The following is a 57,671-nucleotide window of genomic DNA, read 5'->3' as shown; positions in this document are numbered from 1 at the left end:
CGCGGACCAGGAGTCGTTGGACCTCATCAAAGCGGAGGCGCTCGCGGACTCCGCCCTGACTGAGATCAATCGGCAAGCGTTGGAATTGGACGGGCACGCCTACCAGGTCAGTGCGAGTGTTTACGGAACGACCCCCCGCGCCGAGGTTGCGACACCGGGCTCCAGCGGCTAGTTCTTGCGTATACCACTATCACTTGTGAATGGACGAAAAATTCCCTGTCATTATCCTGAGAATCCTTGCATTGAGCGTTGACCCAAGGTTCGGCCGGGGCTCATGATTGACGTACACGTCTGGGGGCGCTTTGGCACTGTTCCAAGGAGCGGCGTGGTGGACAGGTACCGGGGATCTAACATTTTCAGCGGGCACTCACCGGACATCGATTCTGGGGTGTCTCCTCCCCGCTACGGCTTCTCCACCTTCACACCCAAGGAGCCGGGTGACCGGCCATGATGGGCACGGTCCTCCGGTGGGTACTCCAGTTCCGGTTTCTGGTCCTGGCCGTGGCGGTGGGGATCCTGGGTTTCGGCTTCACGAGCCTGCCGGGCATGGCAGTGGATGCCTTCCCGGAGTTCGCACCTCCACAGGTCGAAATCCAGACTGAGGCCCTGGGGCTCTCCGCCGCGGAGGTTGAACAACTGATCACCTCCCCCATGGAGGCAGACCTGTTGAACGGTGTGGCGTGGGTGGAAGCCATTCATTCCAAATCCGTCCCCGGCCTGTCATCAATCCAGATGGTGTTCAAGCCGGGGACCGACCTTTTCCGGGCCCGCCAGCTTGTGTCTGAGCGTTTGACCCAAGCACGCGCCTTGCCGAACGTGTCTGCCGCACCCGTCCTGATGCAGCCCCTCTCATCGACGAGCCGGGTCATGATGATCCGGCTGACCTCCAAAGAGATGTCGGCCATAGACATGTCTGTTCTGGCCCGCTGGACCTTGAAGCCCGGACTCCTGGCGGTGCCCGGCGTCGCGAACGTGGCTATCTGGGGCCTCCGCGACCAGCAGCTGCAGGTCCTGGTCGATCCTGGGGAACTTGAGGCCAAGGGCGTGACGCTGGACGAAGTCATTACCACCACCGGCAATGCCGTCTGGGTGTCGCCTTTGAGCTACCTTGAGGCGTCCACACCCGGTACCGGCGGCTTCCTGGAGACGGGCCACCAGCGGCTTGGAGTGCAGCACGTCCTGCCAATCACCACGCCAGAGGATCTGGGCCAAGTCAGTCTGGAAGGGCCGGCCGGAAAGCTGGTGTTGGGCGATGTTGCACACGTCGTGACCGATCACCAGCCGCTGATCGGGGATGCACTCTCCGGCAAGGATGCCGAACTGCTCCTGGTCATCGAAAAGTTCCCGGAGACGAACACAAGGGATGTGACCCGGGGCATCGATGATGCGCTCCACGCTCTCCAGCCAGGCTTGTCCGGTGTCACTATCGACACCACCGTCTACCGGCAGGCAGCGTTCATCGAAGAAGAGGTAGGCACGCTTGGTGTCGCACTGCTTGTCTCGCTCGTGTTGACAGCCACCATGTTTGGCGCGTTCTTCCGCTCCTGGCGCACCGCCGTCATCAGCCTGATCACGATTCCGGTCTCCCTGACGGCGGCGGCCTTGGTGCTGTACCTACGAGGCACCGGGATGAACACCATGGTCCTCGCCGGCATGGTCCTGGCCTTGGCCGTCATCGTCGGAGACGTCGCCGAGGACCTCTATGGCGCAGTCCGAACTGGCAGGGCACGCGTCGCGTCCGACGTCGGGTCCGGCGCCGCGTCCGGCGCGTCCGGCGTCGGGACCGCGCAATTGAGTGACACCTTGGTGACGGCGTCCCTGCGCGCAGTGCGAACGCCGATTCTCTATTCCCTGCTCATCATGGCGTTGTCTGTGCTCCCCGTGTTCTTCATGCCGGGCGAGGACGGAGCGCTCTTCGGCCCGCTGCTCCTTTCCTACCTGCTCACCTTGGCTGTCGCGATGATCGTGGCTCTAACGGTAACCGCGGCGCTGGTCTTCGTCCTGCCCGTCGGCCGGACCACCGCACGCGAAGAACGCACCCTGAGCCGGGTCCACACCGGGTACGGCCGTGCGTTGTCCGGGACAGCGGGAAAGGGCCGGTGGGTACTCGCGGGCGCCGCAGCCTTCGCCCTCGCCGGACTTGCCCTCGCCCCCCAGTTAGCCAGCGGCCGTCCGACAGTGCCTGTCCTGCCGGACAAGACCCTCGTGGTGCAGTGGAGTGCGATCGCTGGCACCTCAGACCAGGAAATGACGCGGATCACTGATGCGGCCGCCCAGGAGCTCCGGACACTCCCGGGCGTGGTCAATGTGGGGGGACACATCGGGCGCGCCATCACCTCGGACCAGGTGGGCGACATCAGCGCCGGGGAGCTTTGGGTGACAGTTTCCGCGGAGGCCTCCTACCGCGACACGGCGGCGGCCGTCCAGCACGTGGTGAACGGGTACCCGGGGCTGACCAGCAAAGTATCCACGTACCCGCAACAGAGGATCGAGCAGATCCAACAGGCCGCCGACCCCGGGTTTACCGTCCGGGTTTACGGCCTGGATATGGCCACCCTCCGTCAGAAGGCAGAGGAGGTGCGGCAAATCCTGGCCCGGACCGACGGCGTCGTCAATCCCCATGTCGACGCGCCCACCCAACAACCGATCGTCGAGGTCCAGGTTGACCTGACCGCGGCCCAGAAAGCGGGCGTCATACCCGGCGATGTCAGGCGCGCCGCCGCAGCGTTGCTGCAGGGAATCGAAGTCGGCAACATATACCAGCAACAAAAAGTCTTCTCGGTGATCGTCAAAGGAACTCCGTCCACCAGGAACAGCCTTACCAGCGTCCGCGAGCTGCTGATCGATACCCCCGGCGGAGGTCACGTACGCCTCGGCGACGTTGCACAGGTCAACATGGTCGGGAACGAGGCGGTCATCCTGCACGATGACACATCGCGCCGGATCGATGTGAAGGCTGATATTCAAGGGCGCGCCCTCAACGACGTTCAGCAGGACATCGAGAAGGGCCTCCAGCAACTGCAGTTCCCGCTCTCGTACCATGCGGAAATCCTCACCAAGTACGCAGAACAGCAGAACAGCGCCCGGTGGCTGTGGCGGCTGGCAGCGGTCGCCGGGGCCGGAATCCTGGTGCTTCTCCAGACGGCGCTGGGAAGCTGGCGACTGGGTGCGACGGTCTTCCTGGGCTTGATTGCCGCGCTCTCGGGCGGAGTGCTCGCTGCGCAGATGACGGGCGGAATCAACTCCTTGGTCTCGCTTCCTGCATTCTCGGCCCTCCTGGGCATTGCCGCACGTGGATCCATCCTGTTCATTCGGCACGCCCGAAGCTTGGGGTCCGAGGACAGTCCTGCCTTTGGCCCCGCGCTCGTGATCCGAAGCGCGCGGGACCGGTTGATGCCCGTGCTGATGTCGGCCCTGATAACGGCTCTTGGCCTGCTGCCGCTCGTGCTCATGGGTGGCGTGGTCGGAACGGAAATCATCCAACCGCTCGTCATCATCATTTGGGGCGGGCTGCTAACCACGACCCTTTTCCTGCTATTTGTCTTGCCCGCGCTGTTGCTTGGATTCGGACCGGAACCGGCGCCCAGGACCGCACCCCGGAACGATCCGCTGCTCCGGGCACAGAGCGAGGACGCACCATGAAGAAGTTAGCTTCGCGGCAGGGCCGCAGCACGAAAGTCCTGATCGCCCTGGTGGTCGCCGCTTTGCTGACGCTTTCACTGCCGGCCTGCTCCCAGCCGCAAGCCGAAGCCGTGCCTGCCGCTGACGCCCCTGCCACCGTGGAGGAAGTCCCGGGGACGGACCTGCACCGCGTCACCCTGACGGAACGCGCCGTCGAACGTCTGGGGCTAAAGACCGGGACGGCGTCGTCGGGTCCGCAGGGGAAGCTGACCGTCCCCTACGGGGCGATCCTGTACGACAGCCAGGGCAGGACCTGGGTCTACACGAATCCGGAGCTCCGCGTGTATGTCCGCCAGTCGGTAAGTATCGAGCGAATCGCCGGCGAAGCCGCATTGCTGAAGGAGGGTCCGCCGATCGGCACGGTGGTGGTCACGCTAGGGGCCGAGGAATTGTTCGGCGAGGAATTCGATACGGCCCACTGAGATGCGTTGGATCATAGGCATCAGCCTCAAATTCAGGACAGTGGTTGTTGCACTGGCCTGCGCGGTGATGCTGTTGGGCTCAGTGCAATTGAGCTCGGCGTCCATCGATGTCTTTCCGGAATTCGCGCCCCCGCGCGTGGAAATCCAGACGGCCTGCCTCGGCCTGACCGCGCAGGAAGTGGAAGAACTGGTCAGCGTACCGATCGAGGCTTCCCTGAGCGGCATGCCCGGCCTTGATGAGCTGCGCTCGAAGTCCGTCCCGCAGCTGTCCTCGATCGTGCTCATCTTCAAGCAGGGTACCGATTTGCTGAACGCCCGCCAGGTGGTCTCGGAACGGATGGCGGCAGTGACATCCGCTCTGCCGACGTGGGCGGCTCCGCCGGTCATGCTTCAGCCGCTGTCGTCGACGAGCCGCGTGATGAAGATTGGCATGACCTCCTCCAGCCGGTCCCTGATCGAGATGTCCATGCTCTCCTACTGGACGATCCGCGCCCGGTTGCTCCGGGTACCCGGAGTGGCCAACGTCGCCATCTGGGGTGAAAGGCTCCAGATGCTGCAGGTCCAGGTGCAGCCGGACCGGCTCAAGGCTGAAAATGTTTCGCTCAACGAGGTCATGGAAGTCACCGCGGGAGCCGTGGACGCCGGCCTCCTGAAGTACTCCCCCGGCCGGTTCATCGGCACGGGAGGCTTCATCGACAGTCCGAATCAAAGAATGGGCGTCCAGCATGTCCAGGCCGTTTCGAGCCCAGCGGACCTGGCACAGGTCACCATCAGGGAAAAGGACGGCGTCGCGCTGCACCTGGGCGACGTGGCCAAGGTCGTTGAAGACCATCAGCCGCTCATCGGCGACGCTGTCATCAACAACGGGCACGGGCTCATGCTCATCGTCGAAAAGCTCCCCTGGGGCAACACCCTCGATGTGACCAAGGGAGTTGAGGACGCCCTCCGCCAGCTCCAGCCGGGGTTGAGTGGAATCACCTTTGACACCACCATCTTCCGTCCGGCGAGCTTCATCGAGGAGGCGATTTCCAACCTCAGCCTCGCGCTGCTCCTGGGCTGCCTCCTGGTTGTGATGATCCTCGGCGCCTTCCTCTTCCAGTGGCGCACCGCGCTGATCAGCCTTGTGGCCATTCCGCTCTCCCTCCTGACGGCGGCGCTCGTGCTGTACTTCACGGCGAGCTCCATCAACACCATGGTCTTGGCGGGGCTTGTCATCGCCGTGGGTGTGGTCGTCGACGACGCGATCATCGACGTCGAAAACATCATGCGCCGGCTCAGACAACATAGGGCCCTGGGCAGCGGCGAACCAACGGCCTCGGTGGTGCTCAGGGCCTCCCTGGAAATGCGAAGTCCCATTGTCTACGCGACCCTGATCATCGTCGTCGCGGCCGTTCCCATTTTCTTCCTCGACGGACTGACCGGTGTCTTTTTCCGGCCGCTGGCTGTCTCCTATACCTTGGCCGTCCTCGCCTCGATGCTGGTCGCGCTGACGGTGACACCGGCCCTGGCCCTGATCCTGCTCGGCAACGCGAAACTGGAGCAGCGCGATCCTCCACTGGTCCGGGTGCTCAAGCGCGGATATCACGCCATTTTGTCCCGGACCATGAACCGGCCCCGCTACGGCTACGCCGGTTTCGGCGCCGTCGCTCTCGCGGGGCTGGTGATCGCTCCGTTGCTGGGCCAGTCCTTGTTCCCCACCTTCAAGGAACGGGACTTCCTGATGCACTGGGTCGCAGAGCCCGGCACTTCGGCAGCGGAGGAATACCGCATCTCACAAAGGGGCTGTGAGGAGCTCCTCAAGGTGCCCGGGGTCCTGAACTGCGGTACCCACATCGGCCAGGCGTTCACCGCAGACGAAATCGTCGGCGTCAACGCCGGGGAAAACTGGATCAGCATCGACCGCCACGCCGACTACGAAAAAACGGTGGCAGCTGTCCAGGAGGTTGTCGACGGCTATCCGGGCCTGCACCGCGACGTCCAGACTTACCTGAAAGAGAGGATCGAAGAGGTCTTGACCGGCTCCAGCGAACCAATCCTGGTCCGGGTCTACGGGGACGACCTGAACGTGCTGCGGGACCAGGCCCAGAAGATCAAGTCCATCCTTGACCATATCCAGGGCACCAATGAACCCCACGTTTCCCTGGAAGTCGAGGTACCGCAGATCACGGTCAAGGTGGACCTTGCCGCAGCGCAAAAGTACGGGCTGAAACCCGGCGACGTGAGGCGGGCCGCCGCGACACTCGTGGCCGGGGAAGAAGTAGGCGACGTCTTCCGGGACGGACGCGCCTACGACGTCCAAGTCTGGAGCACCCCGGAGACCCGCGCCAGCGTCACCAGTATCGAGGACCTGCCGATCGACACCCCCGGGGGACAGCGCGTCCGGCTGGCCGACGTCGCCTCCGTCAGCGTGCAATCGACACCCAACCTCATTGACCGCACCAACGGATCCCGCCGGGTTGAGGTCGGTTCCTTTATCGATCAGGGGGCAGACCTCGGGACCGTTGTCCGCACGCTCCAGGAACGCCTCGAAGACATGAAGCTGCCGCCGGGTTACAGCGTCCAACTCCTCGGTGAGTACACGGAACGCCAGGCGGCCACCGAACGCCTGACGATCTTCGCCGTGGCGGCCCTGGCCCTGATCTTCCTGTTCCTGCAAGCGTCGTTCCGGAGCTGGCGGCTGGCCCTGCTCGCGCTGCTGACGCTCCCCATCGCCCTGGTCGGCGGGGTTTTCGCTGCCTACGTGACCGGCGGGGTCCTCTCGCTCGGCTCACTCGTCGGTTTCCTCACGGTGATGGGCATCGCAGCCCGCAACGGGATCCTGCTCATCAGCCACTGCCAGCATCTGGAAAGGAACGAGGACGAAGCCTTCGGCCGCGCCCTCGTGTTGCGCGGAGCGGCGGAACGGCTTTCCCCTATCCTCATGACCACCTTGGCTACCGGACTTGCCCTGGTGCCCTTGGTGGTTATGGGAAATATCCCGGGCCACGAAATCGAACACCCCATGGCTGTGGTCATTCTGGGCGGACTCGTCACGTCCACCCTGCTCAATTTGTTCATTGTCCCGTCGCTCTACCTCCGCTTCGCAAAAGCAGGGTCCCGTGATCCACGGGAGGCATTCACGTTCCTTTTCCGGAGATTCAGGCGAGTGCTTCCTTCCCGAGCGCAGGAACCTAGCTAGCCGATTCTGCCTCGCGCACCGGTCCAACGGCGCCAAGATTAAATAGTCGGTGCCTCCTGCGATGCTGTGGGCATGGATCGAAGGACAGCCTGGAGTGCGGACAGCGGCGCGGCCGTGCAGGCCATCGCCGCGTCCGTCGCCGCGCTTGCCGCTTTCACCCGCGACGCCGGTTCTTCCGAGACCGCCGATCCGCTCCGGGATCGGGCGGATGCTTGCCTGGACGGCCTCGCCGAAGTGGCCCGGCTGGAGGCCCGGACCGCCGCGCTGAAAGCGAGGCTCGCCGCGGACTACGCCCAGGCGGCCAGGGCCCTGGCGCCGCCGGCGTCCTCGCCCCGGGAGTCCACCGCCCACGAGCTCGCCCTGGTCGCCGAGCTCGCCTGTGTCCTGACCGTCAGCGAACGAACCGCCGGCACCCTCCTGGCCGAATCCCGGGCATTGACCACGGAACTGGCGCTGACCCTTAAGGCCCTCCAGGCCGGGACGATCTCCTGGCAGCACGCCCGGATCATCGTCGACGAAACCGACGGCCTGGGCCCGGCCGCAGCAGCGGCCCTTGAAGCGCACTTCCTGGACCCCGACGCCCCCAACCCCTCCCGGGGCTGCCCCGCCGGGGAGCTCGTCCCGTCCCGGTTCCGGGCCAAAGCACGCACCTGGCGCGAACGCCACCACCCCGTCAGCATCGAAGAACGCCACACCACACGAGCCGCGGAGCGGCGGGTCGAATACCTCCCGGACCGCGACGGCATGGCCTGGCTCTCCGCCCACCTTCCCGCCGATACCGCGGCCGGGATCTGGGAACGGACCACCGCCGCCGCCCGCGCCCTTCAAGGCCCCCACGAGGCCCGGACCCTCGCCCAACTCCGCGCCGACGTCACCGCCACCTGGCTCCTCGCCAACACCGGCTCCGCGACGGTCGACGGCGGACTGCCCGACGGCGGCACGGGCGACGGCGGTTCGCGAGCCAGCGGCACGGGCGCCCGACGAGTTGAACCGGGGCTGGCAGGGCCGGTTCCATCCCCGAGGGCGCAGGTCCTGATCACCGTCCCGGTCCTGTCCCTGCTGGGCGCCACGGACGAACCGGCCACGCTCGACGGGTACGGGCCGATCCCGCCCTCCATGGCCCGGGCACTGGTCGCCGACGGCGCCGACTCCTTCCACCGGGTCTTGACCGACCCCCGCGACGGCGCCCCGCTGGAAATCGGACGCACCAGCTACCGCCTCACCACAGCCCAGCGCAAATGGCTCCGGCTCCGCGACGGCAAGTGCCCCTTCCCAGGCTGCAACAACCACTCCCTGGACAACGAAGCAGACCACCTCCTGGCCTGGGCCGAGGGAGGCACCACCGGCATCTCCAACCTCGGCCAGCCCTGCCCCAAACACCACCGCCTCAAACACACCACCGCATGGACCCCCACCCCGGCCAGCAAAGACAATCCCCCCCGGTGGACCTCACCCTCACACCGGCACTACCCCAGCGAACACCAGGACTGGGAACCACCCCACTGGCCACACCACCTCCCGACCGGCCAGGAACCGGACACCCTCCCTGACCTGGACCCGCCCGCATTTCAGGAACCGGAACTGCCCGCGGATCCGTTCCCGGACTGGAACTCCTTCACGGCCGCGCACCCATGGCCCGACGCCGATTCCGACGATCCAGGCGATCCAGGCGATCCGGGCTGGACCGTACCCCTCGACGACCCCTTCCCGGAATACGCCGCGCACCAAAGTGCCTGACCACCTGGAAGTCCAGAGAGGGGACACCGGCCGGCAGCCTCCGCACGCCCTCGTGACGGCGCGGCGAGGCTGCGGGTCCTAGTAAGCTCAAGCCACAAATGATGAACAGGAGGCTGAGGTGGCCGAGACGACGGTGGACGAGATAGTTGCCGAGCTGGCCGCGCTCGAGGACCCGAAAGCACGCGTGGTGAACGAGAAACACGGTGACGATCACGGTGTGAACCTCGGCAAACTGCGCGCGCTCGCGAAGCGGTTGAAGACGCAGCAGGAACTCGCGCACCAGCTCTGGGCGACGAAAGACACGGCGGCCAGACTGCTCGCGATCCTGGTCTGCCGTCCGAAGGCGTTCGAGCGCGATGAGCTGGACGTCATGTTGCGCGATGCACGCGTACCCAAAGTGCACGACTGGCTCGTGAACTACGTGGTGAAGAAGAATCCGCACTGCGAAGAGCTCCGCCTTGCCTGGTTCACCGATCCCGATCCAGTGGTCGCGAGTGCCGGCTGGGCTCTGACCACTGAACGCGTTTCAAAGAATCCCGAGGGCCTGGACCTCGCAGGACTGCTCGACGTCATCGAGGCCGAAATGAAAGACGCCCCGGACCGCCTGCAATGGGCCATGAACCACTGCCTGGCCCAGATCGGAATCGAACACGCCGATTACCGCGCCCGCGCCATCGACATCGGTGAGCGCCTGGAAGTGCTCAAGGATTACCCGACTCCCCCGAACTGCACCTCTCCGTTCGCGCCCATCTGGATCAGTGAAATGGTGCGCCGACTAGATAAGTAGGTATTGGGGAAGGAAATAACGAAGCTGCCCCCGCACGGATTTCCGTGCGGGGGCAGCTTCGTTGACGGCTAAGACGACCGACACCGACGAAATATGGATGGAAGGAACTAGAACTCCCAGTCCTCATCCTCAGTATTAACAGCCTTACCAATGACGTAAGACGACCCCGACCCCGAGAAGAAGTCGTGGTTCTCGTCAGCGTTAGGTGACAGGGCCGACAGGATGGCCGGGTTTACGTCGGTGACGGACGCCGGGAACATCGCCTCGTAGCCGAGGTTCATGAGGGCCTTGTTGGCGTTGTAGTGCAGGAACTTCTTGACGTCCTCGGCTAGGCCGACGCCGTCGTAGAGGTCGTGCGTGTACTGGACTTCGTTTTCGTACAGCTCGAAGAGCAGTTCGAAGGTGTAGTCCTTGATTTCCTGGCGCTTCTCCTCGGAGACCTTTTCGAGGCCCTTCTGGAACTTGTAGCCGATGTAGTAGCCGTGCACGGCTTCGTCGCGGATGATCAAGCGAATGAGGTCTGCCGTGTTCGTGAGCTTGGCACGGGAGGACCAGTACATCGGAAGGTAGAACCCGGAGTAGAACAGGAACGATTCCAGCAGCGTCGAAGCGACCTTGCGCTTCAGGGGATCGTCGCCCTGGTAGTAGTCCATGACGATCTGCGCCTTCTTCTGCAGGTTCTCGTTCTCGAGGGACCAGCGGAAGGCGTCGTCGATCTCCTTGGTGGAACACAGAGTGGAGAAAATCGACGAATACGACTTCGCGTGCACCGACTCCATGAAGGCAATGTTGGTGTACACGGCCTCTTCGTGCGGGGTGATCGCGTCCGGGATCAAGGAAACCGCGCCAACCGTGCCCTGGATGGTGTCCAGCAGGGTCAGGCCCGTGAATACGCGCATGGTGAGCTGCTGCTCGTCCGGCGTCAGGGTGTGCCAGGACTGGACGTCGTTGGACAGCGGCACCTTCTCCGGCAGCCAGAAGTTGTTGACCAGGCGGTTCCAGACCTCCACGTCCTTGTCATCCTGGATGCGGTTCCAGTTGATCGCTTCGACGTGGCTAAGCAGCTTGACCTTCTCGGTCATTTCGTCCCCTTAACGTTTGTGTTCTTTAAGGTAAGCGTACGACGCCGGGCGCTCACCCGGCGTCGTACTCTTCAGTTTTGAGGCGCGGCGGCTGCCGCAAATAAACAACCGTTATCGGTTACAGCATGCAGGAAACGCAGCCCTCAACTTCGGTCCCTTCCAGCGCTAGCTGGCGGAGGCGGATGTAGTAGAGCGTCTTGATGCCCTTGCGCCATGCGTAGATCTGCGCCTTGTTGATGTCACGCGTGGTGGCGGTGTCCTTGAAGAACAGAGTCAGGGACAGGCCCTGGTCAACGTGCTGCGTGGCCGCGTCGTAGGTGTCGATGATCTTCTCGTAACCGATCTCGTACGCGTCCTGGTAGTACTCCAGGTTGTCGTTGGTCAGGTAAGGGGCCGGGTAGTAGACGCGGCCGATCTTGCCTTCCTTGCGGATCTCGATCTTCGACGCGACGGGGTGGATCGAGGACGTCGAATTGTTGATGTAGCTGATGGAGCCTGTGGGCGGGACGGCCTGCAGGTTCTGGTTGTAGATGCCGTGCTCCATGACGGAAGCCTTCAGCTCGCGCCAGTCGTCCTGCGTGGGAATGTGGATGCCGGCGAAAAGCTCGCGGACGCGCCCGGTCTCCGGGGCCCATTCCTGCTCGGTGTACTTGTCGAAGAACGTGCCACTGGCGTACGTCGAGTTCTCGAAGCCGCCGAAGGGCTGGCCGGTCTCGATGGCCAGCTTGTTCGAGGCACGGAGAGCGTGGAAAAGCACCGTGTAGAAATAGATGTTGGTGAAGTCCAGGCCCTCTTCGGAACCGTAGTGGACGTGCTCACGGGCAAGGTAGCCGTGCAGGTTCATCTGGCCGAGGCCGATGGCGTGGCTCTGGGCGTTGCCCTGCGCGATGGACGGCACCGAGTTGATGTAGGACATGTCCGACACCGCGCTGAGGGCACGGATGGACGTCTCGATCGAGAGGCCGAAGTCCGGGGAATCCATGGTCTTGGCGATGTTCATCGAACCAAGGTTGCAGGAGATGTCCTTGCCGACCGTCTCGTAGCTGAGGTCCTCGGCGTAGATGGACGGCGTGGACACCTGCAGGATCTCCGAGCACAGGTTGCTCATGGTGATCTTGCCCGCGATCGGGTTGGCCCGGTTCACGGTGTCCTCGAACATGATGTACGGGTAGCCGGACTCGAACTGGATCTCCGCGAGGGTCTGGAAGAACTCGCGGGCGCTGATCTTGGTCTTCTTGATCCGGGAGTCGTCCACCATCTCGTAGTACTTTTCGGTGACCGAGATGTCGGAGAACGGGACGCCGTAGACGCGTTCGACGTCGTACGGGGAGAAGAGGTACATGTCCTCGTTCTTCTTGGCCAGCTCGAACGTGATGTCCGGGACGACGACGCCGAGGGACAGCGTCTTGATGCGGATCTTCTCGTCGGCGTTTTCACGCTTGGTGTCCAGGAATCGGTAGATGTCCGGGTGGTGGGCGTGCAGGTACACGGCACCCGCACCCTGGCGGGCACCGAGCTGGTTGGCGTAGGAGAAGCTGTCTTCGAGGAGCTTCATGACCGGGATGACGCCGGAGGACTGGTTTTCGATCTGCTTGATGGGGGCGCCGTGCTCGCGGATGTTGGTCAGCGAGAGGGCCACGCCACCGCCGCGCTTGGACAACTGCAGCGCCGAGTTGATGCCGCGGGCGATCGACTCCATGTTGTCTTCGATGCGCAACAGGAAGCAGGAGACCAGCTCGCCGCGCTGGGCCTTGCCGGCGTTGAGGAACGTGGGCGTGGCGGGTTGGAAGCGGCCGTCGATGATTTCGTCGACGAGGCGGCTGGCCAGCTCCTCGTTGCCGCGGGCAAGGTGCAGGGCAACCATGCAGACACGGTCTTCGTAGCGCTCCAGGAAACGCTTGCCGTCGAAGGTCTTGAGCGTGTAGGAGGTGTAGAACTTGAAGGCGCCGAGGAAGGTCTCGAAGCGGAACTTCTTCTTGTAGGCGCGGTTGAACAGGTCACGGATGAAGTTCATCGTGTACTGATCGAGGGTCTCGCGCTCGTAGTACTGGTTCTTGACCAGGTAGTCCAGCTTCTCTTCCAGGTCGTGGAAGAAAACGGTGTTGTTGTTCACGTGCTGCAGGAAGTACTGGTGCGCGGCCTCGCGGTCGGCTTCGAACTGGATCTCCCCGTTCGGACCATAAAGGTTCAACATGGCATTGAGCTCATGGTAGCCAAGGCCCTTGTAGGCCTCCGGCAATGGCTTCTTGACCTTGGCGGTGTCCATAGCGCCCTTGGTTACTTCTGTATCTGCGACAGTCGTGTCCAAAACTTTTCCAATCCTTGATTGACCCGGTCAACATCTTCCGGAGTCCCCATGAGTTCGAATCGATAAAGAAGCGGAACCCGGCATTTGGTGGCGATGATGTCTCCCGCCATGCAGTAGTTTTCCGCGAAGTTGGTGTTTCCTGCTCCGATGACGCCGCGGATCAGTTCCCTGTTCTGCGGGTTGTTCAGAAACCTGATGACTTGCTTGGGCACCGATCCTTCGCCATTCGTGCCGCCATACGTGGGCAGCACCAGGACGAAAGGTTCCAGTGCGAGCAGCGGTGCGTCCTTGGCATGGAGCGGGATGCGTTCCGCGTCGACGCCGAGCTTCTGGACGAAGCGCTTGGTGTTCTCAGATGTGGAGGAAAAGTAGATGAGGTGACTCCGCGTGCTGACGGCTTCAGCGTTCAGTTGAGCAGTTGCTGTTGCCAGCGCTGCCATGGGAGTCACCTCGACTACATTGGAATACTTTGTTGTTGTGGCGGAGTCCTGAAAAACTACGCTACCGAAGCGGCAGCCAGCGCCAGCTCTTCGATCTTGTCCGGACGGAAACCTGACCAGTGGTCCTGCTCGGTCACCACGACGGGGGCCTGCATGTATCCAAGGGCCTTCAGGCGCTCAAGGGCCTCGGCATCCTGTGAGATGTCAACGCTCTGGTAGGCGATGCCCTTTTTGTCGAGTGCACGGTAGGTTGCGTTGCACTGAACACAGGCCGGCTTCGTGTAAACCGTAACAGTCATGGTCCCTGTCCCCTTTGTTGAAGTCTTTGCTCTTCGCTTGGCAGGCCCCGACCGGAACTGATTCCGACTCCGATGCTGGCCCGCTGACCGCCTAGGCGGCCGAACTCTTCTATTCACGTCTTGCATTCATGTCTTGCATGTCTTGTGCTGGTTTCCCGCTCAATCCGTAAATCGATACTACATGTAGTGCAAGCGCCTCAGCGGAACCCCAAGATGATGTATTACAAGTATGTCATTTTACGCACCGGTAGTCCACAGGCAAGGGAGGTAAAAATGTCCGGGAATCCGCCAAATCCGGAGACGTAATCCACACCCTGTGGACTACTTAGCCACATTTAATCCTCAGCGTGTCGCTTGGATCCCGGCGTGTCGCGGCATCCTGCAAACACGGTTTCGTGGCTCCCCCGGGCAGCAGCGGAGACCGAATTCACACCGCTATGCTGGCTGGGCACGGATTTCGGCCGGCATCGAGCCTAAGGATCACTGATGGTCAACCTTCTCCACCTGCGGACACTGCTTGAAGTCACGCGGCTCGGTTCCTTCGCGGCAGCCGCCGCACGGCTCGGCTACACAGCCTCAGCCGTATCCCAACAGATGGCATCCCTGGAACGGGACACCGGCGTCGAACTCTTCCACCGTTCCCCACGGAGCGTGGTTCCCACCGAAGCCGCCCTGACCATGGTGCGGCATGCTTCCAAAGTGCTCACCGACGTCGAGACCCTGCTGGCCGCCGCATCGAGGAGCGCGGACTCCCCCGTCCAGGAACTGCGGCTCGGCATCTTCCCCAGCCTGGCAACCTACGTCCTGCCGGACATTCTCCGGAACCCGCGCTGGAAAAAGCTTGGCATAGAACTCCGTGTATGGGTGGCCGAACCTTCCCAAACCATCCAAGGGCTGCGCACCGGCGGCGAACTGGACCTGGCGCTGGTGTACCAAGTGGGCCAGTCCGGACTCGCGTGGCCCCACACCCTGGACCGGCAATGGATCGGCGATGACGACTTCCGGGTGGTGCTCCCCGCGTCCTGGGGCATCCGGGAGGACGCCGAAATGCAGGCCTCGCAACTCTCGGACATGCCCTGGATCATGCACCACCCGGGCACGAGCGACGCCGTGGTGATTGAACGCTTGTTCGCGAGTTGCAATCTGCACCCGCGCGTCGCGGCCTATAGCGACGACTTCCACGCCAGCCTCGAGATGGCGGCAGCGGGGCTCGGCGCCGCACTGGTGCCGGAACTCGCGCTGCGGCACCGGCCGCCCGGCGTCGTGGTCCTCGACGTTCCGGACATCCGGCTAGCCCGCAACGTGTTCGCCCTGCTCATCAACGAGAAGCGGACAGCGCAGGTGCAGCTCTTCACGGAATTGCTGGCCGATACCCTTCGCGGGAGCACCGCAACCGTCCGCGCCGGCAGTGCCGCTACGATGCCCAAAACGACTCAAAAGTCAACGCCCAAACCACGCACCTGAAATCTTCCAGGATGCTGGAACACGCCGCTTGTTTGGGACTATCTTGAAGACATGAGCAAGGTAGCGAGCAAACATTTTGGGGAGATCGAGCTCAACCACGGGCGGGAGCACTGTTACGTGGCTTCGCACGAGCTCGCCGGAAATCCCCTGGAACTGGACCTGAACGTCGCGGCGCACGACCACTTCGACGAGAAGGCACTCCATAAGGTGGACTATCGCCTGGGCTACCTCCCCGAGCTGGTGGACCAGGTCCGGGACATGATCGCCGAGGAGCTGGACCAGGACGGCACCAACTCCCAGCAATTCCTCCACTTCCACTCCAACCAGCTCAAGGACGAGCAACTGGAGGCAGTGTTCGGCGTCCGCGACAAGACGCAGCTCACCAAGGACGTCTTCCTCAAGGCCCTCAAACTAGGCCATGTAGCGATCTACCCCGGCCAGCCGGAGCGCTATTTCGTCCTCGACTTCACCTTGGGCTCGCACTTCACCGACGAACTCCTGGTAGTCGCGGCGGACGAGGACGGCGTGGTGGACGACGAGATCCTCTGGGAGTCGTGACGCAGGACCAAGGTCCTGAGGCAGAGTTAACGACGGCGGCCGGTCACCTTTCGAGGTGACCGGCCGCCGCCGTTCGTACTACGTGATGTCTACTTGGCTGCTTCGAGCAGGCTGGCGCGGACCGTCTTGGTGGCCTTGACCAGGTTGCGCAGGGACTCTTCGGTCTCGGCGTAGCCACGGGTCTTCAGGCCGCAGTCCGGGTTGACCCAGAGCTGGCGGGACGGAACGTGCTTGACGGCGGTGGACAGCAGCTCGGTGACTTCGGCCTCGCCCGGAACACGCGGCGAGTGGATGTCGTAGACGCCCGGACCAACGCCGCGGCCGAAGTGATGCGCCTCGAGGTCGTGGACAACCTCCATGCGTGAACGTGCTGCTTCGATGGACGTGACGTCGGCGTCGAGGCCGTCGATCGCGTCAATGATCACGCCGAACTCCGAGTAGCAGAGGTGGGTGTGGATCTGGGTGGCGTCGGCGGCACCGGCGGTGGCCAGGCGGAAGGAGTCAACCGACCACTTCAGGTAGGCCGCGTGGTCGGCCTTGCGCAGCGGCAGGAGTTCGCGCAGGGCGGGCTCGTCCACCTGGATGACCTTGATGCCGGCAGCTTCGAGATCGGCGATTTCGTCGCGCAGCGCCAGGCCCACCTGGTTGGCGGTCTCGCCCAGCGGCTGGTCGTCGCGGACGAAGGACCAGGCCAGGATGGTGACCGGACCGGTGAGCATGCCCTTCATCGGCTTGTTGGTGAGGGACTGCGCGTATTCGGCCCAAGCAACCGTGATGGGAGCCGAACGGGTGACATCGCCCCAAAGGATGGACGGACGGGTGCAACGCGAGCCGTAGGACTGGACCCAGCCGTGGACCGTGACGTCGAAGCCTTCGAGGTTCTCGGCGAAGTACTGGACCATGTCGTTGCGCTCGGGCTCGCCGTGCACCAGGACGTCGTAGCCGAGCTCTTCCTGCAGCTCGACAACGCGCTTGATCTCATCCTTCATGAGCTGTTCGTACTGCTCGTTGGTGAGGTCGCCCTTGTTGTTGCGGGCACGGGCGGAGCGGATTTCCGAGGTCTGGGGGAAGGAACCGATGGTGGTGGTGGGCAGCGGCGGCAGGTGAAGCGCTGCTTCCTGTGCGGCTTCGCGGACCGAGTACTCGGAGCGGTTGAAGTCGGCCTCGGTGAGGGCAGCGGTGCGGGCACGGACGTCGGCGCGCTGGACGCCTTCGGCGGTGGCGCGGGAGGCGATCACTGCGGACGCTTCGTCGATGGCGGCCTTCGCGGAAGCCGGGTTGGCCAGGTAGTCGGCGAGGGTCTTGACCTCGACGGCCTTCTGGTCAGCGAAGGCGAGCCAGCTGCGGAGCTGCGCGGAGAGCTGGGTTTCCTCGGCAGTATCGTGCGGAACGTGCTGGGTGGAGGTGGAGGTGCTGACGGCGAGCTTGCCGGCCGCGGCCTTCAATTCGTCGAGCTTTGCGGCCGAGACCGCGAGGTCGTTGCGCCAGATGTTGTGGCCGTCGACGACGCCGGCAACCAGGGTCTTGTTGCCGAGGCCCGCCAGGGCTGCCGCGGACGGTACCGCGCCCTTGAAGACGTCGATGTGCAGGGCGTCGATGTTGGTGGCGGCAAGGGTACCGAGCTGGCCGTCGAGGGAGCCGTACGGGGTGGACACGAAGAGCTGGGGGCGCGCTGCGGCACCGGAGAGAACTTCGTAGGCACGGGCAACGGCAGCCTGGATTTCTTCGGCCGGGGTGTCCTGGTCGACGACGAGGGCGGGCTCGTCCAACTGGATCCAGCTGGCGCCGGCGGCGGCAAGCTTGCCGAGCAGCTCAACGTAGACCGGGAGGATGTCCTCGAGTCGGGACAGCGGGGCGAAGCCCGCAGGAGCGTCGTCCGAAGCCTTGGAAAGCAGCAGGTAGGTCACCGGGCCCACGATGTACGGGCGGGTCTCGATGCCGTTGGCCAGGGCGAACTCGAATTCCTCCACGATGCGGTTGGAGGCGAGCTTGAAGTCGGTCTCCGGGCCGATTTCCGGCACGAGGTAGTGGTAGTTGGTGTCGAACCACTTGGTCATTTCCAGCGGCTGCTGTTCCTTGTTGCCGCGGGCCAAGGTGAAGTAGCCATCGATGTCGAGCTGGCCTTCGGCGTTGAGCAACTGGCCGAAACGGGCCGGGACGGCACCCAAGTGAGCCGTCGCGTCGAGCACCTGGTCGTAGAAGGAGAAGGTGCCCGGAACGGCGGCGGCTTCGTTGAGGCCCAGTTCCTGGAGTCGCTTCGCTGTGGTCAGCTGGATGTCCTTGGCAGCGGCGTCAAGGGCAGCGGCGTCGATCTTGCCGGCCCAGTAGGCTTCAACAGCCTTCTTGAGTTCACGACGGCGGCCGATGCGCGGGTAGCCGAGGAGGGATGCGGCGGGGAACTGGGTGATGTTCTGTTCAGTCATGGGATTTCCTTGGGGCAGTAGGTGCAAATCGATGTGTCTAGGGGTGTGCGGAGCAGCGTTGGCTGATCAGCTGACGAGTTCTTGGCGGCGGGCGATGGCACTGAGCCTGCTGGCGGGCCTGGCCGGCCGGGGCAAGGCAAGCTTGTCCAGCACGTCCAGGGCGCAGGCGTGCTCGTTGAAGGTGTACAGGTGGATGCCCGGAGCACCGGCCTGGAGGGCGGCGTTGGCCAGGTCCACGGTGGCACGGACTCCGATCCTGCGCCGTTCGGCGTCGCTGTCCGCCGCGGCAAGGCGCTCGATGAGCTCCGGTGCCGGCTCGACGCCGGTGAGCTCGCCGAGGCGCTTGAGCCGGCGAAGGCTGGTCAGCGGCATGACGCCCGGGATGATCGGGATCGTGACGCCCGCACGCCGGGCCCGGGAGATCAGGTCCGCATATTGTTCGGTGTGGAAGAAGACCTGCGTGATGGCGAAGTCTGCGCCCGAACGCTGCTTCGCAAGCAGCACCTCGACGTCGTGCTCCACACTCGGCGACTCAGGGTGGCGGGTGGGATAGGCGGCCACGCCAACGGCGATCTTGCCCGCGCACAGCAGGGCCGAACGTCGCTGTTCCACGCGCCGGATCAGTTCGATCAGGTCCTGGGCGTAGCGCAGCGAACCGTTGACCGGCTGTCCGCTGTCCTTGGGGAGGTCGCCGCGCAGCGCAAGGATGCCGCGCACGCCGTTGTCCAGGAGCTCGCCGATGATCTCGGCCAATTCCTCCGGGGTGTTTCCAACGCAGGTCAGGTGGGCCAATGGCCGCAGGGTCGTTTCGAGCAGCAGCCGGTTGATGAGCTCGACGGCGGTGTCCCGGTTGGAGCCGCTGGCGCCGTAGGTGACCGAGACAAAATCGGGGTCAGTGGCCTCGAGCTCCCCGATGGTCGTCCAGAGGGACTCCGCGGCGGCGGGAGAGCGGGGAGGGAAAAGTTCGTAGGACAGGGCAACGGGAGCCGTGCCGGTCAAGTTTGGATGGGTGTCGATGAGGCTTGGTGGTGACATTTGCGTCCTTGGCTGTGTGTCAGCGGGCCTGCGTTCACGGACTTGAAAGCCAGGTCCATGGACTGCAGAATCGGTGAATTGAGTTTGGGGATACACGCAACGAACTCCAGCAGGGCGCAGCCGCGACTGTTACGCCTGGAATGAAGTTGTCCGTGTGCAAATGTCAGGCCCACATGGGGGCACCCACACCCTCCTGCCTGCCTTCAAGAGGCAGATCCGGCGGAGGATCGCTGACACGTTACCGCGGTAACTTGAATACGACTCTAGATCGGGGTTCCGGGCGCCACAAATCCCCCGCCGAATTAAGACGCATTTTTACGCTAGGTTTCGCCTGATTTCTGAAGATTGTTCGCTTTGGCTACTGGCAGGGTTTAAAGCCGAAAACAGTACGCCACAGAGAAGCCCGTTGCGAGCCCTCCCCATGACGGTCCTGCAGGACTATTCTTTTGCCATGATCCAGCTTCCAGCCAGTTATCAGGAATACCTCGACGGCAAGGACGAGCGGTTCATCCAAACCGTCCGCCCCATCTTGATGCAATCGGCCGCGGACAAGCTTCACGGGGTGCGGGTGCTTTACAACCGCGGCCTCACCGGCCACCAAGCACACCTGGATGATTCCATCCCCTACGGCACCATCGTGGAGGACATCGACTGAGTCCTGGCTGTCGGCCGCTCAGCCCTTCATCGCGCCGGACAGCGCAAACGCGCTTCCCGAACCCTTGGCGACCACCGTGTAGAGGATAAGCACCGGGACCGAATACAAGATGGAGAACGCGGCGAGTTCCCCGTAGGCAATGGCTCCGTGCTGGCCAAAGAAGCTGAAGACAGACACCGCGGCCGGCTGCTTTGAGGTAGACAACAACAGGATGAACGGGACGAAGAAGTTCCCCCAGGCCTGGATGAAGACGAAGATGAACACCACTCCCAGCCCCTGCCTCATCAGGGGCACCACGATTCTCCGCAGCGTGGCCAGTCCCGAGGCGCCGTCCATCCAGGCGGCTTCCTCCAGCTCCAACGGCACGGAGTCCATGAAGTTCTTGGTCATCCAAATGGCCATCGGCAAGGTGGTGGTTGCCATGAAGAAAATGGTTGCCGGCATCGAGTCCAGCAATTGCAACTGTACGAACAGGCCGTAGACCGGCACCATGATCGCCGTGACCGGGAGCGAAGTGCCAAACAGGATCGCGTAGAGGAACGGCTTGTTGAAGCGCGATTGGTAGCGGGACAGCGGATAGGCCGCGAGCACGGCAACTGCCAGGTTCACGACGGCGGTTCCGGCAGAGAGCAGGAAGCTGTTCACGAGCGGGTGGAAGAGCAGCCCGGGCGTCATCACGGCGGCAAAATTGGCGGGCGACGCCGATTGCGGCCACCGCGTCTCGTATCCGGCGTGCGGATCAACGGAGGCGAGAAGCAACCACGCAAGGGGCAGCACAAAGCACAGCCCAATCACGGCCAAAGCCGCATTGGCAGCGAAGCGCACGCGGAGCCGCCGCCCTGGTACCGCCGTCGGGCGCTTCCCGGCGAGCACGGGCGCACGCCGCAGGGAGGTCACGGCTTCGCCCCGCGGATCAGCCTGACGTACACAGCCCCGAAGACCATGCCGATCAGGATCAATACCGAAGCGATCGCGGTGCCGTAGCCGATGTCTCCGAGCTTGAAGGCTTCCTGGTACGCCAGCACGGGCAAGGTGGTGCTCGCGTTGGAGGGACCACCGGCCGTCATCACCCAGATGAGGGTGAATACCGCGAGAGTCTGGAGGGTGATCAGCATGAGGTTCGTGGCGATGCTTCCCCGGATGATCGGCAGGGTGATGAAGGCCAGGCGTTGCCAACCCCTGGCGCCGTCCATGAGGGCGGCTTCGGAAATGTCGCGCGGGACCTGGGAAAGCGCGGCCCTGTAGACCAGCATCGAGAACGCGGTGCCGCGCCACACATTGGCCAGGATGATGGCGGCCATCGGAAAAGCGTAGAGCCAGTTGGTGCCTTGGACACCGAACATTGCCAAGAGCTGGTTGAGTGTGCCGTCTTGGCTGAAGTACGCGTAGGCCGCGAAGGCCGCCACGATCTCCGGCAGGATCCACGCCGCGACCACCACCGTGCCCACTAGCGACGCCGTCGCTCCCCCGGATCTAGTCATCAACAGGGCGATGACCAGGCCCAGGGCGTTCTGTCCGAGGATCGCGGAAACGGCCACGAAAATTACCGTCAGCCATGCCGAGAGCGGAAAGACCGAATCCGTCAGCATCCGCGCGTAGTTGTCCAGGCCGACCCATTGGGGGTTCAAGGCCGCCTTGCCGGACAATGCGGCGTTGGTGAAGGAGGCGTAGAAGGACCACGCCACAGGTGCCACCATGAAGAGGGCCAACAGCAGGATTGACGGCAAAACCGGCAACAAGCGGAGCCTGCGACGCAGAGCCTTTCGGACGGGCGATCTGCGTCGCAGGGAACCGCGGTTGAGGGAATCAGGGACTGCCATGCGTCATTTCTGCATGACCTTGGCGTCGCCGACGAGTTTCTTGACCGAAGCGTCGTATTCGGCTGCGGCTTCCGCGGGGTTTTGTTTGCCGGTGATGACAGCCTCGGTGGCTTGTTGGACCGCGAGGGAGATCTTCGGATAGTCGGCGGTTGCCGGGCGATAGTGGGTGACGCCCACCAAATCGGAAACATCCTTCACGAACGGGTTGGCCGCTTGGTATCCGGGATCGGAAGCGACATCGGTGCGGACGGCGATCTGCGAGTTGTTCACGTCAAACGCCAAGGCATTCTTCTTGTTCACGGCAGTCGTCAGGAACTTGAAGGCCAGGTCCGGGGTCTTGGTCTTCGCACCGACGGCGAGCGTCCATCCACCGGACATGCTCACGCCACCGGGATCCTGTCCACGCTGTGTCGGGAACATGGCCACTCCCATGTCCTGCGCATAGCCGGCCCATTCGTAGGAGCCGCCCTTCTGCCAGAAAGACGGCGCGTAGGAGCCTTCCACGGTGGCACCCATTTTGCCTTGCGGCAGCCACTGTCCAAAGACTTTCTTCCAGACGTTCGAATCGAGGGCATCCGCAGGGGTCACGGAAAGCTTCTCGTCGTAGAGGGTCTTCAGGAACTGGAGCGAGTCGGTGAACCCCTTGGAACCCACAACCCACTTTTTGTCGCTTTCCGAATACAGGGAGCTTCCCGTTCCATAGAGCAATTCGTAGAAGCTCTGCATGACGGTTCCCTCACCGGTGCCTTTTCCGGCGTACATGCTGAAGGGAATCACGCCCGGATCCGCGGCCTTCATCTTGCGGGCGGCAACCAGGATGTCTTCCCAGGTCTTCGGCTGCCAGGGCACCGAGATGCCGGCCTTCTGGAGGACTGTCTTGTTATACCAGATGGCCCTCGTGTCAGTGCCGAGCGGGACGGAGTAGATGCTGCCGTCGTCACCGCGTCCCGCGGCTTTGGCACCCTCGTTGAACTTGGACCACTCGTCCCACGCGGCCAGCTGCGCGTCGAGTTTCAGCAAGTATCCGGCGTCGACGTCCGAGCGGACCTTGAAGGTGTCCTCGTAGAAGACGTCCGGAGCCGTGTCCGGGGAACGCTGGGCCAGCGCGAGCTTGGTGCCGTAATCGTCGTCGTTGGCTTGGATGGGCTCCAAGTCCACGGTGACGCCGGCGTTTGCCGCCTCGAATTCCTGCTTGGCGTCCTGGAAGACTTTGTCCAGGGCGGTGAAGGAGTCCGTCTTTTGATAGACGATCTTGATGGTTTGTTTGTTAACAGCTTGCGGTTGGGCAGAGCAGGCGGCCGAGGCCAAAAGGCCTACGACGCCGAGCAGTGCTGCTCCGATCCGGACTGGGCGACGCATGACGCTCCGATCTTCAAGCGGCTGCAGCCCCCACACTTCAGCTGGCCCAGCCTGTTACCGATATTGATAAATGCGGCCCTGCGACGCAGGACGTGGTGAAGGCCTCAGCCTTCCAAGAGGAGCCGCTGGGCGCGCGGCGCAAGCGTATGTTCCAGCACGAGGCAGGCCGCGCCGATGGCGCCGACATCTTCGCCCACTCCGGTCCCGACAACCTCGATGCCGTGGATGCTGTTGGCGGCGCTGTTGGCCGCGAGCAAGGGCGGAATGCGATCCAGGTAACGTTCGGACATCCGGCCCCAGAACGGGCCGCCAAACACGACGCGTTCGACGTCGAGGGTGTTGGTCACCACCGCGACCGCCCGGGCAACCAGCACCGCCGACTTGTCTATGATCGCGATGGCCCGTTCGTCACCTGCATCCGCGGCATCGCAAAGCCGGGCAAAGCCTTCCTGGACCTCCGGGCCTTCGGTGCCTTTGCGGCCACCGTTCAGGACACCTTGCTCTTCGGCTTCGGCCACGAGCACCTGCGGGATGCAGGAGGACTTGACGCAACCGCGCAGGCGGCAATCGCATGCTGGCCCGTCCGGATCGACAATGATGTGTCCGATCTCACCGGCGTTGCCGGACGTTCCACGGACAACTTCGTCATTCAAGACGATGCCGCAACCAATACCGGTACCCATATACATGAAGATGAAACTTCCGGTGCCGCTGGCCCCGCCTGCCCAGGTTTCGGCGACGGCCGCACTGGTAACGTCCTTGTCCACAAGGGTCTCGAGCCCGGTGGCTTCGGCAAGGGCGTCCCTCAAGTGCACCCGGTCCCAACCCGTCATGAGGGGCGGATCCACGACCGTACCCTCGTCAAGGTCTATGGGGCCCGGCGCCGCGACGCCAAGTCCCGCGATCTTTCCCGTATCAACACCTGAATCTTCGATCAGCGCCTTGATTTCCTCCGCTATGGCGGCGATGACGCGCTGCGGATTGCTTCCGGCCGGCGTGGGAATCCTGGAGTGCTTCACAACGTCTCCGACCAGGTCCAGGACCACGGTGGTGATGACGGCAGGATCGAGATGGACGCCAAGCGCGTACATTCCGGAAGGGTTCAGGCGCAGGATGGTGCGGGGCTTGCCCGGGCCGCTGCCTTCCTTGCCCGCTTCGACAATGAGGTGTTGATCCAGGAGGCGCCGGGAGATGTTCGAAATGGTCTGCGGTGAAAGGCCGACAATCTGGGCGAGTTCCACCCGGCTCAGTCCGCCGGACGAACGCCTGATGGCGTCGAGAATGACGGTCAGGTTGAAGTCCCCCATGCGGGGCAGATTGGTTCCGCGCCTCGGAGTCGGCTGGCGGATCTCAGTCACGGATTCCCCTAAAATCATTCGAATAATGCTGTTGCATTTGCATCGTACGGCACCTGTGCTTGTCCCGGTATGCCCACACGCTGCCCAGGCGTAATGGACCCGGATATTGCTGATCGGAGGCCCCGGAATATGGCACTCATGCCGCAGGCCGAGCTGGACATCACCGCAGGGTTGGTGAGGAGTTTGCTCGAAGATCAACTGCCAGGGCTCGCCGACCTTCCCTTGGAGTTGGTGGCCAACGGCTGGGACAACGTCATGTACCGGCTCGGCAAGGAGTGGGCCGTCCGCTTGCCCCGCCGGGAGGCGGCAGCGCAGCTGATACTGCATGAGCAGCACTATCTCCCCGGGTATGCCAAGCGTTCGCCAGTGCCCCTCCCCAGCCCCATCCATTCGGGGCGGCCATCCGCGGATTATCCATGGCCGTGGAGCGTGACTCCTTGGTTGGAGGGACTCTCCGCGGCGCGGGCGCCCCAGGAGTTACGGAATGCGGCAGCCGAGGACCTTGCCGCGTTCCTCGTCGCCATCCATGTTCCGGCCGCACCGGGCGCGCCCGTCAATCCCCTCCGGGGGGTGCCTTTGGCAGCGAGGTCCGGCGTGGTCATGGAGCGGCTCGACGATTCCAGCCGCTATCCGCAGGCGGCACGGTTGCGGACGCTCTTTTCCGAGGCCTGCGGGGCGCCGCCGTGGGACGGCCCCGGGCTGTGGCTGCATGGAGATCTCCACCCGGCCAACGTCCTCCTGCGGCCCGACGGCCGCCTCGCCGCCGTCGTCGACTTCGGCGACCTCGGGGCCGGGGATCCCGCCGTCGACCTCGCCGTGGCATGGTTGATGTTCGACGGCGGTGCGCGGCGCCGTTTCATGGCGGCCTTCGGAGGCGCGGTGGACGCCGCTACGTGGGCCCGGTCCCGCGGCTGGGCTGTGGTCCTTGCGACGGCGATGGTCAGTTTCTCGGATGACAATCCGCGGATGGCGGGAATCGGGCACTTCGGGGTGGAGCAGTTGCTGTCGGAAGCGCTCTGATGGTTAACGTTTGATACTGCGCGTCACGGTGAATTTCGGGTTGCGGCCGATTTCGGTGGTGGGACCGATCAGCCTTTCGAGCGCCGCGCGGTACTGCAAATGGCTGTTGTAGACAGTCCAAAGTTCGCCGCCGGAAGACAGGACCCTCGCCGCGGCATCGAACATCTTCGTGGCCGCCCCGGCATGGACGCTTGCGCCGAGGTGGAACGGCGGGTTCAGCAGGATGAGGTCGGCGCTGCCCGGTTCGAAAGTGGACATGGCGTCGTCCTGGACTACCGTGATGCGATCTGCCAGTCCGTTGGCTGCCGCGGTTCCCCTCGCGGAAGCGACGGCTGCCGCCGATTGGTCTGTCGCCGTAACCCGGGCGTCGGGATGCTTCCGGGAGTAGATCGTGGCGAGGATCCCGGTACCGCAGCCGAGGTCTACCGCGTGCCGCGCTCCGGGGATCCTGTCCAGGAAACCCAGGAGGAAACGCGTGCCGATATCCAGCTTCGTGCCCGAAAACGCACCCCCGTGGGCACAGACCGTCATCCCCAGCTCCGTGTTCTGTTCCGAGACCGGGAAGGGCTCCGGGGTGTCCGGCCGCTTGGGACCGGCGGCAAGCAGGACACGTGACTTCCGTTGCGCAAGCTGCGGCTGCACCGATTCGAAGCGGCGTTCAAGGACGGCGTTCATCCCCAGGGACATGTGCTTGACGCGACCTCCGGCGAGCAGGACGGCACCCGGCGCCGCAAAGCGCGCTACGGCGTCGACGATTTCTTCCAGTTCCGCGAGGGCTTTGGGGAGCTGCATGATCACCAGTTCGGCGCCATCGAGCAGGCCGGCGCCCAGCTCGAACTGATCAAAGCGGCCGGACAGCCCGGACGCCTCGGCGTTCCGCTGCAGCGCGAGCCTGCCGGCGTAGAGGTCCTGGGTCACCCGGACGTGCCCGACGCCGAGCGCCGCCAAGGCGCCGAGGGTCAGGGCTCCGTAGCGGTCGCCGATCACCGCAACGCGGGTTTCCGGATTACTGAGGTAGCCCGCCGCGGTCTCAAGGAGGAGCCGGTCGGTGGCGTCATGCGCGTGCAGGTTCTCCGCCTCGACGTCGGGAAAGCGGCGCAGGGTGCCGAAGAGCGTCTCAAGGTGTGCATCCAGCTCGGTCAAGGTCACGGTGCACCAATCTATCCCCCTCAGGAACCCTCGACAACACGGGGGTGGCGGAGGATGGTAGAGATTGCAAGTAATCGACCGTCTGACCGCTGCTGAAGGCACGGCACGCGCCGCAAGCAGCCCGGACATCAGGGTCCGCTGCGAAGGGCGAGCCACGTTGCGGACCTGGAAGACCAGGCTCCCACTCCCCTTGTGAGCAGACCATGACTGTCAACCTCGTCACTCAGCTTGAAGTAAAGTCGCACAATTCCCCCGATGAAGTTCGCCGCCCGGAGAAGACCGTGGTGGAAAACGTCACTGTTGGTGACTACACGATCGGCCGCCTCAGCTTCGAACCGGGCTGGAGCTGGGCGGACTGCATCAAACCGGTGGTCCAAACGGATTCCTGCCAGCTCAACCACGTGGGTTACTGTATTGCCGGCGCACTGGAAGTCGAGACCAGCGACGGCAAGAAGATCAGCATCTCCAAAGGAGATTCGTACACCATTCCACCGGGACACAACGCCTGGGTGGTAGGCGACGAGACCTACTCGGCGATCGAGTTTGTCAGCGCGGCGGAATATGGAGTCAAGCGCGAGTAGCACGGGGGCATCCACGGCTTTCCACGGAGAGACGAAAAAGGGAACCACCCGCTCGGGTGATTCCCTTTTCTTGTGGTGGAGCTGAGGGGACTCGAACCCCTGACCCCCTGCATGCCATGCAGGTGCGCTACCAGCTGCGCCACAGCCCCGAACTTTGCTCACCGGGACTTCCATACCCGCCGGAGCAACTCGTCAATACTAAACCACAAGGATGTGAGATAGGAAATCGAACGCCGTCGGCACCCGGACCGAGGATGTGCGGTAGGACAGATGAGGTGCGGTCGATTGCTCGGCCGCACCTCCCCCCATTACTGCCCTTCAACTAGTTGCCGCAAACACAACGAGCCGCTGGACTGAAGTCTAGAGACTGGCCGCCCATTAAACAAACCGTTCAACCGGTTTATGACCGATTGGGCTCCCGGGAAACGTGGTAGGCGGAAGAAAATTCACCAAGGGCGCTGCTGAACGTTTCCGGTTCGAGCCGGGAGATCCGCCAAAGGCCTCCGGAGGAATACCAGTGATCCTTCGTCACCAAGTCAACCTGATGGCTACTGAATCCTGCCGCGCGCAAGGCCGGGCCTGCCTGTTCGTCATCTCCCAGGAACTTGGGGCACTCCACACCGAATACCCGGGCAACGCTCTCCAGGAGGGATGACACCGGAACAGGTTCCGGATATGCGGCATGGAAAGCGCGCCCGGGTTGCCGGGGTGCCAACGCAAGCCCGGAAAGCAGCCTGCCAAGGGCCTCGACGCCGATGATCGAAAGCAGCGCCGAACCATCGCCCGGCCACCCGCCAGCAACCTTCATCAGCCTGAGCAGGCCCGGAACAAACCAGCGGTCTCCCGCACCGAACACGAGGTTGGGGCGAACAACTTCGCCGCCGTAGCCGAGAACCAGCTGTTCGGCAACGGCACGGGTGGCGCTGGCAACCGAGGCCGGGTGATATCCCACCTCGGATTCAAGAATGCCGCGGTGGGGACCGCTCCCGTAAACACTGCACGTACTGACATAGATCAGCCGGGCTACCCCGGCTTCCCGGCACTGCTCAACGACGTGACCGGTGCCGGCCTCGTTGATCGCATGGGCAAGGCGAGGCTCGGCGCCCACATAGGATGCTGCGTGGATGACCACATCCGTACCGGCCAAGAAGGGAATCAGGCTCCCCGGGACGGAAATGTCAGCGGTCGCAATGGTAGCGTTGTTGTTTCGTAGTCTTGCAACCGGTTTTCGTGAGAGTGCAACAACGTGCGCCCCTCCGGATCCGGCGAGTGAGGCTACAACCCGGCTTCCAATGAAACCGGACGAACCGAGGACCAGTACCCGGGGCACATGGTCAACACATGTTGACATGTCCCCCACCGATCTTCGGGTCCGTCAGTTTCATGTACTCAAGTATCCCGGACGCAGAAACCGGAGAGGTCTCCACGCGGATCATGCAACAACGTGCCAAAGCCACCCGAACGGCAGTCATCGAGGGTGCAGCGTCGATCTTTGAAGAGGTCGGTTACGGGAATGCAAGCCTGAGCGACGTCACTGAGCGCGCCTCGGTCACTAAAGGCGCGCTCTATTTCCATTTCAAATCGAAGGAAGACCTGGCGCTTGCTGTCATCGCCGAACAGCACAACATCGTGCGTGTCGCCGGGGAGAAGATCGCCGCCGCGGGACTGCCAGCGCTCGAGACCATGATCGCCATGTGCCGGACATTCGGCCAACAGCTACTCGATGAGCCAATCGTCAGGGCCGGAATCCGGCTGACCTTCGAAGCTTCGGCGTTCAATGGAGACGTCAAAGGTCCCTACCAGGACTGGGTAACCACCATGGAGATGCTGACGCGCCAAGCCCAATTGGACGGTGACGTGCGGCCCGAGGTCGAGGCCGCAGACTTCGCACGGTATTTGGTTGCGTCTTTSACGGGCGTCCAGATGGTTTCCAACGTGCTGACAGAACGGCGCGACGTTCTCAAAAGGATTGACGACATGTGGGGCTTCATGATGCCGGCATTAATGCCCAGCCACCCGCAAGGCCCAGGGACGCCCTGAATCAATGCGGCGTTTTGACCTGAGCCACCAAGGACATCAGAGTCTCTTCTTCGTGCAACAACCGGACTCTCATCACACCATGGGCGGCATGTGATTCGAGTCGAGTCACAACAACATCCACGGGATAGCTGAACTCAACCAACTTCATGAATTCCGCCTCAAACAGGGCAAAATCGACATCCGGCCTGGAACACGCTGCGCGCGCAGCCTGCCTTGCGGCCTCCACCAAGAGCATTCCCGGGACGTGGTCCAGCGGATGGTCAAAGAAGATGGGGTGGGTTGGGTCAACCCGCAGCGGCCAGACGAAGGGGCGCGAGCTTGGCCCGAGCATCACGTTCCGCTGGGTGGCATGCCCGACGTCGGCACACGCCAGCAAGTCTTCTCCAGCGGCCGGCAATACAGTGGGGACCGCCCCGCGCAATCGCTGGTACGTCGCAGGATTCACAATGCGGGCCGCCGCGGCCCCTTCCCCGATGGGAGTGCCGTCAACAACGAACCGAGCAGTGACAGTCAGGGCGGACAAATGCCCTCCACTGAGCTTCATATCCTTCACGTCAAGTTCGACCGCAACTTGCGCAGGTACCAAGGGATCCAGGAGCGCGGCTTCTACCGAGATGCTCATGTACGGCATGAGGAACTTGTGGGTCAAGGGCACTCCGCACAAATGGGACATGAAGATTACCGCCTGCCTCAATGTCTCAGCCATGAGCGCCGAATCAGGCGAACCGTCCGGCGACCCATAAAAAACGTGCCATCGCGGCCACTGCGCTCCCGCAATGAACCGCCTTGAACTTGTTTGGACAAAGTCAGTCAAGAAGACTTCCGAAACGGAGCGCTTATGAACGAGCTCCCGCTTGACGGAAGCCTCGAAGAGCGCTTCATCGCGCATTGGGTCCCCCCACTCCTCCCAAAATCTGCCAGAGCAGCGATCGCTACTGTTGCGCCCCTCATTAAACGACCAAATCCTATCGGCACGCTGTGCCCATCGGATGATCGAAGCCGGCGAACTACCCAGATTGACATACCTACTGGTCGGTTTGTAACGTGGCAATATGGAGTTCGGCGACACAGGCAGTACGCCCAAGGGCGCGGCCACACGGAATGAGATCCTTCGAGTTGCCGCGGACGTTTTTGCGCGCAAGGGGTTCGAGCAGACCCGGATGGACGACATCATCCGCGAAGTCGGGCTCACGAAGGGAGCCATCTACTTCCACTTCTCGTCGAAAGCAATGTTGGCCCAGGCCGTCGTCGACGAGCAAAAGTCACGTTGGCTGCGTCGCGTGCAAGAAGAAATTCTGAGCAAGAACAACCCGCTGGAGGAGTTGCGCAGCCTCGGGGAGTTCATGGTCAGAACAGTCCTGAGCGACTCTTCCGCGTGGGGCGTGGTGCATTTGGCGAATCAACTGGCATCCACGAAGGAGCACCCCGGTGGCGCCTCTCCCCTGGCCGCATGGGTGGATCTCGTGGCCGGCATCCTTCAAAGGGGCCGCGCAAGCGGCGTCCTGGCGTTTTCAGGCGATCCCGGCGACGCGGCAACGGTTATCGTGGCCGCATTCGACGGGTTGAAGTCGGTCACCGATGCCCTTGACCCCAAAGATCTCGATGCCTTCCAGAGACGCGCGAACCTTCTGTTGCAATTCCTCGAGCAGCAGTTCATTTCCAGCCGGTAATGCAGCAGGCCACGAGCCTGAGACTTCGACTCGTGGGCAAAAAACAAACCGCACAGTCAGTTTATTAACAGTCGGAACGTAGGAGAAGAAAATGAACATTTCAGCCAAAACAGCCCTCATCACTGGAGCCTCTACGGGCATTGGTTCGGTCTTCGCCCGCAGACTTGCCGCTGAGGGCGCACGCTTGATCCTGGTTGCGCGCAGCCAGGACAAACTTGACGCGCTTGCGGCTGAACTCCGCGGGCACGGGACCGAAGTGACCGTCCTTGCCATGGACTTGAGCCTTCCGGACTCCGCAAAGGAACTCCAGCTCGCCACCGATTCGCTGGGACTCACAGTGGACATCCTCGTCAACAACGCGGGATTCGGAACACACGGACAAGTCGTCCAAGCGGACGCCGACCGCTACGCCGAACAGATCCAGTTGAACTGCTCCACCTTGGTCGGTACCAGCACACGCTACTTGCCTGGTATGGCTGAGCGCGGCTCGGGGGCCATCATCAACATCGCGAGTACGGCCGCATTCCAGCCGATACCCCACATGGCCGTCTACGGCGCGACGAAGGCGTTTGTGCTCTCCTTCACCCAAGCGCTGTGGGCGGAGACTCAAGGAACGGGCGTGAAGGTCCTTGCCGTTTGCCCGGGGGCTACGGACACACCCTTCTTTGACATCGCCGGCGAGGCAGCAGCCGCCGGATCCTTGCGGACCCCGGAGCAGGTGGTGGACACCGCCATGTCCGCGATCCGCGGGAACAAGCCGAGCGTCGTGGATGGCCGGCTCAACTCCTTTGTTGCCCGGGTGGCCGTCAAGCTGCTCCCGGAGAAGCTGGTAATCGCAGCCGCGGGACGAGCCGTCCGCCCAGCCAACTAGTCCCCACGGCCACCCTCGCCCCGCAAGTCCCCAACTGACTAGCAGCAGGTGTCGTTATAGGCCCTCAAAACGACATCTACTGCGAGTCAGTTGGGTGCCCGCCCGTTAGGTTCCCTGGATGATTCCGATCTGGACCACTCCGGTGTTGACCAGTGTCTTGGCCAGGTAGACGACCTGGCCTGAGTGCTCTACGGTCTGGGTCAGGATCAGCACCGGGTCCTGGGCATCCAGCTCAAGCAGCTCGCCGCGCGCGACGCCCGGGGTGCCTGCTGCGATGTCGGTCTCGCCGGGACCAAAGGCCGGGCCAATAGCCGAGATCAAGTTAGCCAGCAGCGTGGCCTCGCGCCCGACGTCGTCCACAATGGCGCGTGCCGCTGCAGGGTCACGATCGATGAGACCCCCCTCGCTTGCGACGTGCTCTTGGACCAAAGCGATAGGAGAGCCGTCCCGTGTGAGGACGCTCTCGAAGAACCAGGAGGGCTCCTCTTCGCGGATTCCGAGGGGCTCTGCGGTAAACACCGACGACGACGGGTGCAGTACGTGCTGCGTCCGGCTGACCTGGATAGCGGATCCGGCCTCAGCGAGAATCTCCTCCATGGGCCTGATCCGCTCCAGGCCGACCCGCGGCAGGCGCGTGGCCACAAACCGTCCAATGCCCCGGCGGGACCGCACATAGCCGTCTTCCTCGAGGAGCATGAGCGCCTCACGGACTACCGTCCGGCTGACCTTCATTGCCGAACCCAGGTCCGTTTCCGAAGGCAATAGCGAGGAAACGGGGAAGTGCCCCGCCCTGATGGCGTTCATGATGCGCGAGTACACGGCAACACGGAGCGGGATGTTGGCGGTGGCATCCAACGGCTCCGACAGAACGGCTTCAGCACTGCGGTCCAAGATGGCTCCCTTCGTCGATGTTCAGAGTTTACGCGATGGGTATTCCGAGCTTGTATAACAAGCGTGTATGATGCACATATAAGCCATCCTGTGCTCTGCGCCACACCTGCATCGAGCCGCCCCCAGAAGCCGTTTTGTTTCAAACAAGGAAGTTTGTCCATGACCACCCAAGCCACCAGCACCGCAGGGCTCCCCCTTCGGCGAAAAGCAGCGCGAGTGCCCGTCCTCATCGCCACGCTCATCCTTTCGATCCTCAGTTACCAGCTCAACGCCAGCCTGTTCTCGGCGGCACTCCCGGCCATGGCCGCCCATTTCCAGGAATCCACCGAAAACGTGGCCAAAGTCCAGTCGCTGTTCTTCCTGACCGGCGCCGTCCTGGGCATGGCATTTTCGCGATGGAGCGACTTCCTGGGACGCCGCCGCACCTTGCTGATCGTCCTCTCGATGATGTTGTGCGGCACGGTCCTATGCCTGTGGGCGCCGAACCTGACCATCCTTCTCGTGGGCCGTGTCCTGCAAAGTGGCACGAGCGCCACGTTCACCATTTCCTTCCTGCTTCTGTCCGAGCGCTTCAGCAAACGCCTCTTCGGCATTTCCGTCGGCGTCATTTCGGCGGTCAACGGCGGCATCGGCGGACTCGACGGCTTCCTGGGCGGTTTCATCACCGACACCATCGGCTGGCAGTTCCTCTTTGTCCTTGTCCTCGGTGTGGGCGTGCTGGCGATCGTGTTGGTCGCCGTCGTCGTCCCGAAAAGGGCCGCCCGGACACGGGAAGGACGCATGGACTGGTGGGGCGCGGGCACCCTGGGCACGTTCCTGGTTCTCTTGAGCAACCTGATCGGACAGGCTTCCACGTCCGGATGGGGCGATATCTGGACCCTTGGCTATCTCGCCGGCGCCGTGATTGCCGGGCTGGCGTTCGTGGCCGTGGAAAAGAGGGTTGCGCGTCCCCTGATCGCCATCGAACAGTTGCGATCCCGCCAGGTATGGCCGGTTTTGGCGAGCACAGTGCTGACCCTTGCCGGTATCTTCTCGGCGTTGAACTTCACCGTGATCCTCCTCAGCCAGGACGCACACGCGGGATACGGACTATCCGCCTCCATGTCAGCCCTCCTGTACCTGACGCCTACAGCGTTCGTGGGTGTGCTCACTGCGGTGTTCTCCGGCTGGTTCGCGCAGCGCATCGGCTGGTTCAAGGCCCTGCGGATCAGCAGCGGGCTGATCGTCGTCGCGGCAGTCGCGGTGGCAATCTTTGCCGCGGACCGCTGGATGGTCTTCGCCTTGCTGATCATCATGGGAGTCCTTTATCTCGGCCAGTTCCAGAGCACCGTCAGCGGGATCGCCGTGCTGAATTCACCCAAATCGGCGCCCGGTTCCGTGCCCGGCCTGAATGGAGCATGCTTTGGAATCGGAGCCAGTGTGGGAATCGCCGTCGTCGCACCCGCCGTCGCCGCCGGAACCATCGCCGGTTACCAAACTGCCCTGTGGATCTCGGCAGGCTTCGCCCTGGCGGCTTTTGCTGCTTCCCTGATCCTCCGCCCTGTCGCCGCGAGCGCCGCAGCGGCACCTGCCGCCGTCGCCGCCCATGCTTAAGCCCGAACCCACGTCACCAAAACCCCGAAGGAGCACCATGACCATCACCACACCGCAGCCGTTCTACCTCGATTGCGATACCGGCATCGACGATTCCCTGGCCATCGCCTATCTCCTGGCGAGCCCAGAGGTGGAGCTGGCCGGGATCGGAACCGTCAGCGGCAACGTCAGCGCCGCAACCGGGGCCGTCAACACCTTGAATCTGCTCCATGCTGCGGGCCGGGCCGGGATCCCGGTTGCCGTGGGTGCCCACGATCCCCTCATGGGGACGTTCGACGGCGGGGCGCCGCACGTTCACGGCGAGAACGGCATCGGCGGGATCACCTTGGAAGACGCCGGACTGACGGTGGAATCAGAGACTGCCGCGGAGATGCTGGTGCGGCTCGCCAACGAGTATCCGGGTGAATTGCGCGTCATCGCCGTAGGCCCGCTCACCAATCTGTCCCTCGCGCTGCAGCTGGACCCGAACCTCCCGGCACTCGTCCGCGATGTCACGATCATGGGGGGAGCCGCGTTTGTGCCGGGCAACATCAGCCCCGTCGCCGAGGCCAACATCTTCAACGACGCCGAGGCCGCGGCCGCGGTGATGGAAGCCGACTGGCCGGTCACGTTGGTGCCCCTGGATGTCACCATGAACCACCGCTTCGATGAGGCCCATCGTGCGGCGCTCGCAACTGCCGGACACCCGGTGGCCAGCGCACTGTCGGGCATGCTCGTCCAGTACTTCGCCTTCTACAACACGATTTTCGGTGAGCACTGCGCCGCCCTCCACGATCCGCTGGCGGCCGCAATCGCCGTGGGTGCCCTCGAGCTCGACGACGCCCCGTACGTTGGAATTTCCGTGGATACGAGTAAGGGTGAGGCTCACGGCAAGACCCGCTGTGAGCGGCTCGACGGCGAAGCCGCCGGCGTGCGGGAGGTGCCGGACCGGGCATCGCGGGTTGTGCTGTCCGTCAAGGGCGACGCCGCGGCACACCTCTTGGAGCGGATCCTGTCCCTGCCGGCAGTGAACTGAAGGGGCTTTTGATGAACACTTCGTTACCCGCCAAGCCAAGCCAGGCCGACCTTGAGTTCCTGCACCGCGCCATTTCGCTCGCGCGGGCTGCCCGGGATCGCGGCGACCACCCGTTCGGTGCACTCCTGTTGGCCCCGGACGGAACCCTCGTGGAAGCCATGAATACCGTCAACACGGAACACGATCCCACCGGGCATGCCGAGACCAATTTGGTCCGATTGAGCGCCAGGAAGCTCGATGCCGCGGCACTGGCCGGCAGCACTTTGTACACGAGCACCGAACCGTGTGCCATGTGCACCGGTGCCATCTATTGGGCGGGAATCGGGCGCGTGGTCTATGCCTTGTCCGAGAAGGACCTTGCCTCGATCGTCACCGAGCAGTCGGGCGTGCCTACCCTTGACCTGCCCTGCCGCGAAGTCCTTGCCCACGGCGGCAGCACCGTCGCCGTGACCGGTCCGGTTCCGCTTCCCGAGGCGACAGAAGTCCACCGTGGCTTCTGGCACTAGGCCGGAAACCCGACCCCGCAATCCAGCACCACCCGAAGGACAACTCATGCCCCACCCCAGCACGCTCACTGTTATCGGCAGCCTCAACGTCGATCTCACGTGCCGCGTCCATCGCTTGCCGTCCCCCGGTGAAACCATCGGCGGCGGCACGCTCACCCGCCAGCCCGGCGGAAAGGGAGGCAACCAGGCCGCGGCAGCTGCCCGGCTCGCCGGTGCCGCCCGCTTGGTGGGCGCAGTCGGCGCGGATCCGGATGGCCGGCTTCTGACGGAGGCCCTGGACCGGGCAGGGGTTGACACTTCGGCAGTGGAGGAGGTTTCCGCGCCGACCGGCACCGCGTTGATCGTGATCGACAGCGAGGGCGAAAACCAGATCGCCGTGGCTCCTGGAGCCAACGCCATGGTTTCGCTGGAACGCGCTGATTTCTCGGATGGCGGGCCGGTACTCGCACAGCTTGAGATCGCCGTCGAAACCGTACTGGAAGCCGCGCGCCGCACCACCGGGTTCTTCGCCCTCAACGCGGCCCCGGCACAGGCACTCCCGGCAGCGCTTCTTGAACGGTGCGATCTGGTGATCGTCAACGAGTCGGAGTACGAGCTCATCCCCGAGCTCCGGAGCGCCAAACGCGTTGCCGTGACGTATGGTGCGGGCGGCGCGTCGATGTACGCGCAAGGGGTCAAGACCGCCCATGCGCCCGCGACGAGGACGAGCGTCGTCAACAGCGTGGGGGCCGGTGACGCCTTCTGCGCGGCGCTCGTCCTCGCACTCTCGTCCGGCCTCGATGAGGAAAGCAGCCTCGCGGCAGCCTGCGCGGTGGGCGCCGCCGCCGTCGGGAGCGAGCTTTCGCAACCGGAGTTCGCGCGGCTGGAACACTACCTGCCGAACTAGGAATCCGGACTTGGGATCATCCCGGCGTGCTGGACGCCGCCCGGCAACAGCGAACCGCGGGCCGCACCCACCATGCCCTCCACTGCGCGGGCCAGGTGCGTTCCGCGGTCGCTGACGCCATCCCAGCGCACCAGCGCCTGGGCGTTCAGTCCGTCCACCATGCCCAGGATCTGCCAGGCCACAGACGGAGCGTCGAACGTGTCGAACTCACCGGCGTCGATCCCCGCCTCGACCACGCGCTGCACCACGGCCTGCCATGCATCCATCTGCTCACGGACGCAGGCTGCGAGCGCCTCGTTCCGGCGCCCCAGGGTCCACGCCTCCACCCAAATGGCTGTGACGTCCAGGCGGCTGCTGTCCATGAGCGTTTCAAGGAGCATGCCGAGCTGTTCCAAGGGAGTCGGCTGCGCCTCCAGAAGGCCGGCAACCTCCTCGGTCTCCGCCGCCACGATGGTCGAGAAGATCCCCGCCACCAAGGCCTCCGCGTTGGGCTGATAATGCGCGACGAGGCCCGAGGCCACCCCTACCCGCGCTGCAACGTTCCGCAGCGTAATGGCGGAAAGCCCCTGCTCAAGCGCTATTTCCTTGGCGGCCTCGGCTATTTCGGCCGCGCGTTCGGCCGGCGTCTTCCGCGCAGCGCGTTTCTGTATGGTGCTTGACATCACACAACAGTCTAAAGTAGTTTTCCTGTTGTTGATCATGCGATCAATAAGAAATGACACCTCACACCACATTTCACCTCACAACACGGAGGAGACTTCCATGGCCTGGAGAATGCCAGCCGAAACCGCACCCCATGAGCGCACCTGGATGGCGTTCCCCCGCACTGGCCTGACCTTGGGCGACGACGCCGCTTCGGCGGAAGAAGCGTACGCGGCCTGGACCGCCGTCGCGCATGCGGTGTCCGAGTTCGAACCCGTCACCATGGTGGTCGACCCCAGCGAACGGGACAGGGCCAGCCGGATGCTCGGCGCCGGAATCGAACAGCTTGAGGCTCCCCTCGACGAATTCTGGATGCGCGACGTCGGACCCACCTTCGTCGTCGACGACGAACGGCCCGGAGTGCTCGGCGCAGTTGACTGGATCTTCAACGGCTGGGGCGCCCCGGCCTGGTCCGAATGGCAGAAGAGCGCTGGCATGGCCCGTTTTGTCGCCGAAGAGTCCGGCGCTGAACTGGTCACTTCCTTGCTGGTCAACGAAGGCGGGGCCATCCACGTCGATGGCGAAGGCACCGTCCTCGTTACCGAAACCGTTCAGCTCGATCCACACCGAAACCCTTACGCGGACAAGGCACGCGTCGAAGCGGAACTGTCACGCACGCTGGGCACCACCCAGACCGTGTGGGTACCACGCGGTCTCACCCGTGACTACGAGGACCTCGGCACACGCGGCCACATCGACATGGTGGCCACCCTTCCCTCTCCCGGCCGGGTCCTGCTGCACTCGCAGACCAACCCGGGCCACCCCGACTTCGAGGTCAGCCGCACCCTGCAGCGGTTCTTCGAAACCCAGCAAGACGCCGCTGGCAAGCCGTTCGAGATCACGCTGCTTCCCGCGCCTGAGACCCTCCGCGACGAAGAAGGCTTCGTCGATTGGAGCTATGTCAACCACCTCGTAGTCAACGGCGGCGTGATCGCATGCGGCTATGGCGAAGAGCGCGCTGATGCCCTGGCGGCGGAAATCCTGGCCGAGGCCTACCCGGGCCGCCGGGTCGTGACCGTGGACGCCCGGCCAATCCTCGCCCGGGGCGGGGGAATCCACTGCATCACGCAGCAGCAGCCCACACTCAACGGGCCGGTGGCACGATGAGCCGCTTCGACGTCGTCGAGGCCTCCATCGCGCAGTTGCGCACCGCCCTGGAAGCCGGCACGGTGACCAGCCGGGAACTCACCCAGGCGTACCTTGACCGCATCGACGCCTACGACCGCAACGGCATCACGCTGAACGCACTGGTGGTGATGAACCCAGACGCACTCGCCGAGGCCCGGGCCTCCGACGTGCGCCGGGCAAGCGGCACCACCCTCGGGCCCCTCGACGGCATTCCCTACACCGCCAAGGACAGCTTTCTGGCCAAAGGGCTCACGGCCGCCGCTGGCTCCCCCGCGTTCAAAAACCTCATCGCGCAACGCGATGCCTTCACCATCGAACGCCTCCGCGCGGCAGGGGCCGTGCTCATCGGCCTGACCAACATGCCGCCCATGGCCAACGGCGGCATGCAGCGCGGCGTCTATGGACGCGCCGAAAGCCCCTACAACGGCGATTTCCTCACCGCCGCTTTCGGCTCCGGATCCTCGAACGGCTCCGGAACCGCTACCGCCGCGAGCTTCGGAGCCTTCGGCCTGGGCGAGGAGACCTGGTCAAGCGGCCGAGCGCCGGCGTCGAACAATGCCTTGTGCGCGTACACACCGTCTCGCGGGGTCATTTCGGTGCGCGGGAACTGGCCGCTGGTCCCCACCATGGACGTCGTGGTGCCGCACACCCGGTCCATGGCGGATCTTTTGGAACTGCTCGATGTCATTGTGGCCGACGACGCCGAAACCCGCGGCGACTTCTGGCGCGCGCAGCCCTGGGTCCAGATCCCGGCCGCGTCCCAGGTCCGTCCGGCCTCCTACCCGGCGCTGGCACCATCCAACGTAGACGGCGCCCGCTCAGCGTTGAGGGGCAAGCGCTTCGGGGTGCCGCGCATGTACATCAACGCGGACCCCGACGCCGGCACCAGCGAAACTCCCGGCATCGGCGGACCCACCGGTCAACGAATCCAGACGCGCGATTCCGTCATGGCACTGTGGGAAGCAGCCCGGCGCGACCTCGAAGCCGCCGGCGCCGACGTGGTGCTGGTGGACTTCCCCGTGGTTTCCAACTACGAAGGCGACCGCCCGGGGGCGCCCACCATCGCCACCCGCGGACTGGTGAGCCCGGACTTCCTCCGGCGGGAAATCGTCGATCTCTCGGCCTGGGCCTGGGACGACTTCCTCTCCGCCAACGGGGATCCGTCGCTCAACAGCCTGGCCGACATCGACGGCGCTGCGATCTTCCCGCATCCGGAAGGCGCGCTCCCGGACCGTTATGACGGGTTCGACGACGATATCGCCGACTACCCGGCGCACATCCGCTTGCACGGGGCTTCCTCCGTCACCGACATCCCGTCCCTCGAAGAAGGCCTGCGCGGACTCGAAGAGACCCGGCGGGTTGACCTTGAGGAATGGATGGACGGCCTCCGCCTGGATGCGGTCATCTTCCCCGCGGCAGCCGACGTCGGCCCGGCCGACATGGACGTCAACGAATCCTCAGCCGATCTCGGCTGGCGCAACGGCGTCTGGGTGGCCAACGGCAACCTCGTCCCCCGGCACCTGGGGATCCCGACAGTCACCGTACCGATGGGAACTATGAGCGATATCGGCATGCCCGTGGGGCTCACGTTCGCCGGCCGCGCGTACGACGACACCGCACTGCTGACACTGGCCGCGGCCTTCGAAGGAACAGGCGAGCGCCGCACCGCTCCCCCGCGCACACCGCGCCTCGACTAACGGATCAGGTGGACTCGTCGTCGAAAGGGGCCTTCTGCCCGGCCGCCAACCGCACAACCGGGCGGGCAGGAGGCTGTACAGGGGTCTGCGGCTGGGTTGGGATGGCAGGCTCAGGAAGCGGCTCGTCCTCGAGGAGGGCTTCACGGATGATACGGCGAGGATCGTATTGGCGCGGATCCATTTTCTGCCAATCGATGTCCTCGAATTCCGGACCGAGCTCCTGGCGAAGCTTTTCCTGCGCTCCGGAAGCCATGCGCCGCAGTTCGCGGATAAGCCGCCCCAGCTTCCTCGCATACTCCGGAAGCTTGGTGGGTCCAAGGACCAAAACGGCAATGATCAGGAGAAGGGCTACCTTCTCGACCGAAATATCGATCATGGCTCCATTCTAAATCCGCCGCCAGGTGGTTCCGGGCGGCACCGGGCTTAGGAGATCGCGTACAACGCGACGGCAAGTCCAGCTGCCACCAACGCCTCGCGGACACCCTTCAATCGGGGTACGGCGTGCGATTTACTCTCGGCCGGCATCGCGAACGTGCCCAACAGCCAACCCGTGGCGGCGAAAAGCATGAGGATCGCGCCCATGATGTCGGCGAGAATGATGCCCAGTTGGTGTCCTGGATGATCCGACACCGATCCGGCTCCACTCGACGCGGAGAGCAGCACCCAGCCCGAGAGGGCTGCCACCGCTGCGCCATAGATCGCCGACCACCGCCCGGCTCCGGCGGCTCCCGCCGCCCGTGGCCCTTGGTACACGATCCTCACGACGGACAAGAGGAAGACAACGCCAGTCGCCGCTCCCAGCGGGACCACACCGAGCGGAGCCCACCCGAGCCCTACCGCCGCCATTGCGGCGGCCAATATCCCGGCGGCTGCGGCGTCAATCCGGGCCGCGACACTCTTGGCCCGGAAGATGGCTCCGAACCCCAACACGGCCGCTGCCCCGAAAAGCAGAACCAGAGCGCCTACAACAAACGAACCTCGGAACATATCCTGCCAATCCTCCTGCGCGCTTCCGGATGAAACCCACCCGCAGTCATATCAGTTCCGGATGGGAGAACCCTGCATGCTACGAAGATCAGCGCTGGAACAGCAGCGCAATGATTCCAGAGCGGACAATGATGGTGAGCCCAAGCGCCACGTACACCACGGGAATAGCCCAGTTTCCGGCCCGCCGGCAGAACGCGCCCACCTTCGGGTGTGCTGTCAGCCAGTAACCGGCGGCACACCACACCGCCACCAGCACCGCGAAAGTCAGCCCCGTCACCACCGAAGCAGTCGGTCCCAGCGAATGGAACAGCGGAATGTATACCGAGATGTTGTCTCCACCGTTGGCAACTGTCACCGCGACAACCACGGGCACGGTCAGCGAACGGGGCTTCGGTGGATCTCCGGACGGGCGGGAAACCTTAATCAAGGCGTAGCAGCCCAAGACAAGCGGCACCAGACCCAGGAAACCAACCCACTCAACCGGGACGGGAGTGAGCGCCAACGCGGCCGCGGCCGCCACACCGGTCAGTATTCCAATGCCGATGTACTGGCCTATCCAAATTTTCCAGAGTCTGGGCACCGGGCGCGTCCTGGCTGACAGGAAGAGAACGGACAAGACCAGGAGGTCATCAAGATTTGTCGCCGCGAAGGCTCCAGCCGCTGTCAGTACGGTGCCGCCCAGATCTTCCATCGCTGATGACACTACCGCGTCGGGCCGGTGCCCTTACCCGGACCACACCGGCTGGCGCAGTCGACCCCGCCATGGCAGCATCGGACGATGACTAGCGATAGCCGTCCGTACGTCGAGCCCGGGCAGTCGGAATCTGCCGTTCCACTTCTCGGCGGGGACGTGACGGAGGGGCTCGTCCGGGTGGGCGATACAGTGCGGCGCCCTGTGAGCGACGCTTCTCCGCGGGTCCGCCGCCTCCTGGATTTCCTCCAATCGGCCGGCTTCCAGGGCGCGCCCCGATTCCTGGGCATCGACGACAGCGGCAGGGACACCCTGAGTTTCGTTCCCGGGGACACCGCCGGCCGTCCCTGGCCAAGCTGGGTAGCCGACGAATCGAGTGCCATCAGCGTCGCGCGCCTGGTGCGGGCCTACGATGACGCAGTGCAGCCGCTGGGCGTACCCGGCTGGGCACGCGCGGACGACGCCGCTGATCCTCTTGGGTGCCCCGGCTCAATCGCGGGACCGGCGACATTCCTCGCCCACATGGACATCACCCCGGAGAATGTCGTCTTCCGGGACGGCACCGCCGTCGCCCTGATTGACTTCGATCTGCTGCGCCCCGCGACCCGGGCCGAAGAGGTCGCGAACTTGCTCCTCTGGTGGGGCGCGTGGATGCCTGTCACCGACCGCGATCCCGTCATGCGCGGAGTCGACGCCGCCTCCCGGGCTGCCATGCTGGTGGACGCCTACGGCTTGGGCCCGGCCGATCGGGCCAAGATTGTTGGCGTAACCCGGAACGCCGCCGTGCGCTCCTGGCATGTGATGCGGCACAGGGCGCTTACCCAGGGCGGCGGGTGGAAACGGATGTGGGACGAGGGCATCGGGGACAAGATTCTTCGCCGCCAAGCGTGGCTAGCCGAAAACGCCGCACTTCTCCACGCCGCAATAACGTGACCTGGCCTTAATCGTCGTCGAGGTGACGGAGCAGAAAAGGAAGGGTCGCGCGCATGGTCCGGAGATCACCGTCGCTGGCTGCTTGTTCCCCAAGGTAGTCTCCATGGTTTCCAGGCACGATCATCAGGCGGCTCCCCGGAAACATTTGGTTTAATGATAATGATTATTGATAGCATCAGTAATCATATCGCCCCTAGCCGAAAGTTCACCATGCACCCTGCCCTCCTGGTTCAAGACTTGAGGGTGTCCCTCCATGGACGCGCCCTGATTGACGGAGTCAGCTTCACTGTCGACCGGGGCCAAAGACTGGCCCTTTTGGGAGCTTCGGGTTCGGGCAAGTCCCTGACGGCGGCTGCCCTCCTGGGACAGCTCCCGGCTTCGATGAGCGCCTCCGGGCAGTTGCAGATCAACGGAGTAGACGTGACCTTGTCCGACCGGCGAACCCGCCGCTCGGGACTCACCGCTATCCATCAGGACCCGATGTCAGCGCTCAATCCCTTGGTGCGCCTGGGCAAACAGCTGGAGATCCCGCTGCGGCATGCCGGCCTTTCAGGCTCCGCGGCGCGGAAAAGGGCACTTGAGCTGCTCGCGTCGATGGGAATAGAGGAAGCCGAACGGACCATGGAAAGCTTCAGCGGCGAACTGTCGGGAGGTCAGCTGCAGCGGGTCTGCATCGCGCTCGCCCTTGCCTGCCGCAGCTCCGTCCTGGTAGCTGATGAACCCACTACCGCATTGGACATGGTCAGCCAGGCCAAGGTCCTTGAGGCCTTGTCCCTGTATTCGGAATCAGCTTGCTCGGAATCCGTGTACCCGGAATCCGCGCGTTCCGCGGCCGCCGGCGCGATGTTGTTCATTACGCATGACCTTGCTGTGGCTGCGGCGTTTTGCCACCAGGCCCTCGTCTTGAGTTCCGGCCGGATCGTCGAAGAGGGATCCATGGAATCGGTGGTGGAGCGGCCCCGGCACCAGTACACGAAGCAACTGGTGGAAGCCGCCCATCTCGGATTCGATTCCCTCCGCCGGAGAGCCACAGCATGAAGGCAGTCCTGAGCGCTGGCAATCTCGGACTCAGCTACCCGGGCCGCAGGCTCCTGAAGCAACGGCCGGCCCGGCCGGCATTGCAGGACGTTTCCCTCAGGATTGCCACGGGAGACAGCGTTGGCCTGGTGGGTGGCTCGGGCGCCGGAAAATCGACACTCCTGCGGATCCTGCTTGCTTTGGAGAAGCCGGACGCCGGAACCGTCACGTTCAACGACACCCCGGTTGTGCCCGGCCCGGCGTCGTCCTTGAGGTGGTACCGCCGCGCGGTGCAATACATCCCGCAGAATCCGGCGGCGAGCCTTGATCCGGGCATGAACGTGGAGCGGCTGCTCCTTGAACCCCTGAGGCAACTGCGCATCAATGGAGATCACCGCAGGATGATCCTGGATGCCTTGCAACGGGTCGATCTCGATCGCGGCTTGCTTGCGCGTCGGCCCTCGGAACTCTCCGGCGGGCAAAAACAACGCGTGGCCATTGCACGGGCCCTGGTCCCCGCGCCAACCATCCTCCTGGCTGACGAGCCGGTGAGCGGACTCGACCTTCCCCTCAGGAACTCGGTCTTGGCCCTCTTGGAACAGCTGGTCCATCGGGACGGGCTTGGGCTCCTGTTTGTCTCGCATGACCTGGCCGCCATCGCCCGGTTGTGCTCCCAAACCCTGGTCCTCTCCGGGGGGAGCATCGTGGAACAAGGACCCACCGCTGCCGTGTACGCGAACCCACAGACCCGGGAGGCCAGGGAGCTTGTCACCTCCATCCCCGGACTGGGCAGGGACGTAGGACAGGACAAGCCATGAACTCACGCGCGGAGCCCACGCCCCGGCTACTGCTGGCCAGCCAGCTCATCTTCAACCTTGGCTTCTACTCGGTTGTCCCCTTCCTGGCGGTTTTGATGCGCGAGGACTTTGGCATGGGCGCAATGGCCGTGGGAATTGTCCTCGGCGCACGTACTTTCGCCCAGCAAGGATTGTTCCTCGTGGGCGGAGCCGCCGCGGATCGTTGGGGAGCCCGGCCCGTCATGATTGCCGGATGCCTCGCCCGGATCTCCGGGTACCTTTTGTTGCTGTGGGCTTCGGACTTCCCCCTTTTCCTCCTGGGAGCCATCATCACAGGGGCGGGTGGCGCCCTCTTTTCACCCGCTTTGGAAAGCCTTGTGGGTGGGGCCGAAGAACGACGTGCCACCCTTCAGCCCCACAAAACCACTCTTTTCGCGCTGCTGGTCATTTTCGGGGAAATCGGCGCCGTGGCCGGTCCCCTGCTCGGCTCCGTCCTGCTTCAGACCGGCTTCGACGCGGCCCTGCTCGTCGGGGCGGGGGTCTTCGCCGTGATGGCAGTGGTCTTCGGCACTTTCCTACCAGCGACGACGGCGAGCGCCGTCGCAACGTCCGCCGGGAACTCGGCCGCCGCGCCGCCGTCGGACGCTTGGTCCTGCCTCAGGGAGAAGGGCTTCGTCTCATTCGCGGCTTTCTATAGCGTCAACCTCTTTGCCTACAACCAGCTCTACTTCGGGTTGCCCATCGAGCTGGAACGGAGCGACGCGGGTTTGGGTGCGCTCTCGGCGATTTTCGCCTACGCATCCATTTTGATCATCACCCTGCAATGGCCCATCGCCAGGCTCATGAAACGGAAGGGACCGGGCGTCGCGCTCGCCGCGGGATTCGCCGTTCAGGCCCTGGGGTTCGTCGCTATCGCAGCCATGGCCGCCTTCCCCTCGCCCGACGCATTCCCTGCGCTACCGGCGTTCCTGCTGGTCACTGCGCTCGCCGTCGGGCACATGTGCGTGGCACCAGTTGCCATGGATCTGGTCCTCGAATTTGCCGCAGGACGCTCCACCGGCGCCTATTACGGCTTGCTCGCGAGTTGCGGCGGAACCATGGTTCTCCTCGGCAATATGCTCCTTGCTCCGCTCTATGAACAGGCCACCACACCATCCCTGGCCGCGGTCTCTCCGTGGCTGGTGTCGGCAATTCTCGCGGCGAGCTCCGCGGCACTCATACATCGCTTCCTTCCGGCATCCGTCCCGGCACCGCGTCCGCAACAACTCCACACCGTTTGATCCACTCACACCCACGAAAGACAGGCACCAATCCATGGCTATTCCACGCCCAAAAGCAGTTGCCGCGATACTCCTCTCCTCCGCAATGGCCGCCGCCCTCAGCGCTTGCTTCGCCCAAGGCACCGCGCCATCAGCCAGCAGCACCGACTCCCGGATCAAGGTAGCCATGCTGCAGCCCCCGCGTTCAGGACTTACTCCCTTGAGCGACGACGCCTTCAAACTCTCACGCTGGAAGACCGCCGAGACTTTGGTTGTCCTGGATGCCCTCGGCGATGCCCAGCCATCGCTTTCAACAGCCTGGACGCAACTGGACGGCAGGAACTGGCGCTTCGAACTCCGTGCAGGCGTGAAATTCCATGACGGAACGCTCCTGACGGCGGAGCAAGTGGCGGCGTCGTTAACGGCAGCAGCCAATGCCAAGCCCAAGCCGCGGATCCTCGACGGCGTGCAGCTCAGCGTCCGCACCGACGGCGGGAACGCCGTCGTCGTGACCACCCAGACGGACGACCCGCTGGTTCCGCAGCGGCTTTCCAGTCCCCAGCTTTCCATCCTCGCCGCGTCCGCCTACAAGCCCGGTGGCGTCGTGAGCCCCATCAACGCCGGAACGGGGCCCTACGTCCTGGCGTCCGCGGACGGCACCAGCTCGGCAACACTCAACCGCTTCGCCGACTACTGGGGCGAGAAAGCGGCGAGCGGTGGCGTCGACGTCCAGTACGTTCCCGACGGCACGGCACGCGCTGCCGCCCTCAGGACCGGAACGGCCGACGTCGTGGAGGCCATTCCCGTAGGCCAGGTCGCCCAGATCAAGGCGGACTTGATCCACGAAGTCCCCATGCCCCGCACCAACACCCTCTACCTGAACACCAAGGCGGGTCCTTTCGCGGATCCGTCGGTCCGGGCAGCGGCACGGACGTCGGTCGAGCGGACCACCATTGTTGACCGGGTCTACGAGGGACGTGCGGACATCGCCGAAGGCCTCCTGGGCCCGGCCCTCCCCTGGGCCGCCAAGGAGCGGCAAAACGCCTCCTACATCGAAGCCTTGAAAAAGCGGGCGGAAACGGCACCTGCCAACGGCCGCCGCATCAAACTTGGCACGTTCACGGACCGGGCCGAGCTGCCCGAGGTCGCCGTGCAGCTTGAGCAGCAGCTCGAAGCCGCCGGCTTCATCGTGGAGCAGGAAGTCCGCGAGTACCAGCACATCGAGGCAGACGCCTTGGCGGGCAAATTCGATGCCTTCATCTTGTCCCGGGCCACGGTCCTCGACTCCGGCGATCCCGTCGCCTACATGTTCAGCGACTTCTCCTGCAAAGGCTCCTTCAACATCTCCCAGTTCTGCGATCCGGAGGTGGACGCGGCACTGAGCAAGGCCGCAGCCATCCCGGCAGGCCCGGAGCGCCGGGCGGCAATTGCCGCCGCCGAGGCACTGATCCTCTCGAAGGACGCGGCCGTGCCGCTGCTGCATGAACGCGTCATCCAAGGCGAATCGGCCAGGATCCGCAACGTGGAACGCGATCCCCGCGAGCGCGCCCTGATCACCAGCAAGACAGGAATCTCCGGCTGATGCGGTGCCCCGCGTTCATCAAAGCTGCTGTTTCCAGAGCTGTGGCGCTCTTTGCCATAGTCGTGCTGATCGGGCTCCTGCCGTGGCTTTCGGGACACAGCCCGGAATACACCATCCTGCGGGCCCGGTATGCCGACCGGGAAGCGACTGACGAAACGCTGGGCATGATCCGCGCGGAGCTTGGACTCGATCGAGGACCAGTACACATCTTCTTCGACTGGGCCGGAGGCCTTGTGCGCGGGGACATGGGAAATTCCTGGATCACCAACACGCCTGTTGGCGCCGGCACTGTGGAAACCCTCGGCGTCTCCGTCACCCTGATGGCCTGCGCGGTGGCCGTTGCAACGGTGGTGGCCACCGCACTGTGCGTTCCTTCCGTGATGCGGGGGCTCGCCGGGAACCCCAGGCGGGGCTCCGGCGTCGTGGCGGCGGCCATGACGGCGCTCCCCGAGTTCCTGCTGGCGGCGATGCTCCTTGTCGTTGGCGCGGTGTGGCTGGGCTGCTTCCCGCCGTATGGCTGGCAGGGCCTGGACCACGCGGTGTTGCCGGCTCTCGCCCTCGGCCTGCCCGCCGGCGGGCTCATCGGGCGGCTCCTGTCCGACGCCATCAGCCTGGCGTTCGCCGAAAAATGGGTGGCCACGTGGGCCATGGCCGGAGCAAGCCGCGCCAGGCTCACCGCGGCTGTGCTCCGTCGGGCCCTGCCATCGGTGATGAGCCAGATCGGGCTTGTCCTCATTGGCCTCACCGGTGGGGCAGTTGCCGTGGAGAAGGTCTTCGCGATTCCCGGTTTGGGCCGTGCGGTCCTGGGGGCGGCGAGCGCCCAGGACATACCTGCGCTGCAGGCAGGAGTACTGGCCCTCCTCATGCTGGCGATCGGGGCAGGTTCCCTCAGCGCCGCGGCCCGGAACCTTCTCATGGGAGCAGCGCTGCGCTCGGGGACAGTTCCGGTTCCGGACTCCCCGGGAACACCACGACGGCGGGATGCCGCGGTTCCGCTCGTCGCTGCGGGAGCGTTGCTGCTCATCGTCGTCGCGGGCTTGCTTCGCGATCCGTTCACCTCAAGCCATGCACGGCTTGCCGGCCCGGGTTTGGAGCTGCCCTTCGGGGCCGATGCAAGCGGACGGGACCTCCTTGCCCGGGTGGGGCATGGCGCCGTGTCCACGTTGGGAACTGCATTGCTCGTGGTCCTGGCTTGCCTTGTGATCGGGATCGTCGTCGGGCTCTTCCCGCTCGCGGCCACCGGTCCCCTTGAAGTAGCCAACGCCGCTCCGCCTATCCTGGCCGGGCTGATCGTTGCCGTGATGACCGGCCCATCGGCTGAAGGTGCGGCGATAGCCGTCACCCTGGTCAGTTGGGCACCCCTCGCCGCCCACACTGCCGCCCTGGCGCAGGAGGCCAGGGCCCAGCCCCACGTGAAGATCCTTCCGGTCCTGGGCGTGGGAAGGGTCCGCATCCTCTGGCGCTACATCCTCCCGACCATCCTTGGCCCGGTGTTCAGGCATTCGATGCTCCGGATACCGGGAATCGCGCTCGCCTTGGCTGCCCTGGGGTTCCTGGGCCTCGGCCCCCATCAGCCGTCGCCCGAGTGGGGCCTCGTCCTTGCCGAAGGAATCAACTACGTGGAGCGGGCACCGTGGGCCGTTGCCGCCCCGGCGTCGGCATTGATCCTCGCCTCGATTCTGGCCGTTTCACTGTCGAGCGTCACGTGGTCGCGCTCGCAGGGGGATCCGGCCCCCGATTGACTCATTCGAATATATGTTCGAAAATTGAAGCATGTCATCCCGCCTGTCTTCCGCTTCGCCGGCTTCGCTGCGCGATGACTTGCAGGCGCAGATCCATCTCATGCAGGGCAAGCGCGGAAGCGAACGTTCGCTTCCCGTACTCCCCTCGCTCAGCAGGCTTCTCCCGGGCGGACTGCGACCGGGAGCGGCGTACTCCGTACAGGGATCCATGTCGCTGGCCATGGCCTTGTTGGCCGGGCCGTCACGCAATGGCTCATGGTGCGGAGTAGCTGGGCTGCCTGACTTCGGGATCGAGGCGGCAGCAGGTTTCGGCATTGCGCTCGACCGGCTGGTGCTGGTGCCTGACCCCGGGGCCAGTTGGATGCCGGTGATCGCCGCCTTGGCGGACGTGCTCTCGGTGGTACTTGCGCGGGCTCCGGAAAAAGTCGCACCCGCCGAGGCTGCCCGCTTGGGAGCCAGGCTCCGCGAGCGGAGTGCCGTCCTCCTTGTCTTGGGACCATGGCCGCAGAGTGAAGCCGTCTTGCACGTGAATGGATACGAGTGGGCGGGGCTCGGACAGGGCCACGGACATCTCGCCAAGCAGGAACTCGAGCTCGAGGTTGCGCTGCGGGGCAGTTCCCGCAGGGCCTCCGTGGATCTTGCGGACAGCGGCACGGTGGATCTGTCCCGCCATCGGATGGGAGCATGATGCTGTTTCAGCTTGAAACCCCGGTACGGGCGTTGGTGACTTGGTTCCCGGATTGGCCCCTCGTCGCCGCCCGCCTGGCAGATGCCCTGCCGCCTGATGTACCTGTGGCAGTCATCGGCCAAGGGGTCATTGCTGCTTGCTCTGCGGAAGCCCGGGCAGAGGGAGTGGTCCGGGGCTTGCGGCTGCGGGAAGCGCAGACCCGCTGCCCTGAGCTGGTGGTGTGTGCCGTTGATCCGGTGCGGGATGCGAGGGAATTCGAACCTGTGGTCTCGTCACTCGAGGAACGAACCCCTGGAGTGGAAGTGCTTCGACCCGGCCTCTGCGCTATCCGGGCCAAGGGTGCCGCACGATATTACGGCGGAGAAGAAGCGGCAGCAGGTGCTGTGCTTGAATCGGCCGACCGCCTCGGCGTGGAGGCCCGGGTGGGGATCGCCGATTCCGTGTTCGCCGCCGAGCAAGCAGCCCGGAGCACCAGCGAACTATCTGCCGTCCGGGTGCTCCCGCCGGGTTCTTCCCGGGATTTCCTGGCTCCATTTCCGGTGGAAGTACTGGGGCAGCCGAAGCTGGCTTCCTTGCTCAAACGCCTTGGCATCCTCACTTTGGGGAATTTCGCGAATCTTCACGCCGCAGATGTCAGGGCCCGTTTCGGGGCTGCCGGAATCACTGCGCATGCCCTGGCAAGCGGACAGGATCCCCGCAAGGTGATGCCCCGGACTCCTCCGCGGAAACTGGATCAACGCGTCGAGTTCGAACCCGGCCTGGACCGGGTTGACCAACTCGCCTTCCAACTCCGCGCCACGGCAGACGCCTTCGTGGCCGGGGTGCAGACGGAAGGCCTGGTCTGCACGGAGCTGAGGGTTCTGATCACTGACGAAGGAGGGAGCCGCTCCGAGCGGACGTGGGGCCACCCCCGCCATTTCACAGCCAGCGACGTCGTGGACAGGGTGCGTTGGCAGCTTCAGTCGCAGCCCCCTGTATCCAACGATAAAACTGCCCAAGCCAGCGGAACGCACGACGGCGGCATGGCACGCGGCGGACTGTCGTCACCGGTCACGCGGGTCGAGTTCGTCCCCGTCCGTGTGGATTCCATTGCCCATCATGGTCGGGCGCTCTTTGGAGACGGAGCCGAGGAACAGATTCATCATGGACTCAGCCGGATCCAAAGCATGCTGGGGCATGAAGCCGTGGTAGTGCCCGCGGTTTCCGGAGGTCGCTTGCTGGCCGAGCGGCGCCGCCTGGTTCCTTGGGGAGATGCCTTGCCCGCGGGAACGGCCGCCCTGGCCTCCAGGCCGTGGCCGGGCAGGATTCCAGACCCGCAGCCCGCCACGGTGTTCGCTTCCCTCATCCCCGTCCTGCTGCTTGATGCGAACAAGGAAAAAGTCCGTACAGACCATCGCGGCGGATTGATTGCCCCGCCCATGTGGTTCTGTCCCGGCGGAGACCCTGCACGACGGCGACTGGTAGCTCAGTGGGCCGGCCCCTGGCCGTTGCGGCAGAGGTGGTGGGACGCCGATCATCGCCTTGAAGCGGACCGGTTCCAGCTTGTGGACGGAAACGGAGAGGCTTGGCTCCTTCTCCTGGACGAGCAGAACTGGTGGGCAGAGGCCCGCTACGACTGAACACCAGACACTGAACTTTAGTCAGGAAGACAAAGATGGCTTGGAACAACCCGTCGATCCCGTGGTCGGAGTTCGAACGCACGCTGTCGGACCGGCGCGTGCCGGAGATCGGCAAGTCCAAAGGGGACGGCGGCGACAGCCCCGCCTGGTCAAGGAAACGCGGGCCTTACCGCCCGGTCCCCCTCGATCCCGCAAGGGTCGCGTCGAGGGCGGGTGCCGCCGTCGTGCCTTATGCCGAACTGCACGCGCATTCGCACTACAGCTTCCTGGACGGCGCCTCCTCACCCGAGAAGATGGTTGAGGAGGCGGTCCGGCTGGGCCTCCATGCCCTCGCACTGACCGATCATGACGGCTTCTACGGGATCGTGCGAATGGCGGAGGCCGCCGAAGCCTACGAGCTGAAGACCGTGTTCGGCGCTGAGCTGTCACTCGGGCTCAGCAAACCCCAGCAAGGCGAAGCCGACCCCGAAGGTGACCATTTGCTCGTCCTCGCCCGCCAGGAAGAGGGGTACCACCGTTTGGCAGGGGCCATGACTGCCGCCCATCTGGCGGCCGACGCCGAGAAGGGCCACCCCATCTACGACCTCGACGAACTGGCGCATTCGCTGAGGAACCACTGCCTGGTGCTGACCGGATGCCGCAAAGGCTCAGTCCGGAGGGCCCTCATGAGCGACGGCGAGCAAGCCGCTGCGTTGGAAGTGGAGGCCTTGATCGAGAGATTCGGGCGGGAAAACGTGGTGGTGGAGCTCTTCGATCACGGGAATCCCTTCGACAGCAGCCACAACGATGCCCTCGTCCGGATTGCCGAGCGCGCGGGCATACCTTTCATCGCCAGCAACGCCGTACATTATGCGTCCCCGGAGGGATATCCGCTGGCAACGGCCATGGCGGCGGTCCGGGCACGCCGCAGCCTGGAGGAGCTGGACGGGTGGCTGCCCGCAAGCAGCGGCGCCCATTTGCGGAGCGGTTCCGAGATGGCAGCGCGGTTCGCCCGCTACCCCGGCGCGGTCGAACGGACTGTCGAGATCGCAGACGAGCTTGCATTCCAGTTACGGGCAGCCCGCCCGAAGCTTCCCAAGCTCGATGTTCCTGCGGGGCACAGTCTCATCACGTGGCTGCGGCAACTTGTTGAAGAAGGGGTGAGGGACAAGTACCCGGACGCCGACGAACGGGTCCATCGCCGGATCGAGCAGGAACTCGCAGTGATCGAGGCGAAGAACTTCCCCGGCTATTTCCTGATTGTGCACGACATCGTGCAGTTTGCCCGTTCCCGCGGCATCCTCTGCCAAGGCCGGGGGTCCGCGGCGAACTCTGCCGTTTGCTACGCGCTGGGGATCACTGCCGTCGACAGCATCTTCTACAACCTTCCGTTTGAGCGTTTCCTCTCCAGCCTCCGCGAAGAAGAACCGGACATCGACGTCGATTTCGACTCGGACCGGCGGGAAGAAGTCATCCAATACGTCTACCGCAAGTACGGACGGTTCAACGCGGCCCAAGTAGCGAATGTCATCAGTTACAGGCCGAAGAACGCCGTCAGGGACATTGCCAAAGCACTCGGCTACAGCCAGGGCCAACAGGACGCCTGGTCCAAGCGGCTCGATCACTGGGGCGATCTCAGCGATGGCAAGACCAACAACATCCCGGCCCCGGTCCTGGACCTTGCTGACCAGATACTGGGCTTCCCCCGGCACCTGGGCATCCACTCCGGCGGCATGGTCCTCACCGAACGGCCTGTCGGCGAGGTGGTACCCATCGAACGCGCCCGGATGGAAAACCGCACGGTCCTGCAATGGGACAAGGACGATTGCGAATGGATGGGCCTGGTCAAGTTCGACCTTCTAGGCCTGGGCATGCTCGCCGCCCTGCAGTACTCCTTTGATTTGATCGACAAGCATTTCGGGGAGCGTTGGACCATCGAGACCATCCCGCGGGAAGAACCGGCCGTCTACGACATGCTCTGCCGGGCCGACTCGATCGGGGTGTTCCAAGTGGAATCACGGGCCCAGATCAGCACGCTGCCGCGGCTGAAACCGAGGAAATTCTACGATCTGGTGGTCGAAATCGCGCTGATCCGCCCAGGTCCGGTCCAAGGTGGCGCCGTCCACCCCTACATCCGGCGCCGCGCAGGCACGGAAAAGATCACGTACCTTCATCCATTGCTGGAACCCGTGCTTAAGCGGACCTTGGGTGTGCCCTTGTTCCAGGAGCAACTGATGCAGATGGCAGTTGCCGTGGGCGGCTGCACCGCCGAGGATGCGGACCTGCTCCGCCGCGCGATGGGCTCCAAACGGGGCCGGGAGAAGATCGAGTCGCTCGAGGCCAAGCTCTATGCGGGGATGGCGGCAAACGGGATCAGCAAGGACGACGCCGACGCCATCTACGCCAAGATCCAGGCCTTTGCGAACTTCGGTTTCGCGGAATCCCACTCCTTGAGCTTCGCGGTGTTGGTCTACGCAAGCTCGTGGCTGAAGCTGCACTACCCTGGCGCATTTCTCGCGTCCCTGCTTCGGGCACAACCCATGGGCTTCTATTCCCCGCAAACCCTCGTGGCAGATGCCCGCAGGCACGGGGTCCAGGTGTTGCGCCCGGATGTACTGCATTCCCTTGCCGAGGCGACCCTCGAAGTGCTCGACGAGGCTGCAAGTGCCGAAACAGGCCAAGTGGGCGGCATGGATTCCTGCCTGGACTTCCACCAGCCGGAGATCGGCCTCTTCCAGCAGGATCGACCACGCGAGGACCACCTGCACCGGCGGGATGGCTCACGCGCCGTGCGGTTGGGGCTCGACGGCGTCACGTCCATCGGCGCCGAAGTGGCGAAGCGGATCGTCACCGAGCGTGCGGAGCATGGCGCCTACCGGGACATGGCGGATCTGTCCCGCCGCGCGAATCTCAGCGCGGATCAGCTGGAGGCACTCGCTTCAGCGGGAGCACTCGATTCGCTGGGAATGAACCGCCGCGAAGCATTGTGGCAAGCCGGAGATGCCGCGCTCGAGCGGGAAGGACAATTGCCGGGGACCCACGTCGCCGTCCAGCCACCGCTGCTGCCCGAGCTCTCCCCCCTGGAAAATGTTGCCTACGACATGTGGGCGACAGGAATCAGCACCGATGACCATCCGATGCGCCATGCCCGCGAGGCCCTGGATTCGAGGGGGGTGCTGCGGGTGGACCGGCTCTCCCAGGTCGAGTCCGGCACGCGTGTTGAAGTGGCCGGCGTCGTGACCCACCGCCAACGCCCCCAGACCGCGCAAGGGATCACCTTCGTGAATCTGGAGGACGAGAGCGGCATCCTCAATGTCATCTGCAGCGTTGGCCTCTGGAAGAGGCATCGCCGCGTCGCCCGGGAATCATCCGCGCTGGTCGTCCGGGGTTTCCTCGAACGATCGCCGGAAGGAGTCACCAATCTCGTGGCGGACAAGCTGGAACCCCTGGTCCTGACAGTGAAGTCCAACTCCCGCGACTTCAGGTAGCCAGGAGTGCCGCACGGGCGAGTTCCCGGTCGTGTTCATCCGGGAGAGGTACGTGTTGACCTTTGCTCAGGACCGTGATGCCCGAATCCGTGACGTTATAGCCGCGCCGTCGGTCCAGGTCCGGGTCCAGGCCGATGGTTGCGCCGGCTGGAACCCTGACGTTCTTGTCCAGGATGGCCCGCTTGACCACCGCCCCTTCGCCGATGGTGACGTTGTCCAACAGCACCGAGTCGATAACGCGGGCACCACTGGAAATGAACGCATCGTTGGAGAGCACCGAATTTTCCACGAGACCGCCCGATACGATGACGCCGTTGGAAACAATTGAGTCCTGGGCCGTGCCGACGGTTCCGCCTTCCCCGCGAACCATCTTGGCCGGAGGCGAAGCGCTTTGCCGTGTGTAGATCGGCCAATCGGAGTTGTAGAGATTGAACACCGGATCCGGCGAAATCAAATCGAGGTGTGCTTCAAAGTATGAGTCGATAGTACCGACGTCGCGCCAGTAGTTGCGGTCACGATCCGTGGCCCCTGGGACATCATTGCTTGAAAAATCATAGGCGAACGCTTCGCCACGGGAAACGAAATAGGGGATGATGTCACCGCCCATGTCGTGTTTCGTGTCTTGCCGGGTGGCGTCGAGCTCAAGCGCCCCCACCAAGGCATCGGCGTCGAAAACGTAGTTCCCCATCGATGCCAGGAACTGGGAAGGGTCTTCAGGAAGCCCACGCGTCGAAGCCGGCTTTTCCACAAATGCTGCGATCCTCTTGGCCGTGCCGCCGCTCGCGCTATCGGAACCAGCGGCCTGGTCTACCTCGATCACGCCGAACTGGTCGGCCATGGCCAGAGGTTGACGCACGCCCGCCACAGTGGCCTTTGCGCCGGAGCTGATATGGCTACGCACCATGTGCTCGAAATCCATCCGGTAGACGTGGTCAGCACCCACGACCACGACGATGTCAGGACGGGCGTCTTCGATGAGGTTGAGCGACTGGTAGATCGCATTTGCGCTGCCTAGGAACCAGCTTTTACTGACGCGCTGTTGAGCCGGAACCGACGCTACATAGTTGCCCAATTGTGCGGACATCCGCCACGTTTCTGAAATGTGCCGGTCGAGGCTGTGGGACTTGTATTGGGTCAGCACCACAATCTGCCAATAGCCCGAGTTGGTCAGATTGGACAGGGCGAAGTCGATCAGCCGGTAACTCCCTGCGAATGGGACGGCTGGTTTGGCGCGATCTCCGGTAAGCGGCATGAGTCGCTTACCCTCACCGCCGGCCAGCACAATCGCCAAGACTTTCTTCGAAGCCATCGTCACTCCCTTGTGTTTGATGTTGGCCTTGGAACTACTCACCGCGCGTTGCGATGAAGCTCGGGGTGGAACGCGCCCCCGCTGCTCGAACAGCAGCGGAGGCGCATTCCTAGGCGTTCGCGATCAGCCCCAGTTCGGCCTTGGAGGCCAGGGAGGGGTGTTTCGGGAAGACCCGGACGGTGTAGCCGAAGGATCCGGAACGGTTGATCAGGATGGACCCGGTGAACAGGTGGCGCCCGTTGCCAAGGTCCTCCGTTTCGGTCAGCTCGACCAGAGCCACATCTTCCAGTTCGTCTCCGTCCTGGGCCCGGCCATACGCCACCTCAACCGACACGTCGTCGGGCGTGAGCTCGTGCAGGGCGATGTAGGCGTTGACCTGGAGGGTGTCGCCGATCTGGGGCTCCTCGGAGACTCCGATGGAATCGACGTGTTCCACGATCAGCTGTGGCCAGGCGGTGCGGACCTTGGTGGTCCAGGCCGCCAGCTCCTTCGCTTCCTTGAACGACGCCGTTCCCGCCTGCCTGCCGGCGACAGCCGCCGGGCGGTAGAGGGTGTTGACGTAGTCCTGGAGCATGCGGTCGGCCGAGACGGCCGGGCCGAGGTGGGCCAGAGTGTGCTTGATCATCGAGACCCAGTGCGTCGGCACGGCTTCCGGGCCGGACTGCGAGGGCCCGGCCGCGCCGGCTTCCGCGGAGACCGTGGAGCCGTAGAAGCGCGGGGCCACCTGGGTTTCCAGAAGCTCGTAGAGCGCGGCCGCTTCGATGTCATCGCGTTCTGTCGGGGACGCGTCGTTGTTCGCGGTCGGGATCGCCCAGCCGTTCTCGCCGTCGTACATCTCATCCCACCAGCCATCCAGGACCGAGAGGTTCAGGGAGCCGTTGATGGCGGCCTTCATCCCGGAGGTCCCGCAGGCCTCCAGGGGCCGGAGCGGGTTGTTCAGCCACACGTCGCAGCCCGGGAACAGGGTGCGGGCCATGGCGATGTCGTAATTGGGCAGGAACACGATCCGGTGCCGCACGGCGGGGTCGTCGGTGAACTTCACCAGGTCCTGGATCATCTTCTTCCCGGCGTCGTCCGCCGGGTGGGACTTGCCGGCGATGACCAGCTGGATGGGGTGCTTCGGGTGCAGCAGCAGGGCCTTGAGCCGGGCCGGGTCCCGGAGCATCAGGGTCAGGCGCTTGTAGGTGGGCACGCGCCGGGCGAAACCGATCGTGAGCACGTCCGG

General features: G+C 64.1%; 48 protein-coding genes, 1 tRNA gene and 1 pseudogene (1 of these 50 running past the window's edge). 29 read left to right on the top strand and 21 right to left on the bottom strand.

Translation table 11 applies throughout. The features are described from left to right. The 6 genes from AC1DJB_RS08910 to AC1DJB_RS08885 all read left to right on the top strand — a co-directional run. Positions 1-172 carry the 3' end of a hypothetical protein gene (locus AC1DJB_RS08910; protein ID WP_284988270.1) on the top strand. The gene continues 821 nt to the left of window position 1, outside the view, so only the last 172 of its 993 coding nucleotides appear in the window; its start codon lies off the left edge, out of view; it ends in the stop codon at positions 170-172. 275 nt (positions 173-447) lie between these two features. Beyond that, positions 448-3,642 carry an efflux RND transporter permease subunit gene (locus AC1DJB_RS08905; protein WP_441438081.1) on the top strand — a complete coding sequence of 1,065 codons (3,195 nt, stop codon included), beginning with the start codon at positions 448-450 and terminating at the stop codon, positions 3,640-3,642. Next, a complete protein-coding gene (locus AC1DJB_RS08900; RefSeq protein WP_306959515.1) occupies positions 3,639-4,103 on the top strand; it encodes a hypothetical protein in 465 nt (154 codons plus the stop codon). The genes AC1DJB_RS08905 and AC1DJB_RS08900 overlap by 4 nt, the downstream gene beginning before the upstream one ends. A 1-nt stretch (position 4,104) precedes the next feature. Next, positions 4,105-7,281 (top strand): efflux RND transporter permease subunit, encoded by a 3,177-nt coding sequence (locus tag AC1DJB_RS08895; protein ID WP_476910145.1) that lies wholly within the window; start codon positions 4,105-4,107, stop codon positions 7,279-7,281. Between the two features lie 72 nt (positions 7,282-7,353). Next, positions 7,354-9,018, top strand: coding sequence for an HNH endonuclease signature motif containing protein (locus tag AC1DJB_RS08890; protein ID WP_476910144.1), 1,665 nt, complete (start codon positions 7,354-7,356; stop codon positions 9,016-9,018). Between the two features lie 118 nt (positions 9,019-9,136). Next, positions 9,137-9,805, top strand: coding sequence for a DNA alkylation repair protein (locus AC1DJB_RS08885; protein WP_476910143.1), 669 nt, complete (start codon positions 9,137-9,139; stop codon positions 9,803-9,805). Positions 9,806-9,912: 107 nt separating this feature from the next. On the opposite strand, the gene nrdF is transcribed toward AC1DJB_RS08885, so the two are convergent. The 4 genes from nrdF to nrdH form a co-directional block, all read right to left on the bottom strand. Beyond that, the gene (gene nrdF, locus AC1DJB_RS08880; protein WP_059389329.1) at positions 9,913-10,887 is read right to left on the bottom strand and encodes a class 1b ribonucleoside-diphosphate reductase subunit beta; all 975 of its coding nucleotides are present in this window, start codon (positions 10,885-10,887) and stop codon (positions 9,913-9,915) included. 118 nt (positions 10,888-11,005) lie between these two features. Next, positions 11,006-13,153 (bottom strand): class 1b ribonucleoside-diphosphate reductase subunit alpha, encoded by a 2,148-nt coding sequence (gene nrdE, locus AC1DJB_RS08875; RefSeq protein ID WP_476910173.1) that lies wholly within the window; start codon positions 13,151-13,153, stop codon positions 11,006-11,008. 11 nt (positions 13,154-13,164) lie between these two features. After that, the gene (nrdI, locus tag AC1DJB_RS08870) at positions 13,165-13,635 is read right to left on the bottom strand and encodes a class Ib ribonucleoside-diphosphate reductase assembly flavoprotein NrdI (protein WP_059389331.1); all 471 of its coding nucleotides are present in this window, start codon (positions 13,633-13,635) and stop codon (positions 13,165-13,167) included. A gap of 56 nt (positions 13,636-13,691) precedes the next feature. After that, positions 13,692-13,934 (bottom strand): glutaredoxin-like protein NrdH, encoded by a 243-nt coding sequence (nrdH, locus tag AC1DJB_RS08865; RefSeq protein ID WP_028267421.1) that lies wholly within the window; start codon positions 13,932-13,934, stop codon positions 13,692-13,694. Between the two features lie 486 nt (positions 13,935-14,420). Here nrdH and AC1DJB_RS08860 point away from each other — a divergent pair, with 486 nt between their 5' ends. Continuing rightward, positions 14,421-15,398, top strand: a complete 978-nt coding sequence (locus AC1DJB_RS08860) for a LysR family transcriptional regulator (protein ID WP_284988282.1) — start codon at positions 14,421-14,423, stop codon at positions 15,396-15,398. 51 nt (positions 15,399-15,449) lie between these two features. Further along, the gene (locus AC1DJB_RS08855; protein WP_059389332.1) at positions 15,450-15,956 is read left to right on the top strand and encodes a DUF2004 domain-containing protein; all 507 of its coding nucleotides are present in this window, start codon (positions 15,450-15,452) and stop codon (positions 15,954-15,956) included. A gap of 89 nt (positions 15,957-16,045) precedes the next feature. Here AC1DJB_RS08855 and metE read toward each other — a convergent pair whose 3' ends face one another. Together metE and AC1DJB_RS08845 are read right to left on the bottom strand one after the other, a co-directional pair. Continuing rightward, complete coding sequence (metE, locus tag AC1DJB_RS08850; RefSeq protein WP_441438087.1) at positions 16,046-18,379, bottom strand: 5-methyltetrahydropteroyltriglutamate--homocysteine S-methyltransferase; 2,334 nt, start codon at positions 18,377-18,379, stop codon at positions 16,046-16,048. 66 nt (positions 18,380-18,445) lie between these two features. Further along, the gene (locus tag AC1DJB_RS08845) at positions 18,446-19,414 is read right to left on the bottom strand and encodes a methylenetetrahydrofolate reductase (protein ID WP_441438088.1); all 969 of its coding nucleotides are present in this window, start codon (positions 19,412-19,414) and stop codon (positions 18,446-18,448) included. A gap of 451 nt (positions 19,415-19,865) precedes the next feature. Here AC1DJB_RS08845 and AC1DJB_RS08840 point away from each other — a divergent pair, with 451 nt between their 5' ends. Beyond that, positions 19,866-20,069 (top strand): hypothetical protein, encoded by a 204-nt coding sequence (locus AC1DJB_RS08840; RefSeq protein ID WP_113990700.1) that lies wholly within the window; start codon positions 19,866-19,868, stop codon positions 20,067-20,069. Between the two features lie 18 nt (positions 20,070-20,087). Here AC1DJB_RS08840 and AC1DJB_RS08835 read toward each other — a convergent pair whose 3' ends face one another. The 4 genes from AC1DJB_RS08835 to AC1DJB_RS08820 all read right to left on the bottom strand — a co-directional run bounded on the left by AC1DJB_RS08835 (position 20,088) and on the right by AC1DJB_RS08820 (position 24,606). Beyond that, the gene (locus AC1DJB_RS08835; protein ID WP_306960214.1) at positions 20,088-20,942 is read right to left on the bottom strand and encodes a carbohydrate ABC transporter permease; all 855 of its coding nucleotides are present in this window, start codon (positions 20,940-20,942) and stop codon (positions 20,088-20,090) included. Between the two features lie 20 nt (positions 20,943-20,962). Beyond that, complete coding sequence (locus AC1DJB_RS08830) at positions 20,963-21,766, bottom strand: carbohydrate ABC transporter permease (protein ID WP_253257420.1); 804 nt, start codon at positions 21,764-21,766, stop codon at positions 20,963-20,965. 126 nt (positions 21,767-21,892) lie between these two features. Next, positions 21,893-23,248, bottom strand: a complete 1,356-nt coding sequence (locus tag AC1DJB_RS08825; RefSeq protein WP_476910142.1) for an extracellular solute-binding protein — start codon at positions 23,246-23,248, stop codon at positions 21,893-21,895. Between the two features lie 104 nt (positions 23,249-23,352). After that, the gene (locus tag AC1DJB_RS08820; protein WP_476910141.1) at positions 23,353-24,606 is read right to left on the bottom strand and encodes an ROK family transcriptional regulator; all 1,254 of its coding nucleotides are present in this window, start codon (positions 24,604-24,606) and stop codon (positions 23,353-23,355) included. Positions 24,607-24,735: 129 nt separating this feature from the next. Here AC1DJB_RS08820 and AC1DJB_RS08815 point away from each other — a divergent pair, with 129 nt between their 5' ends. After that, on the top strand, positions 24,736-25,626 hold the full coding sequence (locus AC1DJB_RS08815; protein ID WP_441438090.1) for an aminoglycoside phosphotransferase family protein: 891 nt from the start codon (positions 24,736-24,738) through the stop codon (positions 25,624-25,626). Between the two features lie 3 nt (positions 25,627-25,629). On the opposite strand, the gene AC1DJB_RS08810 is transcribed toward AC1DJB_RS08815, so the two are convergent. After that, positions 25,630-26,769: a class I SAM-dependent methyltransferase gene (locus AC1DJB_RS08810; RefSeq protein WP_441438105.1), complete on the bottom strand. Its 1,140-nt coding sequence runs from the start codon at positions 26,767-26,769 to the stop codon at positions 25,630-25,632. Between the two features lie 209 nt (positions 26,770-26,978). On the opposite strand from AC1DJB_RS08810, the gene AC1DJB_RS08805 reads away from it, so the two are divergent. Then, positions 26,979-27,356: a cupin domain-containing protein gene (locus AC1DJB_RS08805; RefSeq protein ID WP_059389338.1), complete on the top strand. Its 378-nt coding sequence runs from the start codon at positions 26,979-26,981 to the stop codon at positions 27,354-27,356. A gap of 73 nt (positions 27,357-27,429) precedes the next feature. Here the strand turns inward: AC1DJB_RS08805 and AC1DJB_RS08800 are convergent. Together AC1DJB_RS08800 and AC1DJB_RS08795 are read right to left on the bottom strand one after the other, a co-directional pair. Continuing rightward, positions 27,430-27,505: transfer RNA gene (locus AC1DJB_RS08800), tRNA-Ala, on the bottom strand. Between the two features lie 251 nt (positions 27,506-27,756). After that, positions 27,757-28,707: an NAD-dependent epimerase/dehydratase family protein gene (locus AC1DJB_RS08795; protein WP_441438091.1), complete on the bottom strand. Its 951-nt coding sequence runs from the start codon at positions 28,705-28,707 to the stop codon at positions 27,757-27,759. On the opposite strand from AC1DJB_RS08795, the gene AC1DJB_RS08790 reads away from it, so the two are divergent. Then, positions 28,698-29,396, top strand: a complete 699-nt coding sequence (locus tag AC1DJB_RS08790; protein WP_476910140.1) for a ScbR family autoregulator-binding transcription factor — start codon at positions 28,698-28,700, stop codon at positions 29,394-29,396. The genes AC1DJB_RS08795 and AC1DJB_RS08790 overlap by 10 nt on opposite strands. Position 29,397: 1 nt before the next feature. Here AC1DJB_RS08790 and AC1DJB_RS08785 read toward each other — a convergent pair whose 3' ends face one another. After that, positions 29,398-30,285: a ScbA/BarX family gamma-butyrolactone biosynthesis protein gene (locus AC1DJB_RS08785; protein ID WP_476910139.1), complete on the bottom strand. Its 888-nt coding sequence runs from the start codon at positions 30,283-30,285 to the stop codon at positions 29,398-29,400. A 163-nt stretch (positions 30,286-30,448) separates the two neighbouring features. Between AC1DJB_RS08785 and AC1DJB_RS08780 the strand changes: the two genes are divergently transcribed. Both AC1DJB_RS08780 and AC1DJB_RS08775 read left to right on the top strand, forming a co-directional pair. After that, positions 30,449-31,066, top strand: a complete 618-nt coding sequence (locus tag AC1DJB_RS08780; RefSeq protein WP_441438092.1) for a TetR family transcriptional regulator — start codon at positions 30,449-30,451, stop codon at positions 31,064-31,066. Between the two features lie 91 nt (positions 31,067-31,157). Continuing rightward, positions 31,158-31,937: an SDR family NAD(P)-dependent oxidoreductase gene (locus AC1DJB_RS08775; RefSeq protein WP_284988292.1), complete on the top strand. Its 780-nt coding sequence runs from the start codon at positions 31,158-31,160 to the stop codon at positions 31,935-31,937. A 105-nt stretch (positions 31,938-32,042) separates the two neighbouring features. Here the strand turns inward: AC1DJB_RS08775 and AC1DJB_RS08770 are convergent, their stop codons facing one another. After that, positions 32,043-32,828 carry a GntR family transcriptional regulator gene (locus tag AC1DJB_RS08770; protein WP_441438093.1) on the bottom strand — a complete coding sequence of 262 codons (786 nt, stop codon included), beginning with the start codon at positions 32,826-32,828 and terminating at the stop codon, positions 32,043-32,045. A gap of 159 nt (positions 32,829-32,987) precedes the next feature. On the opposite strand from AC1DJB_RS08770, the gene AC1DJB_RS08765 reads away from it, so the two are divergent. The 4 genes from AC1DJB_RS08765 to AC1DJB_RS08750 are packed head-to-tail and all read left to right on the top strand — an operon-like array spanning position 32,988 to position 36,828. Beyond that, positions 32,988-34,421 carry an MFS transporter gene (locus AC1DJB_RS08765; RefSeq protein WP_441438094.1) on the top strand — a complete coding sequence of 478 codons (1,434 nt, stop codon included), beginning with the start codon at positions 32,988-32,990 and terminating at the stop codon, positions 34,419-34,421. A 37-nt stretch (positions 34,422-34,458) separates the two neighbouring features. After that, positions 34,459-35,436 (top strand): nucleoside hydrolase, encoded by a 978-nt coding sequence (locus AC1DJB_RS08760; RefSeq protein WP_441438095.1) that lies wholly within the window; start codon positions 34,459-34,461, stop codon positions 35,434-35,436. 11 nt (positions 35,437-35,447) lie between these two features. Beyond that, the gene (locus tag AC1DJB_RS08755) at positions 35,448-35,942 is read left to right on the top strand and encodes a nucleoside deaminase (protein WP_306959471.1); all 495 of its coding nucleotides are present in this window, start codon (positions 35,448-35,450) and stop codon (positions 35,940-35,942) included. A gap of 46 nt (positions 35,943-35,988) precedes the next feature. Beyond that, on the top strand, positions 35,989-36,828 hold the full coding sequence (locus AC1DJB_RS08750; RefSeq protein WP_441438096.1) for a PfkB family carbohydrate kinase: 840 nt from the start codon (positions 35,989-35,991) through the stop codon (positions 36,826-36,828). Here the strand turns inward: AC1DJB_RS08750 and AC1DJB_RS08745 are convergent. After that, positions 36,825-37,490, bottom strand: coding sequence for a TetR/AcrR family transcriptional regulator (locus tag AC1DJB_RS08745; RefSeq protein ID WP_284988298.1), 666 nt, complete (start codon positions 37,488-37,490; stop codon positions 36,825-36,827). The two genes, AC1DJB_RS08750 and AC1DJB_RS08745, sit on opposite strands and share 4 nt — an antisense overlap. 100 nt (positions 37,491-37,590) lie before the next feature. Here AC1DJB_RS08745 and AC1DJB_RS08740 point away from each other — a divergent pair, with 100 nt between their 5' ends. After that, complete coding sequence (locus AC1DJB_RS08740; RefSeq protein ID WP_441438097.1) at positions 37,591-38,637, top strand: agmatine deiminase family protein; 1,047 nt, start codon at positions 37,591-37,593, stop codon at positions 38,635-38,637. Next, positions 38,634-40,355 (top strand): amidase, encoded by a 1,722-nt coding sequence (locus AC1DJB_RS08735; RefSeq protein WP_441438098.1) that lies wholly within the window; start codon positions 38,634-38,636, stop codon positions 40,353-40,355. The genes AC1DJB_RS08740 and AC1DJB_RS08735 overlap by 4 nt, the downstream gene beginning before the upstream one ends. A gap of 4 nt (positions 40,356-40,359) precedes the next feature. Here AC1DJB_RS08735 and AC1DJB_RS08730 read toward each other — a convergent pair whose 3' ends face one another. From AC1DJB_RS08730 to AC1DJB_RS08720, 3 genes are all read right to left on the bottom strand, one after another. Then, entirely contained in the window at positions 40,360-40,731 is a 372-nt protein-coding gene (locus tag AC1DJB_RS08730; protein WP_441438099.1) for a sec-independent translocase, read from the bottom strand. A gap of 47 nt (positions 40,732-40,778) precedes the next feature. Beyond that, the gene (locus AC1DJB_RS08725) at positions 40,779-41,342 is read right to left on the bottom strand and encodes a hypothetical protein (protein WP_059389348.1); all 564 of its coding nucleotides are present in this window, start codon (positions 41,340-41,342) and stop codon (positions 40,779-40,781) included. A gap of 88 nt (positions 41,343-41,430) precedes the next feature. Further along, a complete protein-coding gene (locus tag AC1DJB_RS08720; RefSeq protein WP_307052954.1) occupies positions 41,431-42,033 on the bottom strand; it encodes a cadmium resistance transporter in 603 nt (200 codons plus the stop codon). A gap of 87 nt (positions 42,034-42,120) precedes the next feature. Between AC1DJB_RS08720 and AC1DJB_RS08715 the strand changes: the two genes are divergently transcribed. The 9 genes from AC1DJB_RS08715 to AC1DJB_RS08675 all read left to right on the top strand — a co-directional run bounded on the left by AC1DJB_RS08715 (position 42,121) and on the right by AC1DJB_RS08675 (position 55,137). Continuing rightward, positions 42,121-42,966 carry a phosphotransferase gene (locus AC1DJB_RS08715; protein WP_441438100.1) on the top strand — a complete coding sequence of 282 codons (846 nt, stop codon included), beginning with the start codon at positions 42,121-42,123 and terminating at the stop codon, positions 42,964-42,966. A 159-nt stretch (positions 42,967-43,125) separates the two neighbouring features. Continuing rightward, positions 43,126-44,004: an ABC transporter ATP-binding protein gene (locus AC1DJB_RS08710; protein ID WP_332602075.1), complete on the top strand. Its 879-nt coding sequence runs from the start codon at positions 43,126-43,128 to the stop codon at positions 44,002-44,004. Further along, on the top strand, positions 44,001-44,801 hold the full coding sequence (locus AC1DJB_RS08705; RefSeq protein WP_306959450.1) for an ABC transporter ATP-binding protein: 801 nt from the start codon (positions 44,001-44,003) through the stop codon (positions 44,799-44,801). Before AC1DJB_RS08710 ends, AC1DJB_RS08705 begins: the two co-directional genes overlap by 4 nt. After that, a complete protein-coding gene (locus AC1DJB_RS08700; RefSeq protein WP_284988306.1) occupies positions 44,798-46,060 on the top strand; it encodes an MFS transporter in 1,263 nt (420 codons plus the stop codon). The genes AC1DJB_RS08705 and AC1DJB_RS08700 overlap by 4 nt, the downstream gene beginning before the upstream one ends. 34 nt (positions 46,061-46,094) lie before the next feature. After that, complete coding sequence (locus tag AC1DJB_RS08695) at positions 46,095-47,621, top strand: ABC transporter substrate-binding protein (RefSeq protein ID WP_441438101.1); 1,527 nt, start codon at positions 46,095-46,097, stop codon at positions 47,619-47,621. Positions 47,622-47,662: 41 nt separating this feature from the next. Next, a complete protein-coding gene (locus tag AC1DJB_RS08690; RefSeq protein WP_441438102.1) occupies positions 47,663-49,363 on the top strand; it encodes an ABC transporter permease subunit in 1,701 nt (566 codons plus the stop codon). A gap of 31 nt (positions 49,364-49,394) precedes the next feature. Next, the gene (locus AC1DJB_RS08685; protein WP_216363235.1) at positions 49,395-50,051 is read left to right on the top strand and encodes a hypothetical protein; all 657 of its coding nucleotides are present in this window, start codon (positions 49,395-49,397) and stop codon (positions 50,049-50,051) included. After that, a complete protein-coding gene (locus tag AC1DJB_RS08680) occupies positions 50,048-51,670 on the top strand; it encodes a DNA polymerase Y family protein (protein ID WP_441438103.1) in 1,623 nt (540 codons plus the stop codon). Before AC1DJB_RS08685 ends, AC1DJB_RS08680 begins: the two co-directional genes overlap by 4 nt. 35 nt (positions 51,671-51,705) lie before the next feature. Continuing rightward, complete coding sequence (locus AC1DJB_RS08675; protein ID WP_441438104.1) at positions 51,706-55,137, top strand: error-prone DNA polymerase; 3,432 nt, start codon at positions 51,706-51,708, stop codon at positions 55,135-55,137. Here the strand turns inward: AC1DJB_RS08675 and glgC are convergent. Both glgC and glgP read right to left on the bottom strand, forming a co-directional pair. Next, positions 55,133-56,452 (bottom strand): annotated as a pseudogene (gene glgC / locus AC1DJB_RS08670) (glucose-1-phosphate adenylyltransferase); the annotation flags it as partial. The gene AC1DJB_RS08675 and the pseudogene glgC sit on opposite strands and share 5 nt — an antisense overlap. A 103-nt stretch (positions 56,453-56,555) precedes the next feature. Next, the coding region (glgP, locus tag AC1DJB_RS08665) for an alpha-glucan family phosphorylase (protein WP_476910138.1) at positions 56,556-57,671 on the bottom strand (1,116 nt) is incomplete at its 5' end.

The organism is Arthrobacter sp. 01T428 (assembly GCF_056398685.1).
This window is presented reverse-complemented; position numbering and strand designations above follow the sequence as displayed.

Bases quoted from the DNA above. Each gene is read 5' to 3' on its own strand.
- AC1DJB_RS08905 (WP_441438081.1), top strand. From the start codon at position 448: ATGATGGGCACGGTCCTCCGGTGGGTACTCCAGTTCCGGTTTCTGGTC.
- AC1DJB_RS08900 (WP_306959515.1), top strand. From the start codon at position 3,639: ATGAAGAAGTTAGCTTCGCGGCAGGGCCGCAGCACGAAAGTCCTGATC.
- AC1DJB_RS08895 (WP_476910145.1), top strand. From the start codon at position 4,105: ATGCGTTGGATCATAGGCATCAGCCTCAAATTCAGGACAGTGGTTGTT.
- AC1DJB_RS08890 (WP_476910144.1), top strand. From the start codon at position 7,354: ATGGATCGAAGGACAGCCTGGAGTGCGGACAGCGGCGCGGCCGTGCAG.
- nrdF (WP_059389329.1), bottom strand. From the start codon at position 10,887: ATGACCGAGAAGGTCAAGCTGCTTAGCCACGTCGAAGCGATCAACTGG.
- nrdE (WP_476910173.1), bottom strand. From the start codon at position 13,153: ATGGACACCGCCAAGGTCAAGAAGCCATTGCCGGAGGCCTACAAGGGC.
- nrdI (WP_059389331.1), bottom strand. From the start codon at position 13,635: ATGGCAGCGCTGGCAACAGCAACTGCTCAACTGAACGCTGAAGCCGTC.
- nrdH (WP_028267421.1), bottom strand. From the start codon at position 13,934: ATGACTGTTACGGTTTACACGAAGCCGGCCTGTGTTCAGTGCAACGCA.
- AC1DJB_RS08860 (WP_284988282.1), top strand. From the start codon at position 14,421: ATGGTCAACCTTCTCCACCTGCGGACACTGCTTGAAGTCACGCGGCTC.
- AC1DJB_RS08855 (WP_059389332.1), top strand. From the start codon at position 15,450: ATGAGCAAGGTAGCGAGCAAACATTTTGGGGAGATCGAGCTCAACCAC.
- metE (WP_441438087.1), bottom strand. From the start codon at position 18,379: ATGACTGAACAGAACATCACCCAGTTCCCCGCCGCATCCCTCCTCGGC.
- AC1DJB_RS08845 (WP_441438088.1), bottom strand. From the start codon at position 19,414: ATGTCACCACCAAGCCTCATCGACACCCATCCAAACTTGACCGGCACG.
- AC1DJB_RS08840 (WP_113990700.1), top strand. From the start codon at position 19,866: ATGATCCAGCTTCCAGCCAGTTATCAGGAATACCTCGACGGCAAGGAC.
- AC1DJB_RS08830 (WP_253257420.1), bottom strand. From the start codon at position 21,766: ATGGTGGCACCTGTGGCGTGGTCCTTCTACGCCTCCTTCACCAACGCC.
- AC1DJB_RS08825 (WP_476910142.1), bottom strand. From the start codon at position 23,248: ATGCGTCGCCCAGTCCGGATCGGAGCAGCACTGCTCGGCGTCGTAGGC.
- AC1DJB_RS08815 (WP_441438090.1), top strand. From the start codon at position 24,736: ATGGCACTCATGCCGCAGGCCGAGCTGGACATCACCGCAGGGTTGGTG.
- AC1DJB_RS08805 (WP_059389338.1), top strand. From the start codon at position 26,979: ATGACTGTCAACCTCGTCACTCAGCTTGAAGTAAAGTCGCACAATTCC.
- AC1DJB_RS08795 (WP_441438091.1), bottom strand. From the start codon at position 28,707: ATGTCAACATGTGTTGACCATGTGCCCCGGGTACTGGTCCTCGGTTCG.
- AC1DJB_RS08785 (WP_476910139.1), bottom strand. From the start codon at position 30,285: ATGCGCGATGAAGCGCTCTTCGAGGCTTCCGTCAAGCGGGAGCTCGTT.
- AC1DJB_RS08780 (WP_441438092.1), top strand. From the start codon at position 30,449: ATGGAGTTCGGCGACACAGGCAGTACGCCCAAGGGCGCGGCCACACGG.
- AC1DJB_RS08775 (WP_284988292.1), top strand. From the start codon at position 31,158: ATGAACATTTCAGCCAAAACAGCCCTCATCACTGGAGCCTCTACGGGC.
- AC1DJB_RS08765 (WP_441438094.1), top strand. From the start codon at position 32,988: ATGACCACCCAAGCCACCAGCACCGCAGGGCTCCCCCTTCGGCGAAAA.
- AC1DJB_RS08760 (WP_441438095.1), top strand. From the start codon at position 34,459: ATGACCATCACCACACCGCAGCCGTTCTACCTCGATTGCGATACCGGC.
- AC1DJB_RS08755 (WP_306959471.1), top strand. From the start codon at position 35,448: ATGAACACTTCGTTACCCGCCAAGCCAAGCCAGGCCGACCTTGAGTTC.
- AC1DJB_RS08750 (WP_441438096.1), top strand. From the start codon at position 35,989: ATGCCCCACCCCAGCACGCTCACTGTTATCGGCAGCCTCAACGTCGAT.
- AC1DJB_RS08745 (WP_284988298.1), bottom strand. From the start codon at position 37,490: ATGTCAAGCACCATACAGAAACGCGCTGCGCGGAAGACGCCGGCCGAA.
- AC1DJB_RS08740 (WP_441438097.1), top strand. From the start codon at position 37,591: ATGGCCTGGAGAATGCCAGCCGAAACCGCACCCCATGAGCGCACCTGG.
- AC1DJB_RS08735 (WP_441438098.1), top strand. From the start codon at position 38,634: ATGAGCCGCTTCGACGTCGTCGAGGCCTCCATCGCGCAGTTGCGCACC.
- AC1DJB_RS08730 (WP_441438099.1), bottom strand. From the start codon at position 40,731: ATGATCGATATTTCGGTCGAGAAGGTAGCCCTTCTCCTGATCATTGCC.
- AC1DJB_RS08725 (WP_059389348.1), bottom strand. From the start codon at position 41,342: ATGTTCCGAGGTTCGTTTGTTGTAGGCGCTCTGGTTCTGCTTTTCGGG.
- AC1DJB_RS08720 (WP_307052954.1), bottom strand. From the start codon at position 42,033: ATGGAAGATCTGGGCGGCACCGTACTGACAGCGGCTGGAGCCTTCGCG.
- AC1DJB_RS08715 (WP_441438100.1), top strand. From the start codon at position 42,121: ATGACTAGCGATAGCCGTCCGTACGTCGAGCCCGGGCAGTCGGAATCT.
- AC1DJB_RS08710 (WP_332602075.1), top strand. From the start codon at position 43,126: ATGATTATTGATAGCATCAGTAATCATATCGCCCCTAGCCGAAAGTTC.
- AC1DJB_RS08705 (WP_306959450.1), top strand. From the start codon at position 44,001: ATGAAGGCAGTCCTGAGCGCTGGCAATCTCGGACTCAGCTACCCGGGC.
- AC1DJB_RS08700 (WP_284988306.1), top strand. From the start codon at position 44,798: ATGAACTCACGCGCGGAGCCCACGCCCCGGCTACTGCTGGCCAGCCAG.
- AC1DJB_RS08695 (WP_441438101.1), top strand. From the start codon at position 46,095: ATGGCTATTCCACGCCCAAAAGCAGTTGCCGCGATACTCCTCTCCTCC.
- AC1DJB_RS08685 (WP_216363235.1), top strand. From the start codon at position 49,395: ATGTCATCCCGCCTGTCTTCCGCTTCGCCGGCTTCGCTGCGCGATGAC.
- AC1DJB_RS08680 (WP_441438103.1), top strand. From the start codon at position 50,048: ATGATGCTGTTTCAGCTTGAAACCCCGGTACGGGCGTTGGTGACTTGG.
- AC1DJB_RS08675 (WP_441438104.1), top strand. From the start codon at position 51,706: ATGGCTTGGAACAACCCGTCGATCCCGTGGTCGGAGTTCGAACGCACG.